Genomic DNA, 57,671 nt, shown 5'->3' on the forward strand with positions numbered 1-57,671 from the left:
ACACCAATTCAGGGCGAAGTCCTGAAAAAGCAGGAGGATCTGTATACAGCGATGGATGTTGCACCGTTATACGCAAAGCCTAGTGTGGAGACACCGGGAATTTAGGATGAACAAACAATACAGGACATACTGAACCGGTTGTAAATCTGAACTTGTTAGGAGATATAAGATATGTCGATGAGAGAATTTTGCATTATTTTTGATTTGGTGATGGCCTTCATTTTCTTTTTGATTGGGATCTGGTTTTATAAATCAAACGGAAAAGCAGCGAACTTCTTAGCAGGCTATAATATGAAGTCCGCTGAAGAACGCAAAAAGTATGATGAGAAGAAAATGTGCAAAGATTACGGAAAGTGGATGATGTTATGGCCGATTCCCTTTGTGATCGGCGCAGTCATTGACTATGCCTTTCCTATGAAAGGAATGCTGATCGCATGGATAATATGGGCAGTTATGCTAATTCTTTTGTTGATTGAAAGAAATAAAAGAGAAAGATAAAACGAAATTTAAGACCAAAAGAGAGCAGGCCGCTCCCGGAATAATCCTGAGAGCTGACCTGCTTTTATTCGTTAATGTCGATTTCAAGCCCTGATGTGAACCGGATGGTGAAGCGGTTGATAGAGTAAATATTTTTCTCTATCAACCGTTTTTTTGCATATAGGTATTGATATATCGCGAAAGATAGATATAATAGATGCATGGATAAGATTGAAATATTTAAAGCACTATCGAATGAAACACGGCTCAGCATTATTGAGTGGTTGAAGGAACCGGAGAAAAACTTTCCGCCGCAGGGAGGACATTTTGATGATGTGGTGGATCTGAAGGGCGGTGTGTGTGTTGGAAGCATCCGCGACAAAGCCGGGATATCACAGTCAACCGTATCTCATTACCTTGATATGCTGCAAAAAGCAGGTTTGCTTCTTTCCGAAAGGCACGGAAAGTGGACATATTACAGACGGAATGAAGAGACCATCACCGCGCTGGCAGACTACTTCGATCACGAAATTTAAGTTGTGCATAGATTAGACGGGATGAAGATCCCGTTTAATTTAAACTATTATATATCGACAAAGCGAGATATAAGGATATATAGAAACAAGGAGGAATTTCTATGCATTTTTCATGTGGAATCGTCAGACCGCCTTATGAGGCTGGTTCCTGTTTTTTACAGGTAACATCAGGTTGTTCGCACAACAAGTGCCGCTTTTGCACCTTTTACAAGGAAGCACCTTTTTCTGTATCTCCGGAGGGTGAGATACGGGAAGACCTTCAGGAAATAAGAGATTCCGGATGGAAGGTAAAGAGGATTTTTCTGCAGGGTGCAGATCCGTTCCTCTTGAGTTACGACAGGCTTAAAAGAATCATGGACCTGATAAAAGAATACCTGCCTGGGGATGTTTCCGTCGGTGGTTATGGGCGGGTTGACAGCGTAAAGAACAAGTCTGTGGAGCAGCTTAAATCATTGAAAGAAATGGGATATGACATGATCGTATTCGGAATCGAGTCGGGTGATGATGCTGTTCTCGATAAGATGAACAAGGGCTATCATGCCAGTGATATCGTGGAGCAGCTCTCCAAGATGGATGAGGCGGGAATGCATTATTCTGTCATCTTCTTATACGGGCTGGGAGGTCATGAGTATGGTATGGGGCATGCCGTCAAAACAGCAGAGGCCTTAAACCACCTGTCACCCGTCAGGGTGCTGGCTTCCGGACTCTCAATCTTCCCTGATACGCCGCTTATGGAAGAAGTGAGAAGGGGTGAGTTTGTAGAAGCTACAGAAACAGAAAAGATACAGGAACTATATACCTTTGTGAAGACGCTTGAAATCCACACTCTGCTGGATGCGACGAATGTCTCCAACATGATGCCGGTATATGGACAACTTCCGGAGGACAAAGAGAAGATACTGGCGATGCTTAAACAGGGATTGAATGAACAGGGCGAGGAACGGCTGCGGATGCGAAGAGATAGCATGAGAAGCCTGTGACCAGGATAAAAAGGCGGTATTTAGATGAAAGTGTATTATATTTTTGACAGCTATTGCGGATGGTGCTATGGGTTTGAAACAATTCTTAAACCGTTTATTGAAGCACATCCGGAATTGGAAGTAACGGCTTTATCAGGTGGATTATTTTTGGACGGTCATCCGCTTTCGGCATTTCCGTATATGAGTGATACGAATAAAAGAATTGCGGATATGTTTGGAGTGGAATTCGGCAAGCCATATCTGAACCTGTTAGAGACGGGAAGTATGGTTCCTGACTCGAATGATGCCGCAATAGGATTTGGAGTTCTCAGGAGCTTCTTACCTGAAAGAGAACATGTTAATCTTGCGTCAAAGATGCATGAAGCATTCTATTTGGATGGTAAATCACTTTCTGACGTGGAGACGATCAGATCGATCGCCAAATCCTATGACCTTCCTGCGGACAAGATTGCAGAGGAGTTCATCCGTATTTCTGAAGAGGGCAAGTACCATCCGGACTTTTATGAGGCAAGAAAAATGGGAGTCACATCCTTCCCGACGCTGTTTCTTGAAATAAATGGGAAGCATTATGACTTAAAAGGAAGTGCGATTACCCTCAATGATTTAGAGGAAAATCTGAATATCATTAAGGAAAAGGGCGGGATCCTCAATGATGGAGACGATAGGCCCGTTGCCTGTAATATCGACGGTAGGGGTTGTTAATAAGCTATTTAGTGTTTGCGGCTTGATCAGCAGACACTAATTAAAAATGACCCACCCCTGGAGATGGAAAGTACCTGGCCAGTGCCACAATCTACATGAGGCAGTCGGAGATGATCCGGCTTTTGAAGACAATCCCTATCTCAAAGTAACGGAGCGACCGATCCGCAGCAGTCTTCTGCTCCATGCAGGGGGACGACCTACTGGTTCGGCTCCCTGATAAAAACTGTATCTTGCGACCAGTCTGCTGACGGGACAACAGGAATATGTGCGTATTGAGGAGCCCGATGAATACCGGGATATTCAGTTGAAGATGAAGGGCATCAAGAAAGTCAACGGGATGCGAAATACAAATCCGACGGCTTATGCATACATGGTAAAATCATTCCAGATGTTGCAAGGGGCAGGACTTTACATAGACAGCATTATATAGGTGGTGGGAAGGCGTTGATATATTCCCAACAACAGGCGCCTTGTAGATATGTTTCCGCATATGCCCTGATTTTTAGAATTATTTCCGTGTACGACCGACATCCACGGCAGTGTCTCGGGGTATGATGAGTTGCCTAGTTAGATGTTTGGTAGTTGTGGCTGTGAGATAGATGTTGGAAAAAGGCTTCCACACTACCATCAGAGGCGAAAGGCTTTTTGAAACAATATTACATTCACACATTGACAACTATGAATGTATGTGATAGAATGTGTACATCTCTCGGAGGTGAAAATCATGGGATTCAGAGAAGACGTTAAAAAAATAAAGGCTCTCACAGATGAGAACCGCCTGGCAATCATGCTTGCGCTTCAGCATGGAGAAAAGTGTGGATGTGATCTGCTGAGGGAACTGAATATCACGCAGCCGACTCTTTCGCATCACATGAAAATTCTTGCAGACAGCGGCCTTGTTGATTACTACAAAGAGGGAAAATGGATGCATTACTCCATCTCCGCAGACGGGGTCAGGGAGTTTAGGGACATGATCGGTTCATACGCAAGATGTGACTGCGAAACGGACGAGAGCGTATCCTGCGGATGCAAGAAAAAGGAATAATCAATATCTTTTATTAACATAGGCAGTCCCTTGGGATTGCTTATATAAAGGCCATAAACATAGATGTATTTCAATATATAAAACTAATGGAGGCGAAGTCATGAGCAATCAAAGTAAAGACATAAATACATTTCAGCGTTATCTTTCTGTTTGGGTGCTGCTCTGTATGGCAATCGGAGTACTGATCGGACATTTCATTCCGGCAATCCCCGCCGCACTCGGCAGATTGCAGATCGCCGGTATATCTATTCCTATAGCTGTACTTATCTGGGTAATGATCTACCCTATGATGATGAAAGTGGATTTTCAGAGCATCAAACAGATTGGAAAGAATCCAAAGGGACTTCTGGTCACATGGGTGACTAACTGGCTGATCAAACCTTTCACTATGTATGGAATTGCTTACCTGTTTTTGTTTGTCGTATTCAAAGCCTTCATATCACCGGGACTGGCAACAGAATACCTTGCCGGAGCTGTGCTTTTAGGAGCTGCTCCGTGTACGGCGATGGTATTTGTGTGGAGTACGCTTACAAAAGGAAATCCAGCTTATACGGTCGTACAGGTGGCAACAAATGACCTCATCATCCTTGTGGCATTTGTTCCGATAGTAAAATTCCTTTTAGGCGTTTCCAATGTGGCTGTTCCCTATAGTACTCTGTTCGTCAGCATTTTTTTGTTCGTTGTGATTCCGCTTGTGGGCGGCATCCTCACGAGGATAACAGTCACGAAGCAAAGAGGTGCGGGTTACTTTGAGAGCACATTTGTCCACAAGTTCGACAATGCCACAACGATAGGTCTGCTGCTGACACTGGTTATTATTTTCAGCTCACAGGCAGAGGTGATTCTGTCTAATCCGCTTCATATTGTGCTGATCGCGGTTCCGCTGATCATCCAGACCTTCCTGATCTTCTTCATCGCCTACGGAGCAGGAAGGCTGCTGAAGCTGCCGCACGATATAGCAGCTCCTGCCGGTCTGATCGGCGCATCGAACTTCTTTGAACTTGCGGTGGCTGTGGCGATTGCACTATTTGGTACGACAAGCCCTGCAGCGCTTGCTACTACTGTAGGCGTTCTGACGGAGGTTCCGGTCATGCTGTTGCTTGTGCGGATAGCAAATAAAACGAAAGCGAGTTTTGCGTAATGTGGACTTTTATTCAGGATCAGATCCTTGGGATGAAGTGGCTGAACACCATAATTGGAAAACTGCTGCTTACAGCCGGACTTGATACGGATAGTCGGATTGGCGGCAGTATACAGTTCTTCGTTTATGACACAATTAAAATAACAGTATTGCTTTGTGTGTTGATCTTCCTGATTTCCTATATCCAGAGTTTCTTCCCTCCGGAGCGCAGTCGTAAGATCATGGGAAGATTTCATGGAATAGGAGCAAATATAATAGGCGCGCTGCTTGGAACGGTTACACCGTTCTGTTCCTGTTCATCCATTCCAATTTTCATGGGTTTTACGAGTGCAGGACTTCCGCTTGGGGTGACATTTTCATTTCTCATTTCATCGCCAATGGTGGACTTGGGAAGTCTTGTGCTCCTTATCAGTATTTTTGGTGTGAAGATTGCCGTGGCATATGTGGTGCTGGGACTTGTCATTGCGGTTCTTGGCGGTACACTGATAGAAAAACTTCGCATGGAAGATCAGATCGCTGATTTTATCCGCAATAATAATAGCAAGGTCGATATAGAGTCACCAAATCTTACCGTAATAGACCGGCTGCTTTATTCCAGAGATCAAGTAGTATCCACTTTCAAGAAGGTATTTCCGTATATCCTTCTTGGTGTGGCTATTGGAGCAGTGATTCACAACTGGATTCCGGAGGGCTGGGTGGAGACCGTTCTCGGCGACAATAATCCATTCGGAGTGATACTCGCTACACTTGTGGGTATTCCAATGTATGCCGACATATTCGGCACGATTCCTATCGCCGAGGCCCTGTTGTCAAAAGGGGCATTGCTTGGCACGATTCTCAGCTTTATGATGGCGGTTACCACGCTCAGCCTTCCGTCCCTCATAATGCTGAAAAAGGCTATCAAGCCAAAACTCTTAGCGACATTTATAGCCATCTGCACAGTGGGTATCATCATTGTCGGATACGGCTTCAATACCATAGCACACTTATTGGTGTAAGGAGGAAAATTCAATGCGTAAACCGAAAGTGGCATTTATCTGTGTTCATAACTCGTGTCGCAGCCAGATTGCCGAAGCATTAGGAAAATATCTTGCGTCTGATGTATTTGAGAGCTATTCTGCCGGAACAGAAACAAAACCTCAGATCAATCAGGACGCAGTACGCCTGATGAAGCAAATCTACGACATTGACATGGAGAAAACGCAGTACAGCAAACTTCTGTCAGATATCCCGCCCGTAGATGTGGTTGTCACGATGGGCTGCAATGTTCATTGCCCGTTTCTTCCCTGCACAGAGAGATTTGATTGGTGGCTTGAGGATCCAACAGGAGCTGGTGATGAAGCTTTTATCGAGACAATTCGGAAAATCCATACGAAAATTGTTGAGCTTGCACAGCATCTGGCACAATAATTTACGGTTACAATTAAAACAGTTTCAAAAACTTTTTCGCTAAAGGAGGATAATAAGATGAATATTAAGGTTTTAGGCGGTGGCTGCAAAAGTTGTGAGGCACTTTTGAAGTCAGTAAAAGAGGCGGTAGCAAACAAGGGGATTAATGCTGAAATCGAGTACATCACCGATATGGAAAAAATCATGGGATATGGGGTGATGAGCATGCCCGCACTTATGATTGATGACAAGATTGTCTCTGCAGGAAAAATGCTGAAGGCAAAGGATGTAGAGAAACTATTGTAAACAAAAAAGGATAAGGCTCCTCACTACTGGCAAATGCGTCGGCTGCGCCAGGTTTCTGAAAAAAGGGACAGGTCCATTTTTCATCTTTTTAGTTGATTTAAGTAAGTGAAGGGCGGATCTGTCCGCCTCTCACCTGAAAGGAAAAGTCTGATGAAAACTATTGTACTTAACGCTAGCCCGAGAAAGAACTGGAACACGGCAAAGCTTCTAAGGTCGGCTGCCGATGGCGCAGCTAAGGCGGGGTCGGAGGTAGAATATATCAATCTATACGACCTGAATTACACCGGATGCAGAAGCTGTATGCTCTGCAAGAGAAAGGGAGCTGAGAGCTGCCATTGCTATATCAAGGATGATCTCTCCCCTGTAATAGACAGAATTTTTGCGGCAGATACACTGTTTATCGGCACCCCGATTTTTCTGGGAAGACCCACGAGTCAGTATTTTGCACTGATGGAAAGGCTCCATTTCTGCGCTCTCTCGTATGATGATTACAGCAATTATTTCACCGGGAAAGTAAATGTCGCGTTGTTTGTGACGATGAACGCCACAAAGGAATTCTATGACCGGCTCTATAAAGAACAATTCGAGGCCTATGCGAATGAATTAAAACAGCTGAATGGTGAGGTATATCTGTATCCGTGCTATAATACTCTGCAGGTGGCGGATTACTCAAAGTTTTCTATGTCAGGCTTTGATGAAGCAGATAAGAGGAGAGCCAACGAAGAACAGTTCCCTGTTGATTTATCGAGAGCCTTTGAGCTCGGGATGAAGCTGGGCAGGTGAAAAAGGGGACAGTCCCCTTTTTCACCAATTGATCGTATGATGAAAAAATGGACAGACCCTTTTTCATCTTTTTATGCCAGACATGACATTTTCTGAAATATCATGCTTTTTTTCTTGACTTTTTCTGACAATCTGATATCATAATGATATCAATACAATATCGATTGCGATACAGAGCCTGTCAAGGGCGGAAAGGAAAACGCTATGGAAGAGAAGGAACTGGTGAAGAAGAGTAATGGTATTCATGTTTTGCTGCTGCTTATTTTAGCTTATGCAGCGTCTGTATTCCTGTTTGTGGCAGGGATTCGGTTTGGAACAGAGGATCTTCCGCTTTTGCCTGCGATTATTCCGGCTATTCTGTGGTGGGCACTCGGATGGATACTTTTTATGGGACTAAAAATCGTAAAGCCGCAGGAAGCACTGGTGCTCACACTCTTTGGAAAATATATAGGAACGATTAAAACAGATGGATTCTATTATGTGAATCCCTTCTGCTCATCGGTAAACCCTGCTGCGAAGACCAGGCTGGGACAGAGCGGTGATGTGAATGAGAACGCTTCGATTCATGGACTTCAGCTGTCACTTTCTTCGGCTAACAGCACCGAGGTGATGGAGAACCGGAAGATTTCTCTTAAAGCGATGACACTTAACAATGCGAAGCAGAAGGTCAATGATGTGCTGGGCAATCCGGTGGAGATCGGTGTGGCAGTGATCTGGAGAGTAAGTGATACTGCAAAGGCGGTTTTCAACGTTGATAATTATAAGGAATATCTCTCACTACAGGTGGATGCGGCGGTGCGCGATATAGTAAAGATCTATCCGTACGATGTTGCGCCGAATATCGACACCACAGGTGACGGACTGGCGGATGACGGCAGCCTTCGCGGGTCTACGACAGTCGTGGCGGAACGGATCCGTGATCTGATTCAGAAAAAGGTGGAAAATGCCGGTCTTGTAATCGAAGAGGCTAGAATCACGTATCTGGCATACGCTCCTGAGATTGCCGCGGTTATGTTGCAGAGACAGCAGGCTTCAGCGGTAATTGACGCGAGAAAGATGATCGTGGACGGCGCTGTCGGCATGGTTGAGATGGCACTGGAGAGGCTCAAGGATAGTGGCATGGTGGATCTCGATGAGGAAAGAAAGGCAGCTATGGTATCTAACCTTCTTGTCGTTCTGTGTGGCAGCCATGATGCGCAACCTGTCGTAAATTCCGGCAGCCTGTACTAAAAATCAATGGGAGAAAGCGGCGACTTTGCCATACCTGATATGTGCAGTATGGCAAGAGTCGTTGTTTGCGTTAAATACAGAAAGCAGGTGAGCAGATGTCAAAGAAGCAGGTTCCGCTTCGGCTGAGTGAAAAATTATACGATGCAATTGCGGCCTGGGCTGAGGATGATTTCCGCTCGGTAAACGGGCAGATCGAATATCTACTGACGGAATGTGTGAAGCAGAGAAAAAAGGACGGAAAGTATGTATCGGAGCACCTCGACGAGCCACCGGAGCTTGACATCCGGTAGAAGGGGAGGCTGCTCCTTTTTTGCAGTAAAAGCAGCGACCTGAAAAAAGATGAAAAATGGACCTGTCCCTTTTTTCACCTGCAGTTGGAGAATGATAGAGTAAGTTTAATAAGTCGGGCCGCCTGCTCGGCTGAGGCAGCCATATTTTTCCTGGCGTTTTCGCTGTCACAGGCTTCTTCTAATGTCGAAACGCCGCGTACGATAGGGAAATATGCATCGATGCCGCATTCTATGCAGGCGCTCGCATCATCAGTGACGCTTCCGGCAAATGCGATGACAGGTTTCCCGTGTGCTTTTGCTAGTCTTGCGACACCGACCGGTACCTTGCCCATGGCGGTTTGACAGTCTAGCCGTCCTTCACCAGTGATTATCAGATCAGCGTCATTCAGGTATGATTCGAGACGGGTCTCTTCCAGAACAATCTGGATTCCGGACTCAAGCTTTGCGGGCAGAAAAGTGCGGAAGGCAAAGCCCATCCCACCGGCAGCACCTGTTCCGGGGAACTCAGGATCAGCATCCGGATGGAGAGTTCTGGCTATCTTTGCATATCTGGCGAGCCAGCGATCCATTTTCTCTATATCCTCTGGGCCGGCTCCCTTCTGAGGACCGAAGACGCTGCTGCATCCATTGCTTCCGCACAGCGGATTAGTGACATCACAGGCGATTCTGAAGGTGCATTCCGAAAGCTCTGGTATGACCTGATCTGTGGTAATCACAGCAAGCTTTTCAAGCCCCTCTGCGCCTCGTGGTATTTCTCTGCCATCGTCATCTAAAAGTCCGAAGCCAAGAGCCTGAAGCATGCCAGCGCCGCCGTCATTTGTCGCACTTCCTCCGATTCCTATTATAAAACGCCGGCAGCCTTTTTTAATGGCATCTGCAATCACCTCGCCGACTCCATAGGTTGTTGCTTTGAGCGGATTTAGATCCTCGGCAGGAACTAAAGTAATGCCGGCCGCGCCGCTCATTTCAATCACCGCTGTCATGGAATCCTGAATCAAGCCATAGGCACAGTCTACCGGCTGTCCGAAAGGTCCACTGACCGTGACATGCTCCAGGTGTCCGTTCATTCCATTTGTCAGGGCTTCAACCGTCCCCTCGCCGCCGTCTGCAAGCGGACGAACTATGATCCGAGCGTCGGGAAACACTCGATGAAATCCATCGGAAAAAGCATTCCCCGCTTCAATCGAAGTCATGCTTCCCTTGAACGAATCTATGGCGGTCACAATTTTCATATAGAACTCCTTTCCACTGGGCTGCTGCTGTTCTATTTATTATATAAACTGATTATAGATAAAAGCAGCCGGTTATGCTATGTTATAGACATATGTTTTACAAAAAAATTTATATAACAGAGAGGAAAAATCAGAGAAAAGGCGGTGAGACCATAGAAGGTGAAAAAGGGGTCTGTCCCTTTTTTCACCTGGTTTGACTTTTGGGGTGGGAACGTATATATTCGAGATAGCGCCTGTGATGAAACCGATAGCTTTGTGCTGATGATGGTGCTCGATGTGGCGCTAGGATAGTAATGAACATATGAGGAGAAAACAGTATGAGGCTTTTGATAATAGAAGATGAGGAGCAGCTTCTAGACGCCTTAAAACGGGGGCTTATGAAATGCGGATATGCTGTCGATACTGCAGAAGACGGGATAACCGGATCAGAGATGGCCTATCAGAACGAATATGATGTGATAATCCTCGATCTGAATCTTCCTGGGAAGGATGGAATAGAGGTGCTTAAGGATATAAGAACCAGGAGCATGACTACCAAGGTGCTGATCCTGTCCGCCAGATCCTCTGTCCCGGATAAGATAAAGGGGCTGGATCTTGGAGCTAACGACTATCTGGGAAAACCCTTTGATTTCCTGGAGCTCGAAGCAAGAATCAGAAATCTGATCCGAAGAGACTTTGTACAGCAGAGTACGGTAATTCACCTGCAGAATCTCACATTAGATACCGCCCAGAAGAGTGCAGCAGTAAATGGACATCAGCTGGATCTTCAGCCGAAGGAATATGCGATTCTTGAATATCTGGCGTTACACAGTGGAACTGTAATCAGCGCAGAGGAGCTGATAGAACACATATGGGATGAAGAGGCAGATATGTTTTCGATGTCGGTAAAGGTGCATATCAGTAATCTACGCAAAAAAATATCAGCCTACTGTGACAGCAGTCTGATAGTAACAGTACGCGGCGAAGGATATATGATAGCAAAAGGAGACAGTCATGAGTAAAATATCACTTAGAATGAGAGTGACACTGATAACGGCAGTGACACTGATTGCAGCCTGCCTTGTGCTGGCGGCACTTATTGTATACAGCTCTAAAGTCTTGATCATAGATTTCTCTTCTAGTCCAAAATCCGAAAGTACTCAGGTAAGCTCTGAAGATGATCAGGATTCCATGGTAGAATTCGAATACACATATCCCGGACGAAAGTTTTATCGCTACGTCGACATATCCATCCTTGCTGTGCTGGCAGGGGGAGTAGTAGCTGTATATTTCGCGACGGGTTTTGCACTAAAGCCAGTAAATACTCTGTGCAGCAGGATTTCAGAGATAGATGTCACAAAAACTGGACAGCGGATAGACGATTTTACTGCCGGAAAAGAGCTGAATGATTTAAAGACTGCGTTTAATCAGCTTCTGGAAAGAACAGACGAGGTTATTCAAAGAGAGAAGAGATTTTCAGCCGGTGCAGCCCATGAACTGAAGACACCTCTTACTATAATAAAAACAAACCTGGATGTGCTCAGGCTATCAGACAGGCCTACTGACGAAGAATACGCCCAGACGATAAGCGTGGTAGAAGATCAGACAGATCGCATGACAAAGCTTGTAAAGGATCTTTTTGCGATGACGGCTCTCGAGGGATACGAGATATCTGATACTGTGCGACTGGATTTACTGATGGGCCAAATCGTAGATGAGTGCAAGGCACTGGCACCTGACATACACTGGCAGATTTCGCTGTCTCCCTGCACCGTTACGGCTAATGAGGTCATGATAAAGCATGCCCTCTCGAATCTCGTGCAGAATGCCATAAAGTACAATACCGCAGATGGAACAATAGCTGTATCTGTGCGAAACGAAGAAACAGCCTGCATCGTAGAAGTGGCCGACACAGGCTTAGGTATATCAGAGGAGGCGGCGCAGCATATATTCGAGCCGTTCTACAGGGAGGATAAATCCCGCAGCCGCAAGATAGGAGGCGCCGGACTGGGACTAGCTATAGCGTATGATATAATAACCGATCATGGGGGTACGATTACTTATCATCCGAACCAGACGCAGGGAAGTGTGTTTGTGGTTAAGTTGCAGAAGCATTCTTTGTCTCAGTCTTGCTGCGCTGCAGATTGAAGCCGGATGAAATAGCGCCCTTTTTACAGGCATTGATGCAGGCACCGCATCTGATGCATTCGGTCGAATTGATATTTTTGGTGATCTCTACTCCCATCTTGCATTGTCTCTCGCATTGCTTGCAGCCTATGCATCTTGATTTGTCAAGATGCATCTGATAGAAGCTGAATCTGTTGAAGAGAGAGTAGATAGCACCCAGCGGACAGATGTATTTACAGAACGGTCTGTAGATAAAAATCGATAGAGCCACGATTATTATAAGGATGGATACCTTCCAGCGGAACAGAAATCCTATTACGGAACGAAGTCCTGTATTGAGAAGAACAAGCGGGATTCCTCCCTCCAGGGTACCAGCCGGACAGATCAGCTTGCAGAAATACGGTGCCGAGGTGCCGTATTCGTCCCGGAGAAACAGTGGAAGAATAATGACAAAGATCAGCAGAATAGCGTATTTGACATAGCGGAGGGGCTTATCTATTTTCTTAGGTATTACGAGCTTAGGCACCGGAATCTTATACAGCAGATCCTGAATAAAACCAAACAGGCAGAAGAACCCACAGATCAGCCTGCCGAACATGACTCCGAAGAACAGCAGGATACCAGTCACATAGGCAGGAAACCTGAGCTTGCCCTTGCCAAGCTCCGCCTGCAGGGAACCTATTGGACAGGCACCGACTGCCCCGGGGCAGGAGTAGCAGTTCAGTCCCGGAACGCACGCCTGCTTCGTAGCACCCTTATATATACTTCCGGTAAAGAAACCCTTGATATTCAGATTAGTAAGCAGTGCGGCAGCTGCCTGTATTATATGCCGCTTCATCTCGGTTATCTTCATATGATCACCCGATTCCTATACATTCCAGACAAACATTGATTGCTTTGGTGAGAACAATCTGATTCTCATGGCTGAATACGCCGATAGTAATAAGAACTACAGAGGCTGCAATCAATAGTATTCTCGCATGATTGATAATGGATTTTTTCATTTTGCCACCTCTGATGCTGATTCTTCTGCTGATATCATAGAAAGACGCTTGCGTATTTCTTTTGTATATTTGTCCTTGCTTCTTCCGCCGACAATAGGATCACCTATAACTTTCCCATTGGCATCTACAAAGATAGTAGTAGGCACAGCGGAAACCTTATTCATAACAGCTTTGTTCAGTTTATCATCCGGAAGCAGAGTCTTAAAGTCACAATTGTTTTTCTTTAGTATCTTTTTTGCCAGATCGGGTTCTTCTTTGCCATCGCTGCAGATGGAGATCATACCGGATCCTTCGGGAAGAGATTTGTACAGCTCTCCAAGATCCTTCATTTCCGCCTTGCAAGGTCCGCAGTAAGTCGCCCATATATTAATCATAGTTATTTTGTTTTCGGCAAATATCTTCTGGGTTACATCTGACCCATCGAGGGCTTTGGTTTTGAATTCTCCAATGCTTTGGATGCTATTTCCCTTGGATCTGGAGTCCTGCTTTTCGACAGGAAAAATACAGATATCCTTTTTCAGAACCTGAATATTATTGACCAGATTTTGTAGGGATTTTTCCTCCGATTTATCAAGCTTTAAATCCTGATAATCTTTATTATAGGCAAAATAATAGTGATCCGAGCCTATTTTGCCGATCTCGTCTATATGAGAAAATTTGGATTTCATCCTCTTCGTTATGCTGTCTGCATCTTTTTTGTCCTTGCCACCAGGGATTCGTACGGTCATGACATAGGGAAATGTATATTTATTTATATTTGCATCATATTTTTTCTGGACAGCCTCAACTTCTTCATCTGGGGCGTCCTTTGGAATAGAATTAAACAGTCTGTAGGCTGCATTAGTCATGTAATAGTATTCGAAACCGTATTCTGTATCAGAGTCTCCCAGTGAGTTCACCTGTAGAAGGCTTCCCTTTTTAATCAGACTCAGCACATCCTTGTTTTTTATATTAATTCCTACTCCTGCGATCTTGCTATAATAGCCATTGTCCGCAGAGCTGTCGAATCTGTCTCCGGAAACATCCACCAGGCTGTCAGCTTTATCTACAGAGTTCAGATAATAGCCATGGTCATTCTTGTATGGCTTGTTTCCTGTTGAAGCGCATCCGGTGGCTGCCGTTATACATATTGATGCTGCGAGGATGCCAATTAATGTTTGTTTGGTTAGTCTTTTCATGTTTTACCTCTTCCTGGTGTATTTACTGCTTGTTTCATCTGACGAAACAATAGTAGCAGATACAAGGTTAAGAGAAGGTTAAGACACGAAAAGACTTTTGTCCGATACAATGAGATGAGTGTTTAATCCCTTGTCTCCTGGTTGTCCTTTACTCTGGCGTCAAATTCGCTGTTGTCAGGACGGCCTATTTTTATGAATATACGGATTATCCAGATCATGACAGGGATTATGACATCACAGGCCAGGAAGGCCTTAAACAGAGTCATATTGCCAATAGCAGCGAAAACAAGAGTAGCTGCATACATTCCTACAAGAACCGCAACGAGTGCGATCGCTATAAATCTTTTCATCCATGTGCCTCCTTTTATAAGGGGCAGCAAGCTGCCCATCCCTGTCATTTATCAGCTCTTTTTATGATAATCAGTATAATCGTTCTTGTCAACAACGCGATTATTTGCTAGAATATGTAATGCTCTAAAGAGAAATGTCAGGAGGTAAAGAAATGGCATTATTAGAAGACTGGAAAGCGGTCGCTTATAATCAGAACCAGAGTCAGTATTCTCTTCAGGAGTTCTGGGATGATTATTTTGAAAAGGAAAAGAATGTTTACAAGGTTCTTCTGAGGGATTTCGGAAAGCCTTATAAGGGGACGGTTTCAGCTCTGGCGGAGACATTCGGTATTACGAATCTCGAGATGGCCGGATTCCTTGACGGTATTCAGGAAAGCCTTAAAGTCGAGAATCCTATAGATACCATGGATGAAATGACAGAGGTCAATCTAGATTTCGACAAGGAAAAGCTTTTCAGAAACATGGTGGATGCAAAGGCCGAGTGGCTTTATACTCTCCCTGAATGGGACTTGATCTATGACAAGGAGACCCAGAAGGAGCTTATCCGGGATCAGAAGCAGTCACACACTGTTCATGTAAAGAAGATCGGAAGAAACGATCCATGCCCTTGCGGCAGCGGAAAGAAATACAAGTACTGTCACGGCAGACCTGGAGCAGAGCCGCTTCCAGGATACACAAAGTAAGAGAGTAAGGAGAATGGAGGTATAAAGACGTGCTGGTCATCCGACTTGTAGAAAATGAAAGATACGGTTTCATTGATGACATGGGAAAAGTCCGTCCCGTTACCTTTCTTAAGAGAGAATATGGCGAGATGTACAGCTTCTATGACGGTATCATTCCGACTGATGAGGAGATCATCAGGGAGACTCCTGAGATAAGGAATCTTCCGGAGGAGACCCAGAAGCTTGTCATTGAAAAACGCAGAGAAGAGCTTAAGAAGATAAATGCTTTCCCTCTTGACAAATATGAGGTAGAGGAGAAGGTGATAGAGCCGGACAAGGCAGAGGACATCGAAAAGGATGAAGAGGCTGCCTCGATCGAGTTCGTAATGATAGACCCAACCCTTCCAAAGCACATGACAGTGCTTGTTACAGAAAAGGAAAAGAAAGAACTTTTAGATATCCAGGAGAAGATGGGATACTCTGGAGACCTGATAAGGGATACTCAGGAGGGCCATCATGACACCAGAGAAAAGGAAGTCAATGATACTATGAAGTTCGTCCGCGACATCTTAGTCGATGCCTGCTGCAGGGGCGAGCAGCTCGATCAGCGTCCGACTGATTATGCGGAGGTCCGTCACAAGCTCGAGGAGCAGGTCGCAAACGCCGTTACGACCCGTCAGGAGGGCGAGGTAAAGAAGCTTATCTGTCAGGTCGATTTCGCTGCAGCTACTGAGACCATAGTCATAGGCGAGGATTATGTGATGAGATCGGGTGAGTACGAGAGAGCCTATTCCAGAGCCTACGGAGTGGAGATCGAGACCGTAAGGAAGCATGTTTCTGAAAGCATAAGCTACGTTGTAGAGCAGGAGAAGCTCGTTGGCAGGAGCCTTGATGATTTTGAGAATCAGAGAAATCATTTCTACAGAAAGCATACCAAGTTCGATGACTACAATGTACCCTTCATCGATTCGATAGATATGGAACCGGCAAGGGATATAGAGGATACCTACCGAAACGGATATGCCATGACACTCTACAAGCTGACTGACGGAAGTCATAACAGCTCAAAGCAGATGAGGGATGGTATCAGGAAGCTTGTCGATCAGATCGACAGGATGAGGGGCGAGGTATCGGGTATCAGCACCTATGATACCGAGAAGACCATGCAGTTCATGCAGGGCCTCAAGCGTCTGGCTATGAAGAAGTATACTCTTCTGCCGTGGGATGTGGAATCCGATGAAATTCCGGATGTAGCTGCCGGCTCTGAAAAGGACAGAGAAGGTGGCTGGTCATTTTTCAAAAAAAGGATATAAATTGTTACACTGCATGGTGATTTCCATGCAGCCGTAAAGCGGAGGTATTTATAATGGCAAAGAAACCATATGTGCTTATGATAATGGACGGCTTCGGTATCAATCCGAATCCAAGGGCCAATGCAGTTGCAATGGCCAATAAGCCGGTGCTCGATTCACTGGTAAAGGAATATCCATTTGTTGAGGGAGCTGCTTCCGGTCTGGCAGTAGGTCTTCCTGACGGTCAGATGGGAAACTCCGAGGTCGGACATATGAATATGGGGGCCGGACGTATAGTGTATCAGGAGCTCACCCGTATCACAAAGGCCATAGAGGATGGCGATTTCTTCAAGAATGAAGAGCTTGTCGAGGCATTTGAAAACGCAAAGAAGAACGGTAAGAGTGTCCACCTGTGGGGCCTTCTTTCTGATGGGGGAGTCCATTCACATAATACCCACCTCTATGCCCTGCTTGAGATGGCAAAGAAGCTTGGCGTTGAGAATGTATATGTACACTGCTTCCTTGATGGACGTGATACTTCACCTACAGCAGGAAAGGACTTCATCGCAGAGCTCGAGGACAAGATGAAGGAGATAGGCGTTGGAAAGATCGCTTCCATAAGCGGCAGATACTATGCCATGGACCGTGACAACAGATGGGACAGGGTCGAAAAGGCCTACAGAGCCCTGACAAGAGGCGAGGGCAATGAAGCTGCTTCTGCAAAGGAGGCTATCGAGGCTTCATATGCGGCTGACAAGACTGATGAGTTTGTTGTTCCGTGCGTTATAAAGGAGAATGGTAAGCCGGTAGCCACAGTTTCGGATGGCGACAGCGTTATCTTCTTTAATTTCCGTCCAGACAGAGCCCGTGAGATGACAAGGGTCTTCTGTGCAGATGAGTTTGACGGATTTGACAGAGGAGATAGGATAAAGACCGATTATGTATGCTTCGTCCAGTATGACGATACTATCCCGAATACCAGGATCGCCTTCAAGAAGGAGGAGCTTAAGAATACATTCGGTCAGTTCCTTGCTGATCATGGTATGACTCAGGCCAGGATAGCAGAGACCGAGAAGTATGCTCATGTCACCTTCTTCTTCAATGGAGGAGTAGAGGAGCCTAATCCTGGTGAGGACAGGATTCTGGTCAAGAGTCCAAAGGTCGCCACCTATGATCTCCAGCCAGAGATGAGCGCACCTGAGGTATGTGATAAGCTCTGCGCTTCTATAAGAAGCGGCAAGTATGATGTGATAATCATAAATTTTGCAAACCCTGATATGGTTGGCCACACAGGAGTCCTTGATGCAGCTGTAAAGGCTGTCGAGACTGTAGATACCTGCGTAGGCAAGGCTGTAGAGGCTCTGAAGGAGATGGATGGTGTCATGTTCATCTGCGCTGACCATGGTAACTGCGAGCAGGAGATCAACTACGAGACAGGTGAGCCGCTTACAAGCCATACCACAAACCCTGTTCCGTTCATTCTAGTAAACGCTGATCCTAAGTACGGCCTTAGGGAGGGCGGAAAGCTCTGCGATATAGTACCGACCATAATCGAGCTTATGGGAATGGAGAAGCCGGATGAGATGACAGGGGAGTCGCTGCTTATAGAAAAGTAAATAGGATATAGGGAATAGGGGATAGGGGATAGGGACTGCCTGGTCCCTGAATCCTGACCCCTAACCCCTAACCCCTAACCCCTAACAAAGAAAGGAAAAAAGATGAAAGAGTACAAGCCAGTCAAAGAAGGTAAAGTAAGAGAGGTTTATGATGACGGTGATTCGATCATCATGGTTGCTACGGACAGGATCTCTGCCTTTGATGTGATCCTTAAGAACAAGGTCACTGACAAGGGCAGGGTCCTGACCCAGATGTCAAGGTTCTGGTTTGATTACACAAAGGATATCATCCCAAATCATATGATCTCATGTGATGTGGCTGATATGCCTGAATTCTTCCAGACCGATGAGTTCGCCGGACGTTCCATGAAGGTAAAGAAGCTTGATATGCTTCCTGTGGAGTGTATTGTAAGAGGCTACATCACCGGAAGCGGCTGGGAATCCTATCAGAAGAACGGAACAGTATGTGGCATCTCTCTTCCGGATGGACTCGTAGAGTCAGACAAGCTTCCTGAGCCGATCTACACTCCTACGACAAAGGCTGATCTCGGAGATCATGATGAGCATATCACCTTTGAGGAGTCGGTCGATATCATTGAGAAGCTTCATCCTGGAAAAGGAAGGGAGTATGCCGAGATTCTGCGTGACGATACGATCGCCCTTTACAAGAAGTGCGCTGACTATGCCTTAAGCAGAGGCATTATCATCGCTGATACCAAGTTCGAGTTTGGTCTCGATGAGAATGGAAATGTGGTACTTGGTGACGAGATGCTTACTCCTGATTCATCAAGATTCTGGCCTGCAGACGGCTACAAGCCTGGTCAGGGACAGCCTTCCTTCGACAAGCAGTTCGTAAGAGACTATCTGAAGGCTAATCCCGACTGTGACTATGACCTGCCAAAGGACGTGATCGACCGTACTATTGACAAATACAAGGAAGCCTACAAGCTCCTCACCGGGAAAGACCTTTCATGGTAATTTCGTCCTTACTGCATAGCGTACTCACTGATACCCACAGGCTTTTCCTGTGGGGTTGCCTAGCGTAATGACGGCGGCAGCTGCCGCGGCACAGGTCGAAGGAGCCTTATCTCTTCAAAATGAAAAAGAATTATTATTCCAATGTAAATGAGAAGCTTCACGAGGAATGCGGAGTATTCGGTATCTATGACATCGACGGAGAGGATGTAGCAGGGACCATCTATTATGGCCTTTTTGCTCTTCAGCACCGCGGTCAGGAAAGCGCCGGCATTGCCGTATCTGATACAGACGGCCCCAAGAACAATGTCAGTGTGATAAAGAACATGGGCCTTGTAAACGAGGTCTTCTCAAAGGATGATCTCTCAGCTCTGCATGGTGATATAGGAGTAGGACATGTCAGATACTCGACCGCCGGAGAATCCACAAGGGAAAATGCCCAGCCGATGGTGATAAACTATATAAAGGGCACTCTGGGACTTGCTCATAACGGTAATTTGATAAATGCCAATGAGCTGAAGCAGTATCTTTCTGAGACAGGAGCTATCTTTCAGTCGACTATCGATACAGAGCCTATAGCCTATCTTATAGCAAGAGAAAGATTAAAAAGCGACACAGTTGAGGAGGCTGTAAACAGAGCCTGCCGCAAGCTGAAGGGTGCTTTCTCACTGGTTGTTATGAGTCCGAGGAAGCTTATAGCTGCAAGAGACCCGTTCGGCTTTAAGCCTCTTGTTATCGGAAAGCGCGGGAACAGCTATATTTTCACCTCTGAGACTGCGGCTCTTGATACCATAGGTGCCGAATTCGTAAGGGATGTACGTCCCGGAGAGACAGTCTGGGTAAAAAGAGACGGCATCCTGCATTCAGATATGTCGCGTGCCCTGCCTTCAGAGAAGCAGGCAAGATGTATTTTTGAGTACATATACTTTGCCAGACTAGACAGCTATATAGACGGCATCTCTGTTTATGACGCGAGGATAAAGGCCGGACGTTTTCTGGCTCAGGATTCTCCGGTAGACGCTGATCTGGTCGTAGGCGTTCCTGAGTCCGGTAACGCAGCTGCTATGGGATATGCTCTGGAATCAGGGATCCCTTACGGGACTGCTTTTGTAAAGAATGGCTATGTGGGCAGGACCTTTATCAAGCCCGGACAGAAGAGCCGTGAGTCATCGGTAAGGATAAAGCTCAATGTCCTAAGAGAAGCAGTCGATGGAAAAAGGGTTATTATGATCGATGATTCTATAGTAAGAGGAACGACCTCTGACAGGATAGTCGGAATGCTGAAGGAAGCAGGAGCAAAGGAGGTCCATGTCAGGATTTCTTCTCCTCCATTTCTCTGGCCATGCTATTTCGGTACAGATATACCGGTAAGAGAGCAGCTAATAGCCTACAACCGTTCGATCGATGAGATTAGACAGATAATCGGAGCAGATTCACTTGACTACTTATCAATTGACAGACTAAGGCAGATGGTAGACGGGCTTTCGATATGTGATGGTTGCTTCACAGGCAAGTATCCACTTGAGCCACCGAAGGATGATATCAGAGGAAGGTATGAGAGGTAAGCGGCCGAAAGCTTGTAGGCGAGAGCAAGCCGCAGGCGCAGCTCAAGCCACAAGCGAGGCCGCTGTCTGAGATTAGCGAGAACGAGTCGAAGACGAAGTTCGAGCTTAACGAAGACAGCTTCCTTGTTAATGAGAGCGAGCCATAGGCAAAGCTCGAATTTAGCGAAAAGTACTTCCTCACACCTCACCCCTCAGACCTCGCACCTCAGACCTCGCACCTACCAAAACAAGGAGAACACAATGAACACAGACGCATACATAAGTCCCTTAAGCGAGCGTTACGCCAGCAAGGAGATGCAGTATATTTTTTCAGAGGATAAGAAGTTTTCGACATGGAGAAAGCTTTGGATCGCTCTTGCCCAGACGGAGATGGAGCTCGGACTTTCTGAGAATGGCAAGCCGGTGATCACACAGGATATGATCGATCAGATGAAGGAGCACATCTACGATATCAACTATGATGTTGCAAGAGAGCGCGAGAAGGTCGTAAGACATGACGTTATGAGCCATGTATACGCTTACGGCAAGCAGTGCCCTAAGGCAGCCGGTATAATTCATCTCGGAGCCACAAGCTGCTATGTCGGTGATAATACTGATGTCATCATCATGCGCGAGGGACTTTTGCTTGTAAGGAAGAAGGTCCTTAACGTAATAAATGAGCTGGCAAAATTCGCAGATAAGTACAAGGATCTGCCGACCCTTGCCTTTACACATTTCCAGCCGGCCCAGCCTACCACAGTAGGAAAGAGAGCTACTCTCTGGTGCAATGAGTTCATGCAGGACCTTGAGGATATAGACTATGTGATATCTACGATGAAGCTCTTAGGATCAAAGGGTACAACAGGTACTCAGGCAAGCTTCCTTGAGCTTTTCAATGGAGATGATGAGACCATTGACAAGATAGATCCTATGATAGCAGAGAAGATGGGCTTTGATGCCTGTGTTCCTGTATCCGGACAGACCTATTCGAGAAAGCTTGATACCAGGGTATTAAATGTCCTTGCCGGAGTCGCTGCCTCAGCCCATAAGATGAGTAATGATATCAGGCTTCTTCAGCACTTGAAGGAGGTCGAGGAGCCATTCGAGAAGAATCAGATCGGTTCATCAGCAATGGCTTATAAGAGAAATCCTATGAGAAGTGAGAGGATAGCATCTCTTTCCAGATATATCATGATAGATGCTCTTAATCCTGCTATCACATCAGCTACACAGTGGTTTGAGAGGACACTTGATGATTCTGCAAACAAGAGACTTTCTGTAGCCGAGGGCTTTTTGGCTACAGATGGTGTACTTGATCTCTGCCTCAATGTCGTGGACGGACTTGTAGTATATCCTAAGGTGATCGAGAAGCATATAATGGCTGAGCTTCCTTTCATGGCTACTGAAAATATTATGATGGACGGAGTCAAGGAGGGCGGAAACCGTCAGGAGCTCCACGAGAGGATCAGGGAGCTTTCGATGCAGGCCGGAAAGAATGTAAAGGAAAATGGAGGAGACAATAACCTGCTTGAGCTTATAGCAGCAGATGATGCCTTCCCTCTTGATCTTGACACATTAAAGAGGTCTATGGATCCTAAGAAATATGTCGGCCGTGCACCAAGACAGGTGAAGAAGTATCTCGATGAGGTCGTAAATCCTGTGCTCGAGAAGAACAAGGCTGACCTTGGAATTAAGGCAGAGATAAACGTCTGAAAAGGAGGCGCTTATGGTAACTATCTATGGTCTTAAGACCTGTCCCTACTGTGACTATATAAAGGCGCAGATAGAGGGCAGGGAGGATGAGTTTCACTATATCGACATAGGCTCACATGTGAAATACATGCATGCATTTATAGATCTGCGCGACAAGAGGAGTGAGTTCGATCACAGCAAAGAGATCGGAGACATAGGGATCCCGGCCTTCGTGCTCGAGGATGGGAGCATCACCCTTGATCCTGCAAGGGTAGGTCTTAAGGAGTATGACCCGTCTATGCCGTCATGCTCTATTGAGGATCATAAGAACGGAAGATCAGGCTGTTAAGGATCTGATCAGAAGCTGCGGTATTCCGCAGCTTTTTTTATTTGTTAAAGTATGTTTTCTATTCTACAGAAGGGTATAAGCGCAATATTTATTTTTGGCAGGATATCTTAACGGAATGATCGCGAGGCTTGATGGAATATGGCAGTTTAGAAAGATTTGATGAATTATTTTCATTATGGTATTGACAAATATTCATCTAGTGTTATACTCATGGAGTAAACTTAATAAAGCAGGTAAGCAGTCCTACCTAAATTCGTAGATGAGAACAAGTCACATGGATATGACACCTTGAAGAGAAGTGCCGGTCGGTGCGAGGCACAGGAAGCGTCCATAGTGGTATCCTCTCAGAGAAGCAGCGCCAAAAGGCATGAATGCCGATTAAGTGCTGACGGTATCCCCCGTTACAGGGAAGCGCATGATGGTGCGTAAAGTGTCGTTTGCAGTTGCAGGCGGAATCAGGGTGGTAACGCGGAATAGTTCATTTCGTCCCTCTATGGCATAAGGAATGCCGGGAGGGACTTTTTTCATCCCCTCCTCTTTGACCTGCGAAAAGCAATGGAGGTACTATCATGAAAAAGCTTCAGAAACTGGCAAAGCTGATGTCGGATCACACGGCTATAGTCGTAATAGCCTTTGCGGTGATCACATTTATCTATCCGGCATGGATGGGTTGGGTAAACCATGCCTGGTTTTCGGATTTCGCGACGAACCGTTTTACATCCCAGACCTTCATCATAGGTATCATAATGATGAGCATGGGAATGTCTATGACCACGGATGACTTCAGGATACTTGCAAAGAGGCCCCTCGATATATTCATAGGTGCTGCAGCCCAGTACTGTGTAATGCCATTCCTGGCCTATACTCTGGTACATCTTCTGCATTTGCCGTCCGATCTGGCACTTGGACTTATCCTTGTTGGCTGCTGTCCGGGAGGCGTTTCATCAAACGTGATGTCCTATCTGTGTCACGGTGATGTAGCCTTCTCGGTGGGCATGACCACAGCATCAACCATACTTGCCCCTGTAATGACACCGCTTCTCGTTTCATTGCTTGCAAGCGGAGCAACGGTAAGCATAAAGGCCTTTCCTATGTTTGTTTCCATAATAGAGACAGTCATAATCCCGGTAGCGATAGGCTTCGCATTGAATGCTTCACTTGGAAAGAATAAGAAATTCAATGAATTCCAGAAGCTCATGCCGGCAGTCGCAGTCTTAGGACTAGCCTTTGTGGTTGGTGGAGTCGTGAATTCACAGGGATCGAGCTTCTTTACATCAGGACTTGTGATCTTTGCAGCAGTCTTCCTTCACAATGGACTCGGATATCTGCTTGGGTATGTGGTAGGAATATTCACAAGAATGAACAAGGCAAAGAGAAGAACTATCTCTATAGAGGTAGGCATGCAGAATGCCGGTATGGCAACAAACCTTGCAACTACCACAGCGCAGTTTGCCACGATGCCGAATGCGGCTATAATAGCAGCGGTCTCATGTGTATGGCATTCCATATCAGGAACCATACTTGCAGGCTTCTTTGCATGGCTTGATAAGAAAACTGAGGCAGAGGGAGCAGGTGTAAAAAAGGTAAAAGAAGCAGCATAAGTCATATAGCTTGAATTCAGAAGGGACAGTCTAAGTGACTGTCCCTTTTGCTGTTGACGAAAGTGCCTGACAGGCGTATGATAATCATTTAGTCAGCAATATTTTAGGAGAAAGTGTAAATGAGAGGAAACATAGTAAAGGCATTGACCCTTATAGCAGCCATTGTGACGGTTACAGCTTATGCAGGAAACAGTAGCTCCGTGGCAGAGGCAGCACCTAAGACTAAGAAGACAGTTACAGTTGAGCCCTCGGGTGATGAGAGCGGATGCTTGGACTTCAATGAGATAGCCGCCTACAGCGAGGAGGGAGGCTATAAGATAATCCTTAGTCCCGGGACATACTATATCAACGGCCAGCTGCGTCTTAACAGCAATACATATCTTAAGGCAGACGGCGCAAAGATAATAGAGGTCCAGAATGGATCCAGGCTTATTACCCAGCCCTATGACAGGAACGGCTATAAGCAAAGGAAGGGCTACGACAGTGTCCATGATATAACTATAGACGGCGGCACCTGGGCGGGGACAAAGAAATTCGCCGACTACGGAGTGAATATCAAGAATGGACAAAAGACAGGTCCTAATGTGATAAATTTCTGGCATGCCAGGAATATCACGATAAAGAATCTTTGTGTATACAATGCAGTAAATGCTCATTTGATAGAGCTTTGCGGTGTAAAAAACGCCCGCATCATCGGTTGTCACATAGGCTGTCGCAAGACTAAGGACGGAAGCCTGAAAAGAGGCTGTTCCAAGGGCGATATATACCGGGGTGCTATACAGCTTGATTTCTGCTCGAAGTCGGGCAACAGGCATTCAGAGCCCTTCGATGGAACGACCTGCCGAAATGTCACTATAAAGGACAATTATATCTGGTACAGGACAGGAATACAGATAGCAAATGATTCGTCAAAGACCACAAATGATGTGAAGGTAAAGGACAATATACTGCGCTGTAAATACGCCTGGACTAATGTCAGCATGAGAAAGGCCCGTGGCTTTAAGGAATCAGGCAACAAGAGAAAAAAGTATTAGTAATGAAGGAGACTGTAATGGATCAGGCAAAGAGGATAAACTATCAGCATACAGCAGCAAGCATAATAAATAAGCTAAAGGCCCGTCATATGGAAGGTTTCTACTGTGAGGATTTAGGATCAGCCAAGGAGAAGGTAATAGAGCTAATAGAAAACGGCATGGATCAAAAGCCATCAAAGGGGCGGAGCGTGGCCTATGGAGGATCCATGACGATCGACAATACGGATCTTAAGGCTATGATTGAGGCAGCAGGGCATAAGCTTATAGTAAGGGAAGACTATAAGACACCTGAGGAGATGAGGGAGCTTAAGGCTCTTTCGGTAAATGCCGATTCCTTTATAATGAGTACCAATGCCATCACACTTGACGGTGAGCTTATAAACATAGATGGACGCGGAAACAGGCTATCATTTATGATATACGGGCCGGATCAGGTGATAATCCTTGCAGGGATGAATAAGGTCGTCACAGGGGTAGAGGACGGGATAAGGAGAGTAAGAAATATTGCTGCCCCTGCCAATACAGTAAGACTTGGCTGCGATACACCGTGTGCCCTGACGGGTCAGTGCGCAAACTGCCTTAAAAACACAATATGCGACCAGATAGTGGTCACAAGGGCATCCATGATACCGGGCAGGATAAAGGTAGTGCTTTTTGGCGAGGAAGCAGGATACTGATAAGTGAAAGGACATAAGGAAAATGCTTGGCATAGTCTTACATGAGCCGGAAATCCCGTTTAATACCGGAGCCATCGGCCGGACCTGTGTGGCTACAGGCTCATCGCTCCATCTTATATATCCACTGGGATTTGCGCTAAGTGATAAATATATAAAGAGAGCTGGCATGGATTACTGGTCCAGGCTTGATCTGCACAAGTACAATGATTATGAGGATTTTATAGAAAGACATAGTAATCTTTGCTTTAACAATGAGGGAGAGTCAGGCTCTAAAAAGCTCTGGTTTGCAACTACAAAGGCCAGACAATGCTACTCGGATGTGAGTTTCGGAAAGGATGATATGATCATGTTCGGAAAGGAGTCTGCCGGGATCCCTGAGGAAATACTGATAAGGCATCCTGATTCATGTATCAGGATCCCAATGATTGGAGAAACCCGTTCCCTTAATCTGTCGAACTCGGTTGCCATAGTGCTCTATGAAGCACTGCGTCAGAACGGCTTTGCCGGGCTTAACGAAAAGGGCCAGCTTCACCGGCTAAGCTGGGACTTAAGATAGTTTTTCTTGACATGCTTCTTCAAAAATAATAAGGTAGTAGCTGGCAGATTTCCGGGTGAAATCCGAATGGTTTTATGGAGGTAATAAAATGAGTGTTCCTATATGGATGTGTATCCCATTTGCGGGATTGCTGCTCTGTGTAGCGCTTTTTCCGCTTTTCGCAGGAGAATGGTGGGAGAAGCACGAGGGGTTGGTGGTCGCACTGTGGTCAGTTGCTGTGATAGTGATCTTCGGGGCCAGATTCGGCGCAGGCGCTGCTGTAAAGACCGTAGTATCATGTATAGCAAATGACTACCTGACCTTTATCATCCTTTTATTCGGGCTGTACTGTGTAGCAGGAAATATTTCCTTTACGGGAGATCTGGCAGGATCCCCGGGAGTGAATGTCGTTCTGCTTGCTATAGGAACACTTCTTTCAAGCCTTATTGGTACGACAGGATCATCAATGCTTATGATCCGTCCTGTGATCAAGATGAATGGCTGGAGGAAGAGAAAGTCACAGATCATGATATTCTTCATCTTCCTTGTGTCAAATATAGGAGGATGCCTGACTCCTATGGGAGATCCTCCGCTTCTTATGGGATTCATGAGAGGGGTTCCTTTCTTCTGGAGCCTGCATCTATTCCCTGTCCTTATAGTAAATATGATCCTTCTGCTTACTATATTCTATTATATAGACAGAAAGGCCTACAGGGCTGATATAGCAGAGGGCCGTATGCCGGATCTGCATTCTACGACTACAAAGATCAGCTTCAGCGGACTTCACAATCTGCTCTTTCTTATAATGATAGTGGTAGGAGTGATCCTGAGCGGATCCCTTCCTGGTATGAAGGTTTTCCAGAATAGTGACGGCTCGGTAAAGGGTATATCACTTCCGGGAGGCGACACTCTGGGGTGGCCATCGATCATAGAGGTGGCTATTATTCTTCTGGCTGCTTTTCTGTCATTTAAGACAACTGACAAGGAGGTCCGTACCAGGAACCATTTCACCTGGGGAGCTATCCAGGAGGTGGCAGTGCTTTTCATAGGGATCTTCCTTACCATGCAGCCGGCACTTATGCTTCTTAAAGACAAGGGAGGCGACCTGGGACTTACGACTCCTGTCCAGATGTTTTTCTCAACAGGGGCGCTCTCAAGCTTCCTTGACAATACACCTACATATCTGGTATTCCTTACGACAGCAGGTGCTCTTGGGTTTAAGAGCGGACTTCATACGGCGCTTGGCGTGATACCGATGAAGATGCTTACCGCTATATCATGCGGTGCTGTCTTCATGGGAGCTAATACCTATATAGGTAACGCTCCAAACTTCATGGTAAAGTCCATGTCGGACGAGAACGGTGTTTCGATGCCTTCGTTCTTCGGATACATGAAGTGGTCAATTAGTATACTGATACCGGTGTTCATCCTTGATGCACTGATATTCTTCATTTAGAAAGGCGGTATTATATGTCAGACAAGAATGAAGCGATCAGACTCGCAAAGAGAATATATGACCTTGATGAAAAGGCCTATCGTGCTTCAGGCTCTGCCCTGGGCCATGTATATACCGGTGACAGGGAGGCCAGGATTGATGAGATCATAAGGTGCATGGAGACACCTGAGGTACGCTTTAATCTCAGACAGCAGCTTGCTCTTATCGGAAACATGGCTCATACCATAGAAGACGACGATGAGAGAGAGAAGGTGCTTGGGGAGTACGAGGATGTGATAAAGGATTTCCATGAGTTCATCGATAAGAACGGCGGTCCTTCCGGTATCATGGATCCTATTATCGCAAGCTTAAACTCCCTTACCTTAAAGAACAGGATGGAGAAGCAGCATCTTATCATCTGCATCAGCCGTTCAAGTGCCTCAGGAGGAAGCCATGTGGGACTGGAGCTCGCTGAGAAGCTTAATATCGATTATCTGGATTCGCGCATAATTGAGAATATGATAAAAAAGCTCGAGGTGACGGAGGACATAGAGAAGGCTACATCTGAGATCCCTGAATCCGAGGGCAGCAGCGCTGATATAGATGAGGAGATCCTGTCTTTTGAAAACACATCAAAGATCAGGAAGTTTATCCACAGGAAAAACAGGTATCATGGATTGAACTATCTGGATGCAAGCTTTTTCCGTATGACTGAGATCATCACGGCTCTGGCAAAGGAGCAGGACTTCGTTATCGTTGGTCGTGCTGCTGACAGGATTCTGACGAATAACAGGATTCCTCACATCAGCATCTTTATCACGGCACCTTTCGAGTCGAGGATCACCAGGGTTCAGAAGATAAGAGGCTGTGACAGAAGGACAGCCAGGAAGATTCTGAAGGCTGCGGATAATATTCATGCGAGATATTATAACTACTACACCGGTCTTAAATGGGGTGATGCGAATAACTATGACCTCTGCCTTAACAGCGCAAGCTACGGAATAGATGGCTGTGTAAAGCTTATTATGAACCTGCTTGAGCCGGTAAAGTAGGAAAGAAACAGTAAGAAGGGAGCAGAGCTATGACTAGTAGCTCTGTTTTTTTGGATAAGCAGATGATATGCAAAAGAAAGGATTTCAAGATGAAAAAACGTATTTTTTCCGTGATCATGGCAATGGTCTTTTCTGCCACCCTTTTAATGCCTGTGGCTGCGAGGGCAGATGATTACTATGAGGACAGTGAAGGGGATTACGATTACAGTGATGATTACTCTATTGATGACGACTACAGTGATGACAATGACGACTATGATGAAGATGTGCCTGTCGACTATTCAAATGCAGCCTTAAAGGATACTGACCTTACTGTTCTGGCATCAAAGGACTGGGGGGATTCGTATACAGCTTCGGGACAGATTGAGATAACCGGACTTCCTGAGGGTTCATACGCAGACGACGAGGATATATCAAATATCACAAGCCAGAATCCCAATATCAAGGCTGACTCATACAGTCTTTCTATTTCTGAAAATGTGCTCGAGTTTGAAGTCGAGGGAACAGGAAGCACCACGATCTCATTTATGCTAGGGACAAAGCAGCTTTCGTTTCATCTTAGAATTCTGGTTCCACTAAGCATGAAATCAAATTCCTATGTGCTTACAAGGGGACATAAGGTAAAGCTTAAGCTCTCTGGTGATAAGAGCGGAGTAAAGCTTAAGTACCAGAGCCTTAAGCCTTCTGTTGCCTCGGTAAACAGCAGGGGTCAGGTAAAGGCAAAGAAGCCTGGCACAGCCGTAATAAGGATCACAGCTGATTATGGTGAGACAAAGGACTATATAGGTACTGTGATAAATGTGACAACAAGCAAGAAATCAGCTGTATTCAGATGGGCAAGAAGCTATGTTGCAAAGAGCAAATATAGTCAGGCCAAAAGGATGCAGAAGGGATACTATGACTGCTCGTCACTTGTCTGGAGAGCCTATAAGAGCAGAGGCATATCACTTTTGAATAAAAACTATGCGCCTACAGCAGCTGACCTCGCCAAATATCTGGTCGGAAAGGGCAGGAAGGTAGGAAATGCATCTTTAAGTAACTTCGATTCAGGAAAGTTCCAGATCGGAGATCTGATGTTTGAGACAGGTGCAAAGAACGGCAGATATGATGGGATCTACCATGTCGAGATGTTCGGTGGATATGCCCTTAATGATTTTGATGAAAGCGGAAAGCCGGAGTTATCCTATAATTTCGCCAACCTTCAGTATTATCCTAACTCTGCCAATATCATCTGCCGGCCTTAGACTGGATTTATTTCAAAAAAGGCTTGCATTTTTGGAGAAATGTGGTATAATACGTCTCAATGCAGAGGAAACGGTTTTTGGGTTTAAGGGTTTCCATGCTTTGACTATGAATGCAAGTATGTACACGAGGTGATACTATGAAGTTTATGATTCGTTTACACAGCCCTAAGGATGCAGAGGAGTTCGTAAAGATAGCATCAGGATACGATTATGATATCGATCTGAAGACCGGTGCTGCTTATCTTGATGCCAAGTCCCTTCTTGGAGTGATTTCATGTGCCATTGATAAGAAGGCAATGGTGATCTGCCCTAAGGGAGCGTCAGATTTCAGGAACAGCGTTGCGAAGTTTGCTGTAGCATAAGAGAGGCAGATGGCACAGGACTTTGATGGATTTCCATCAGGGTCTTTTTTTGTTAAATTTAATATGGTTGTTTTTACAACGTAACAATCATGCAGACTCTGATATCCTTATATACGGAAAATCAATCACGAAATATCAGTGGAGGTAGAAATGGACAATCAGATGTTTTGTTATCAGTGTCAGGAGACAGCAGGATGCAAGGGATGCACAATATCAGGTGTATGTGGAAAGAAGCCTGAGGTAGCAAGGATGCAGGATCTTCTGATCTATGTGACTAAGGGACTTTCAGCTGTCACAAGCGCTCTTAGAAAGAATGGAGCAGCGATACCGGAGGATGTCAACCATCTTGTAACGGTAAATCTCTTTACGACGATCACAAATGCCAATTTTGATCTGGATTCGATAGAGGAGAAGGTTGTAAGGACTCTTGAGAAGAAGGAGGAGCTTCTGGCAGGATTAAAGGAGTCACAGAGGAAGAGCCTGCCTGATGCTGCATTATGGAATGGAGACAGGGAAAGCTTCGATGAGAAGGCAAAAGAGGTCGGAGTCCTTTCTACGAAGGATCAGGACATCAGGTCATTAAGAGAGCTTATCACATACGGATTAAAGGGACTTTCTGCATATACTAAGCATGCGAACGCTCTTTTAAAGGAGGATCCTTCTGTAGACGAGTTCATCCAGGAGACCCTTGCAAAGACTCTTGATGATTCTCTTACTGTCGATGATCTGGTAAAGCTTACTCTTGAGACCGGAAAGGCCGGAGTAAACGGCATGGCACTTCTTGATTCGGCAAATACCAGCACATATGGGAATCCAGAGATCACAAGTGTGGATATAGGTGTAAGGAATAATCCTGGAATCCTTATATCAGGACATGACCTTAAGGATCTTGAGATGCTTCTTGAGCAGACAAAGGGAACAGGCGTCGATGTCTATACCCATTCCGAGATGCTTCCTGCTCATTATTATCCTTTCTTCAAGAAGTATGATAACTTTGCCGGAAACTATGGAAACGCATGGTGGAAGCAGAAGGAGGAGTTCGAAAGCTTCAACGGACCTATCCTTATGACCACCAACTGCATAGTACCTCCAAAGGATTCTTATAAGGACAGACTCTTTACCACAGGTGCCTGCGGATATCCGGGATGTAAGCATATCGATGCTCCTTACGGACAGGAGAAGGATTTCTCTCCTATCATCGAGCTTGCAAAGAAGTGCAAGGCACCTGATCAGATAGAGACAGGTAAGATTGTAGGTGGCTTCGCCCATGAGCAGGTATTCGCACTTGCAGACAAGATAGTAGATGCGGTAAAGAGCGGTGCTATAAAGAAGTTTGTCGTAATGGCCGGCTGTGACGGCAGGGCTAAGTCGAGAAGCTACTATACAGACTTTGCAAAGGCTCTTCCAAAGGATGCAGTGATCCTTACCGCAGGCTGCGCAAAGTATAAGTACAACAAGCTTGACCTTGGGGATATAAATGGAATTCCAAGAGTTCTTGATGCCGGACAGTGCAACGATTCATATTCACTTGCTCTTATAGCCTTAAAGCTGAAGGAGATATTCGGACTTTCAGATGTAAACGAGCTTCCGATCGTTTATAACATAGCTTGGTATGAGCAGAAGGCAGTCATAGTTCTTCTTGCCCTTCTCTATCTGGGTGTGAAGAATATCCATCTGGGACCAACCCTTCCGGCCTTCCTTTCTCCAAATGTCGCAAAAGTCCTTGTTGACAATTTCGGCATAGCAGGAATCGGTAGTGTAGAGGACGATATGAAGCTCTTTTTCGAGTAAAAGGTAAAAATATCCTGTCACTTTTTATATCGTTGTGTTATAATACAAGACAGCAATGGCGCCCTGTGTCAGGGCGTCTTTTGCAGTTTATAATCATTAGAAAATACTTTTGAAGGAAAGGAACAAGATGAAACCTAAGGTATATATTGACGGGAAGAGCGGTACTACAGGACTTCAGATCTATGACCGGATTGCAGGAAGGGATGATCTGGAGCTTATGCTTATTGATCCTGATAAGAGACATGACGTAGAGGAGAGAAAAAGACTTATCAATTCTGCTGACATAGTCTTCTTATGTCTGCCTGATAAGGAGGCCATAAATGCGGTTACTCTTGTAGAGAATCCTAAGACAACCATAATCGATGCCTCGACGGCTCACCGTACCTCAGAGGACTTCGTATATGGATTTCCTGAGCTCTGCCCGGGCCAGCGTGAGAAGATAGCGGCTTCACACAGGATAGCTAATCCCGGCTGCCATGCCACAGGCTTTATAAGCATTGTTTCACCTCTCATACAGTCTGGGATCCTTCCCCGCGACTACCCTGTCAGCTTCTTTTCACTGACCGGATATTCCGGCGGCGGCAAGAAGATGATAGCCGATTACGAGGCCTCTGACAGACCAGAGACCCTTTCCTCTCCAGGTATCTATGGCCGAAGCCTCTGCCATAAGCATATACCGGAGATGGTAAAGTACACTGGACTTTCCTATTCGCCGGCCTTTCTTCCTGTGGTCTGTGACTATTACAAGGGAATGGCCGGGACCCTTACCCTGCAGAACAGGCTCTTAAACGGTACACCTGATGCAAGGGGGATTTGGGAATTCTTAAGGAGCTTCTATGAGGGAGAGGTCTTCATCTCCGTAGCTGACTTTGAGGACAAGCCAGCTACCCTCTATGCCAATGAGCTTGCCGGAACTAACCTTCTGAAGATATATGTAAGCGGTGGCAGTGACTATACAGCGATCACCTCTGTATTCGATAACCTGGGAAAGGGCGCTTCAGGAGCCGCAGTCCAGAACATGAACATAGCTCTGGGACTCGATGAGACGGAGGGACTTGTCTGAGCATAAATAATTACCGCCGTCCCTTTTTGGAGTGAACGGCGGTACTTTATTATCATTTACTTCCAATTCCTTTCATAACCATCTCCGCTGCCTTCTCAGCCAGACCCTTGATATCAGCATCATCCGGATGAGACTTTCTGTAGTTCTCATATATCCCTGGTATGCAGTTAAGGTAGGCTTCAGTAAACCTGCCGGCCTCTGTATCGGTGCAGTAGGGACGGAAGGCACTCTTTTCTGATGCAAAGATGGAGTGGAAGAACCGTTCTCTGAACGGATTGCCATCGTTTGTAAGGAGAAGGTTCCTGATCTGAGGATCAGCGGATTCCAGGAACTCATAGATGGTTCTGATGTCAGAGACAGGGTCTTTCGTGAACCTGTCGGATAGGAGCGATGCGATGCTGTCTGCAAGAGAGCAGTCAGCTTTAATAGTGTCTGCCATGGTTGTCCTTTCTGTCTGGTACTCTCCCCCTAGGCTTTTTCTGGTTGTTACTATTCACGGCACCTCCCCAATCAGACCGCAGACCAACCGCGCTTTCGCGCGTTTGCCGCATCTTCGATGCTAAAAGTCTGCGGTTGCTGGGGAGGTTCCTGCTTCACAGGCAGGCTTCTGTGGGTATTTAAACGTCCGCACAAGTGCGTCCGTCGTGAACCCCCACAGAAGCCTGCCGTGAATAGTAACTTCTGGTTACAAATTTTAACGGTTCTTGTTTGAAAAATCAAATCTTTAACAAATATTGAATAAGCATCCGATTAAATGATATTAAGATAAGTCTATTAAAATAAAATAATCACTTTTCTGTGCTAAATATATTGAACTTTCCACCCTGAATCGCTAAACTAGTCTTGTCCAAAGGAGAGAAGCAACCTATCAGCGTAAGTTGCTATCCATTCAATTCGAGATCAGATGCTTATATAAGGGCATGCTGATCCTGATGCGAAAGGCTCTCCCCAAGGACAGTGAAGAAAGAGGCAGCCAGATTGACATAGCGGGACGCATCCGCGACAGTCTATCGCCTCGGCTGTATGAGTGGTTTGGGAGGACGCTCCTTCACTAGTACCATGATAAACATTCCAGATGAAGGGAGGGGCCAAGGCCGAGGGCCCAGGGTCCAGGGTTTTGGAGCTATAGTTTTATCAGAATTTCAAGATTCGACTAAACTTCAGTAACCCTGACCCCTACCCCCTAGACCCTAACCCCTGCCCCTTCGGAAAGAGAGGAATAATACAAAATGTTAAACATGAAAAAAGGTTTAGCCGTAGCACTTGCAGCAGTAACTGCATTTACATTTGCTCCGGCAACTGCTTTCGCAGGTACATCAGCTGCAACAGCTAGAACTACCGGCACAGACAATGGCAAGACTACCTATATTAAGGCCACAGGCCTGATGACCACTATGAACGAGTCAGCTAATGTCTGGTCTTACAATAACACAGTAACAAGCAGCGCACTCACAGATCAGCAGACTGCTGTAGTAGTACTTACACCGAGCAATCCTGAAGGATCTGTTACCTTCACTCAGAAGATCACAGGTGATGAGACTTTGAGCGATGGCAAATGGTATAGTGTTGGAACTCAGTCTGGAAACACAGTTCTTTCAGGCTCAGTAGCATCTGACTCAACTGATAAGGCTATAGAGTTAACAGCTGGTAAGAACAGCAAGACACTGAAGATCACTGCCAGTGTCGCAAAGCTCAGACAGGTGACCAATCCTGAGAAGTACATTGTAAGCAGCAATGTGGGAGGACTTCTTCCTAACACCAAAGTAACTGTCATCCTCGCTAGGCGTGCCGTTAAGATGAATAACCTGAAGGTTACACTGAACACAGCAGGTGATTCAGCAAAGGACAGATACTTACAGCATGACGTAGATGAGTATAACGCTTTCGAAGCAAGACCTACAGGCATTACAGGTGCTGACATCACAACAGACGACGTTGATGTCGCACTTGACGGCAAGCCGATCGGCACTGTTAATATGAACCTCGCTGATTCGAGCAAGGATAAGACATTCACTGTAGATACTAATGCTGACGTAGCTTACAAGTCAGATGACACAAGCATCGCTACCATCGATAAGGATGGTATCCATGCCAAGGCTGTAGGTGAGACTAATGTAAGCATCACTACAAAAGAGAGTACTACCGCATATGGTGAGGTAAAAGTTACAATTCCTGTTAAGGTAGTTAACAAACCGACCGCAACACTTTCTGTACCGGATGATATCTATGTACATGGCAAGGGTAAAGAAAATTCTACAGTAATCGGAGCTACAGGTACAAACATCCAGAAGAACAGCATCGTATACGATTTTGTTTACTGGGATGCTAAAACACAGGACTATGTTTCATTCAAGACTAGCACAAGAAACGTTCTGAATCCGTTCAGACTTGATACCTCAAAAGATACTGTATATGTGGATTCATACACAGGAGATGACGACAATCGTTATACCTGGGACGCATATCTTAAGGTAACAGCTACAGCTGCTCCGGGTTACAAGGAACCAGACGCTAAATACATCAGACTTCACTTCGTTAAGGATGCCTTTGACTTAGATTCTACTAGTCAGATACTCCATATCGGCGAGTCAGTTCAGATTACTGCCCAGGCAGAATCAACTGTCGCAACTGGCGGTGCATTCACATATAAATCATGGAACCCAGCTGTCGCTACAGTAAGTGATACAGGTGTGATCAAGGCTGTCGGCGAGGGCTCAACTAGGGTTGATGTAACTTACGGAGGAACCACAAAGCCTGTATACGTAACAGTTAAGGCTTATGAGAACGGTGCTGGATCAAAGGCTGCTCCTGAGAAGGTTACCGGCGTTAAGGTATCCAACAAGAAGGGTGCTAAGGTTTCTGTAAAGTGGGATTCACAGGATTCAAGCGTCAACTTCCGTGTATATAAGAAGGTTGGCTCTGGAAAGTGGATTGCCAAGAATGTAACATCTAACAAGGCTACTCTTTCTGTAAAGAAGGGTGCTAAGGTTACAGTCAAGGTTAAGGCTTTCACAAAGGGAACCAATGGAAAGACCACTTGGGGACCTAAGGCAACATCCAAGTCTTTAAAGACTGACAGGAAGTAATCTCAATCCTTCATTATTTTAACAATTTGACGACAAGTGTTTAACTATCCGGGGCACCCTGTTACAGCTCCGGTAACTAGATAGACACGTTCCCGTCCGCATTATCCGGTTCCCCGGATATCTCCCATGCGGACGGGATTTTTTTGCGTTCATGGGAGAAAGCATATATGTAACCTAACCCCTCTTTCGGTCTTGTGCTCCTCACTTCATAATGATATAATATTTCAGTTGGCATAAATTTTTTGAATGGATTATTATGAACACGATTAAAAAACACACGCAGCAGCTTCTAGCCGCACGTACATTTGTTATATTCTTTTTGGATTGTATCACTATAGCCTTGTCGGGCTTTGTGGCACTCTGGGTCCGCTTTGATTTTCGGATAGCGAATATTGACCCGGTTTATGTGAGTGAGCAGCTTCGGATACTGCCAGAGGTACTTGTCACCTTCATAGTCATATATGCCTTAAATAAGCTTTATATGTCGGTATGGCGCTTTGCCTCGGTAAGCGAGATGGTAAGGATAGTCAGGGCATACGCTGTCATGATCCCGGTATTCTGGCTTGAAAAGCAGATATTTCATTTCCATCTACCCAGAAGCGTCTATCTGATAGCCTATGTGGGCGATTTTCTCTGTTGTATAGCCATCAGATTTTCATACAGATTCATCAGATACTATGCTAACAGGCGTCGGATCGCCGGGGACGCCGGCGCTGAGAGGGTCATGATCATAGGCGCTGGAGCGGCGGCCAGAGAGCTGATAGCGGATATATCCACATCGGGAAGGGTCCGCTATCAGGTGGTATGCATTATAGATGACAACAGGAACAACTGGGGCCGCTATCTGGGAAACGTCCCTATAGTGGGTGGAAGAGATGATATACCGGAGTATGCTGCCCAGTACAGGGTGGACAGGATCATTTTTGCCATACCGTCAGCCAGTCGCCATACCAGGACAGAGATCTTAAACATTGCAAAGACCACCGGATCCCACCTGCAGACTGTGCCGGGTATGTATCAGATACTAAACGACGAGGTCAGGGTAAGTAAGCTCCGCGACGTAGATATCACAGATCTGCTGGGACGGGATGAGATCACTGTAGACGACCGTCAGATAAAGGATGCCATTCGAGGAAAGGTGATCCTTGTGACAGGAGGAGGCGGATCCATAGGTTCTGAGCTGTGCAGACAGATAGCAGCAGCAGGACCTAAGAGACTTATCATTTTTGATATATATGAGAATAATGCATACGCCATTCAGCAGGAGCTAAAGAGATCATATCCGGACCTTGATCTGGTGACCCTGATAGGCTCTGTCAGAAATACGAACCGGGTGAACTGGGTCCTTCGTACCTACAAGCCTGAGGTGGTCTATCACGCAGCTGCTCACAAGCATGTGCCGCTAATGGAGGACTCACCGGATGAGGCTATAAAGAACAACTGCCTTGGTACCTTAAAGATCGGTCAGGCCGCAGCAGAGAATGGAGTAAAGCGCTTCCTTCTCATAAGCACAGATAAGGCCGTGAATCCGACCAGCGTGATGGGGGCCAGCAAGCGCATCTGTGAAATGATCATACAGATGCTTGACAGGCGATACCCAAAGACCACCTACTGTGCAGTACGTTTCGGAAATGTCCTGGGATCGAACGGATCGGTTATCCCGCTCTTTAAGAAGCAGATAGCAGAGGGGGGACCTGTCACGGTCACAGATAAGCGGATCATCCGCTACTTCATGACCATACCTGAGGCTGTATCCCTGGTCCTCCAGTCCGGCCACTACGCCAGCGGTGGAGAGATATTCATCCTGGATATGGGCGAGCCGGTAAGCATAGACCAGATGGCCAGAAAGATGATCGAGCTCTCCGGTTTCGTTCCGGATGTGGACATACAGATCAGGTATACAGGTCTGCGCCCGGGAGAGAAGCTCTACGAGGAGCTTCTCATCGACAAGAATAATAAGCAGCTGCGCAGCACAGCAAATCAGCGCATATTCGTCGAAGAAGCCTATCCAATGGACGACGAATGGTTCGCGCAGGAGCTTAAAAAGCTCGAAAACGCCAGCAAGTCAGAGGTCTCAGGCGAAAAGATCCGGGCACTGATAAAGGAGGTAGTCCCGACCTACAGCGGGGCATAAGGGCCGGTGGCTGGTATAGGCATAGTAAAAGTCTGTTGCATCTGATGCAATATAGTTGTAAAATAGAAAGAGGAGTTTTTGCCAACTCTGTTGTCAGCTCTCACGTCGCTTCATGCGCGGAGAGGGGGCAGGAGAGATCATAAGTACAGATGAGCCGGGACAGCACAGGCTGGCCTGGATGGCGGAGCATACGCAAAATACAGGATCATAAGAATTGAAGCTAATAAAGACCACTAAAGAAAAACCACTTCTGAATAAGAGATATCTCATTCCTTCTATCATAGCTATGGGTTTTATTCCCCTTATCATGAAGGAGCATACCTACCACACCTATCTGGAGGACGCCGACTGGTTTGCTATAGGGAATTCCACAGCGACAGATTTTTTCCTCTTCTGGAAGCAGTGGGCTTTTATCATTCTGGCTCTTATCTGCCTTCTGATACTTCTCATCAGAGCAAAGTATTACTATGAAGAGCTGCCATGGGATAAAAGAGCCTTTATTCCTCTTCTGGTATACGGTGCCTTTGTGGTGCTGTCGGCCTGCTTTGCCAGGATGCCGGTATTCGCATGGGCCGGCGGATACGATATGTTTCAGAGTGCACCGGCTATTCTAAGCTATGGCCTTATTTTTTACTATACATACAGCTGTATAAAGAGTACGGGTCATCTGCTCTATCTTCTTCGCGGAAGTGAGATCGGCATAGGTATAGAGCTTGTTCTCTGCTTTTTTCAGGCCATGGGACATGACCTCCTCGCCACTGTGCCAGGAAAGATTCTTGTGACTTCGCCTTCACGCTGGAACAAGCTTGACAGCCTGACACTATCTCCAGATATGTATGGCACAGTATATAACACGGATTATCTGTCGCTCTATCTGCCTATGGTAATACCAGTCATACTGGGACTTTTCATTGTAGAGACAAAGCTCTGGAAAAGGATAGTACACGCTGCCATTCTTCTACTGTCACTTTTTGTCCTTGTGAAGGCTCCGTCGTCGGCCATACTGGCAGTGGGGATAGAGACAGTCATTGCATTTGTCATCCTATGCAGCAGACAGAGAAAGCTGCTTATATCAGGAACAGTCATGTTGGCCTGTCTGGCTTTTGCAGGAGCTTCTGTCATTCTTTGCAGCAGCGGCTATTACAGGACGAAGGCGGACCTTCTCTGGAACGGATCGGTCACGGAGGATTCAGACGTACCCATAAAGAGCATCAGGACCGGAAGTCTGTCCTCAGGCGTTACTGTAGAGCTTAGGGATGGGAAGATATACCGCTTTACTTTTTCTATGGATCAGGGGCAGATAAAGGATCTGAAGGTTTATGACGGGTCTGGAAATCAGCTGGCTCTTACAGAGACAAACACAGATAATCAGACCTATGTCTTTTCCGACACAGCCGAGCAGGCAGAGGGTGTCTATTTCTACAGGGATGACAGCGGCTTTGTCAGCAGGCTCATGTTCGTAAAGGACGGAGTCATCTATCCCTTCGTCGACACAGATGTGACTGGGCCAAGCCAGAAAAAAGGCTACTATCTGGTATCCACAGCTGGCCGCTGCGTGAAGCTGCCTCAGAAGAATAAGGGAGAGGTCTATGAGGTATTCAAAAACGGCTTCTGGAGTGGAAGAGGACCTATCTATAACCGCTCGCTGCCTCTGTTAAAGCATCACATGCTGATCGGTACCGGCGCTGATAATTACATCATGGCCTATCCTCAGCGTGACTACATAAATGACTACTACTTTAACGGCCAATCAAATGGCCTGAATGTAAAGCCCCACAGCCTCTACCTCCAGATCTGGATTCAGGAGGGTTTTATAGCCTTTGTGGCAATAATGGTCTTCTTTTTCATATACCTGAAAAGAAGCGCCGTGCTCTACCATAGTGTGACACTAAAAGATCACAGCCGTCTCATGGGCTTTCTTCTCATGACTGGGATCATAGGCTATCTGATTGCAGCCATAGCAAACGACTCCATGATCTGCACGGCACCGGTCTTCTGGACAGCGCTGGGAGCAGGGTGGGGGATGAATGAACTCAGTAACAAGGATCAGGGAAAGTAAGATATTAGGGAGCATTGAGTTGAATCGGTTACTATGACCGTTTCACTCCGCAATAGCCTCTGATCTACAGTGTTTTTCAGATCTGTTTTCCGGACGACTCCAACATCTGCACCGCACCGGTCTTCTGGACAGTGCTGGGAGCGGGACGGGGATGAATATCTTGGAATGTGGAGACCGATAAAATTGCTGGATTATGGAGAGTTTGACTAGCTTTTGACTAAGTAAGAAGGTAGGAATTACATGAGACCATATGATGCTTTAGAGATTGCTGAGTATATCATCGAAAGATGTAATCAGAATCATTTGCCAATAACTAACTTAAAACTACAGAAAATTCTGTATTTCGTGCAGGCGCAATTTATGGTACAGTTTGGAACTCCTTGTTTTTATAATATTATGCAGGCGTGGGATTATGGCCCTGTGGTTCCGGACGTCTATCACAAGTATAAAGTTTATGGAAATACGAATATTCCTAGCTGTGGTAATAAAAGCTATGATTTTGAGATCGATGAACAGCAGACATTAAATGGTATTATAGATAGGGCGTCTGAATATTCGGCTTCGCGGTTGGTTGAAATAACTCACAATCAGAGTCCGTGGATTGATGCTTATAATAAGGTTGATGAAACTATTACGCCAAAAAGTATAAGAAAGTTCTTTATGACATAACAGGACAAATAATGGAACAAGGCCAGGATATTTTTACAAAGGTAGCTGACGGTGCTGAATTAAAACAAGATGATTCAACATCATTCTTTGAAGATATGTCATTGCAGATTCAAGATATTTGTAATGACCTATCGGCAGACAAAGAGAGCTTTCAGGAAGAAAAAGTTTATAGAAAAGTACTGGAGTATGTAGCAAGTGATAAAAGGATATTGTATTCTCAAATCACTTCCGAAATATTTTCATACTATGATAAGGGTAATATTTTAAATCCAGATGAACGGATTGAAAATATGACAGGCAACTTGACAAAGTTAGTAGAGTTTTCAAGAAGTCCAAAAAGCAATGGAATAATTGAGGCTGATTATTCGGATGAAAAATATCAGGTTGCTATAAAGTCAATGACTAAGGTATGTATAAAGATGTGGGATCATATCAATCTTGCGTATCGCCAATATTCTGACTTAAAGCAAACTGATGATGAGTTTAAGGACAAGTTCAATCAGAGATTTGATAAGTCTTTTGCAAAAAGTTTTAAAGAAAGTGTAGGTCCGGAGACAGAAAAACTACAAAGGTCAATGAATTCACAACTTATCACACTGGTCGGAATATTTACAGCATTGGCTTTTCTTGTCTTTGGTGGTATTACAAGCTTGGATAATGTGTTTGAGAGTACTGGCGTACCTGTTCTAAAGCTTCTGGCTATAGGATCTGTCTGGGGACTATTTATATTGAACATGATCTTTGTTTTTCTTTATTGTGTACAGAGGATAACGAGACTTAATACTTCTCAATCAGATAAGAAAAAGAATGTTTTTGAGAGATATCCTGTTGTGTTTTGGTGTGACTTCTGTCTTGTCGTAGTAATGGTTGTGACATTATGGATATATTATTTGAAAAACAGAGCGGGTCTGGCATGGCTGGATATTTTACTTGCTGATAATCCAAAACTTGTTGTTTTGGTTGGTTCTTCTATATTAATAGCTCTTATTGTAATAGGGACAAAAAGAATGATCACTCTTACGGGGATGAAGACGAAAAATAAACGAAATAGAAAATCATATTGATTTATACGTAAAAATGAGGAACTAGGGGGCTGGCTGCAGGTAGGCCGAACACAGAGAAGAGCAGATGAACAAAGATAAAGCAAAAAAGATAATCAAAGCCACGGCAGTCACACTCGGTGTTTCATATGTCGTTCTTAATATCATTGCCAGGAAGAAAAAAAAAGATTCTACGTATTCCACACCCGGGCAGGAGAGTGAAAGAAACTCTATGCAGGGAAAGTCTGTCAAGTTTGTGGAAGACGCCAGTGATAAAGAAAATGCTGATGGCAAGTGCGGTCATCTGGAAGCTACAGGCCTTTCTGCTGCGGCCACACGCGAGCGTTCCTTCTATGAAAAAGTTGTTAAGCGCTGTCTTGACAAGGCTTTATCTTTTGCTGGTCTTGTAGCCTTAGCTCCCATAATGGGTGGCATCGCTCTGGCGATAAAAATCGAAGACCCGGGTCCTGTTATCTTCACACAGAAGAGAGTTGGTCTGGATAAGCAGTATTTTAAGCTTCACAAGTTCCGTTCGATGAAAATGTCCACACCGCATGACGTGCCTACGCATAAGCTTGAGAAGCCAGAGCAGTATATAACAAAAGTAGGAGGCTTCATTAGAAGGCACAGTCTTGATGAACTTCCGCAGATCTGGGATATCTTCCTTGGGAATATGTCTGTTATTGGACCGCGCCCGGCACTCTGGAATCAGGATGTGCTGACGGCAGAGCGTGACAAGTATGGTGCTAATGACATCAAGCCTGGTCTGACCGGATGGGCGCAGATCAACGGAAGAGATGAGCTTGAGATTCCGGACAAGGCAAAGCTGGACGGGGAGTATGTGAAGAACGAGGGTCCAGCAATGGATCTCAAGTGTTTCCTTGGCTCTGTTGGTGTGTTCGGCGGGGATAAGTCCGTAGTTGAAGGCGGGACTGGGGAAATCCACAAGGAGAACAAGCTGAGACCGGGCGTGCCTGAAACAGATCCGGAACCGGACTTCGGATTTAAGAAAAAGTTCCAGATAGATAAGGAAAAGAACATCAAAGTCCTTGTGGTCGGTGCAGGATCATATATTGGGGAGACTTTTGCTTCCTTTGCAAAAGAACACTACCCGAACATAGAAGTAGACACGGTCGGCACTCTGAACGGTGAGTGGCGTGACGTGGACTTCTCTGCTTATGACACTATTTATGACGTCGCTGGCATAGCTCATGCTGATGTCGGCAATGTGAGTGATGAGGTCAAAGAGAAGTACTATGCCGTCAACACGGACCTGACGTTGGAGATAGCAAGGAAGGCGAAGGCGGCAGCCGAGAAGAGAAGTAATACTGAAAGTATAAATAAAGAAGAAAATGCCACAGGCGAAAAGAAGAAAACACAGTTCATCTTCATGTCTTCCGCAATCATCTATGGCGATTCCGCACCGTACGGCACTTCCAAGATGATTGACGAGGACACGGTTCCTGCTCCGGCGAACTTCTATGGTGATTCGAAGTGGCAGGCTGATAAGGGCGTGAGGAGTCTCTCTTCCTCAAACTTCAATGTTGCAGTTCTCCGTCCGCCAATGATCTATGGAAAGGGCAGCAAAGGGAACTACCCAACGCTCGCCAAGCTCGCCAGGAAGCTTCCGATATTCCCGGATGTCGATAATGAGAGATCCATGCTTTATGTCGGCAACCTGTGTGAGTTTTTGTGTCAGTTGATGTTAAGTTGTGAAGGCGGTATCTACTTCCCACAGAATGCAGAGTACACAAAAACATCAGAGATGGTCAAGGAAATAAGGGCTGTCGCTGGTGGGAAGAAAATAGTAGAGACGAAGGCACTGAATCCGGCAGTAAAGGTCGGGCAGAAAGTGCCTGGAAAGATAGGCGGACTGGTTGATAAGGCTTTCGGGAATCTTACTTATGATCAGAAACTGAGTACGTATGAGGGGATTGAGTACCAGAGGTGTACGTTATCAGAGTCCATAGAAAAGACAGAGGGTAACACAGAACCTCATAAGAAACATATCTTAGTTATCTCTCAATATTTTTATCCTGAACAGTTCCGTATCAATGATATGGCTTGTGAATGGGTGAAGCGCGGCTATAAGGTCACGGTCCTTACTGGAATTCCTAACTACCCGATGGGTAAATATTTTGAGGGATATGACCTCACGCACAAGCGACACGAAATATGGAACGGTGTGGAGATCATTCGTATTCCGCTTATTGCTCGTGGTTCAAATTCTATCGGCATGATGGCGAATTACGGGTCATTTGTCGTGTCTGGATTCTTCTGGAATCTTGTCAACAAGATCAAGGCTGATGAAGTGTTCATATATGAAGTAAGCCCAATGACACAGGCTTTAGTCGGTGTTCAATATGCAAAGCAGCATAAGGTTCCTTGCTATCTTTATGTTACAGACCTCTGGCCTGACAATGTTGAAATCGTAACAGGAATACATAACCCGGCAGTTATTGGACCAATCAATAGCATGGTCAATTACGTTTACAAGCATTGTGATCGCATTTTTACTTCTTCACAAAGCTTCATTTCTAAAATGGTGGAGAGGGGAGTTGATCGAGACAAGCTTGAGTTCTGGCCCCAGTATGCTGAAGAGTTTTACAAGCCTTACGTACCGGATGTGACAGAGAATTTAGGACATGAAACCGGAATTCCACAAGATGATAAATTGAACATCATATTTGCCGGTAACATTGGTTATGCTCAGGGACTTGGAGTCTTGGTTGAAGCAGCGGCATTGCTAAAGAAAAATAATTCATCAGCACGATTCAACATTGTCGGTAATGGTCGTTATAAAGACGAAATGCTGGAAGCAATACATAAGCAGGGTGTTGATGAATATTTCAATTTCCTGGATAGGCAGGCGGCTGAAGACATACCTAAATTTATGGCGGCTAGCGATGTTGCACTTATTTGCCTTTCAAAGTCTGAAGTATTCGCAATGACAATACCGGCAAAGACCCAGTCTTGTATGGCATGTGGTATGCCGATTCTTGTTTCCGCAGATGGCGAAGTTGGAGAAATCATCAAAGATGCAGGTTGTGGTCTTGTAAGTGCGTCTGGTGATGCAGAGGGGCTTGCAGAAAATATTATCAAGATGGGCAATATGTCCAAAGCAGAATTGGATAATTTGGGAAAGAGGTCTGGTGATTATTTTGACAGCCACTTTTCAAAGAAGATGCTGATGGACAGAATGGATGAGATTTTAGGCTGATTAGTAGGAGAGACGATAAAATGTCAGTTTTTGAAAATAAGACATTATTAATTACAGGAGGTACTGGTTCATTTGGGCATACTGTCCTTAACCATTTCCTTTCTTCTGACATAAAGGAGATAAGGATATTCTCACGAGATGAGAAGAAGCAAGATGATATGAGGCATGAGCTTCAGGCAAACTATCCTGACTACTTTGAAAAGGTGAAATTCTACATCGGGGATGTCCGTGATCGTGATTCCGTAATGGGCGCGATGCCTGGAGTTGATTATATTTTTCATGCTGCGGCATTGAAGGAGGTTCCTTCCTGCGAGTTCTTTCCGATGCAGGCTTATAAGACCAATGTAGTGGGAACTGATAACGTAGTGCAGGCGGCAATCCATTATGGAGTAAAATCAGTGGTTCTCCTATCCACAGATAAGGCAGCATATCCAATCAATGCTATGGGTATCTCCAAAGCGATGGCAGAGAGGATAATTTATTCAAACGCCAGAGTGGCATCCGAGCATGGCACAACACTTTGTTGTACAAGATACGGAAATGTAATGTGCAGTCGTGGATCAGTCATCCCTCTCTTCAGAGAGCAGATCAGGAACGGTCATCCAATCACAATAACAGATCCTAATATGACGAGATTTATGATGAATCTTGATGAGGCAGTTGCTCTTGTTATGTTCGCATTCCAGCACGCAAATCCGGGTGATCTTTTTGTGCAGAAGGCTGATGCCAGCACTATAGGAGACCTTGCGAAGGCTGTACAGCAACTCTTCGGAGATACGGGCACGAAAATCATAGGAACACGTCATGGTGAAAAACTCTATGAAACGCTTGTGACAAGAGAAGAGATGTTAAGGGCTGAAGACTTGGGCGATTACTACAGGATTGCCGCTGACAGCCGTGACTTGAATTACGACAAGTTCTTTATTAAAGGAACCGTCAAGACTCAGGCCGATGATGCATATACGAGCCACAATACAAAGCTTCTTGATTTGGACGGAACTGTTAAAAAGCTGCTGACCACATCGTATATCAAAGAAGAACTGGAGAGCAAATGAAATTTTTAGTCCTTGGTTGTAATGGCATGGCGGGCCACATGATTTCAATCTATCTCTCCGAAAATGGTCATGATGTAACTGGATATGCCAGAACTGAATCGAAATTTGTAAAAACGGTAATTGGAGACGCAAGGGATACAGAGCTTCTTAAGAATACAATAGAAGATGGTGAGTATGATGCGGTCATCAACTGCATAGGGATACTCAATAAATTTGCAGAAGATGATCATGAAACGGCTACTTTCCTGAATGCTTACCTTCCGCATTTCCTTTCTAAAATAGCAAAGGAGATTGGTGCTTATATCATCCACATGAGTACGGACTGCGTATTCAGTGGAAAGAAAGGACAGTATAAAGAAGATGACCTGCGGGATGGTGAGTCATTCTACGATAGGTCAAAAGCCCTTGGTGAGTTAGATGATGAATATAGTGTGACATTGCGTAATTCAATAGTGGGTCCAGACATAAAGGAATCAGGTATCGGGCTTATGAATTGGTTTATGCAGCATGATGGACCTGTTAAAGGGTTTAAGCATGCCATTTGGACTGGTCAGACCACACTTCAGCTTGCAAAGACTATGGAACAGGCAGCAATACAGAAACCTCATGGTATCTATAACATGGTTCCTGATGAGAGTATCAGCAAGTACGAGCTGTTGAAACTATTTAATGGTATTAGGAAAAATCCTATTGACATCATTCCAGATGAGAATTTTGTCGCTGATAAGTCTCTGGTGAGAACCAGGTTTGAGGGTTTCGATTATAAGATACCAGATTATGAAACAATGGTATCAGAACTTGGTGATTGGATGAAGCAGCATAAGGAATTATATCCATATTACGATTTGTGAAGGAAAAGCGATGGCAAAGAAATTAAAGCTGATGACGATTGTAGGTACAAGACCTGAAATCATCAAAATGTCAGCAATTATAAAAAAGGCAGATAAATATTTTGATCAGATTCTCGTTCACACAGGACAGAACTATGATTATGAATTAAACGAGGTCTTTTTCAAAGATCTTGGAATAAGAAAACCTGACTATTATCTTGGAGTTGTAGGCGATAATCTTGGACAGACAATGGGAAACGTTATCGCTAAGTCCTATGAGCTAATGAGTGAGGTAAAGCCTGATGCTATCATCGTTTTGGGTGATACCAATTCATGCCTTTCAGTCTTATCTGCGAAACGTCTTAAAATTCCAGTATTTCATATGGAAGCGGGGAATCGCTGCAAGGATGAAAACCTTCCTGAGGAAGTAATCAGAAGGATTGTTGATGTTACTAGCGATATCAACATGTGTTATTCAGAGAATGCCAGAAAGTACATTCTTGATACTGGTGTGAAACCGGAATATACATTTGTCGTTGGTTCACCGATGGCAGAGGTTTTGTCGGAATACGATGAGAAAATCGAGGCAAGTAATGTCCTTGATAAATTGGGTCTCGAATCAGGTAAGTATCTCCTTCTTTCTGCACATAGGGAAGAAAATATAGATATAGAAGAAAATTTCTTCGCTTTAATGAATGCTGTCAATGAGATGGCAAAGACATACGATATGCCTATCCTTTATTCATGTCATCCCAGGTCAAAGAAATATATTGAAAAGAGAAGTTTTCAGTTCGACAGCAGGGTGATTCAGCATAAGCCACTCGGATTCTTTGATTACAACAAGCTCCAAAAAAATGCTTTCTGCGTAGTGTCAGATAGTGGAACTATTCCAGAAGAGGCAGCATATTTTCACTTCCCTGCGGTTTCGATAAGGACAAGTACGGAACGTCCGGAGGCAATGGAGAAGGGCGTGTTCACAGTGGGATCAATTACATCGGAACAAGTACTTCAGGCAGTTGATCTTGCGGTTTCTATGCATGCAAATGGTGATGATGCAGCTGATGTACCGGCATATGTGGAAAAGAATGTTTCTGTTAAAGTAGTAAAGCTCATTCAGAGCTATACAGGAATTGTTAATAAGATGATTTGGAGAAAATGAAATGTCAAAAATGTCCTATCCCTTGAACAAGAATTGCTTCGATATAATAAGAGCTATTTGTACTTTTATCATTTTTTTCGGACATTTCCTTACACATTTTCATATAGATAATATTTTGTTGAATGGGATGGCATATTTTGTCAGAGGTGTTCCAATATTCTTCTTTATGAGCGGATTGTTTATTTCTAATTCTTTAGAGAAATATACTACAAAGGAATACATTAAGAAAAGGGTTCTGAGAATTTATCCGGAATTATGGGTTTGCGTTTTGATAAATTTAATCCTTCTTGTAATCTCACTTTGGGGACAATTTTCGATTAAAGATATAGTCATTTATCTGGCGATGCAACTGACATTCTTTCAATTTTACACTGGAGATTGGGAAAGAAGCTATGGCGTGGGGACACCCAATGGGGCATTATGGACAATCACGGTTGATATACAGTTTTATGTATTGGCACTAATATTAAAACACTTTTTCTCTAATCCGGAAAAAAGAAATAGACGTATTGCTATTACCTTTATGGGGGGGGTACTCTTTGATTTAATTGCAGAAAAATTCTCTAAAGTATATCCGGATATTTTCTATAAACTTTTGGAATGCAATGTCTTTACTTTCGTGTGGATATTTGTTTTAGGTATTGCCTTTTACTACGCTAGCCCTCAAGTAATAAGTTTTTTTGTTAGTTGGAAATGGGTATTTTTAGCCATCTATGTGGCGTGGCAATATTTTGTACCGACTACACTGGTAAGTTTATTTGATGGTATTCGGTACAATGTGATAACTACGATATTACTTCTTTTCTTCGTCGTAGGATTTGGATTTTCATTTAAATATCGAGTAAAAGAAGATCTTTCTTATAGTTTTTATTTGTATCATATGGTTGTTATTAATGCTGTAATCGAGTTTTTCGGTTCGGAATTTTCGACCATGCAAGATGCTTTTTGGTTTTTCATTGTTTTTGCAATCATAGGAATATTTGCATATTTTTCAAGGAAATTTGTGGCAGATAAAGTGAGTACATTTGAAAGACTGATTGAAAGTGGTAGACATTAAATGCGAACATAATTTTTGATTATTAGTGAACTGAAATACTAATAGTCTGGAATCCTAATAGTGAGGTGGTTAGGCATGAAAGGTGGTCAAGGCTCTGTGACGATCATCCAGGGACCGGATGGAACTCCATGTGCTTGTAAGCACATGCTTGATACGTCTGATCCTGAAGATGTGCAGCGTTTCAAGAGAGAAATAAAAATAATTCAGAAAATTTCACATCCCAATGTTATCAAGGTTCTTGAATCAGGAGAAGATGATAAGGGACCATATTATAATATGCCTTTATACAAATCAAATTTGGTTCCTTACTTAAATGAGGTGCTTTTCAAGAATCCGGAGCAGCAATGTCAGATTATGTTGGAAATTTTAGATGGAGTAGAGGCTTTGCACAAAGCTGGAATTATTCATCGAGATTTGAAACCGGAAAACATTCTTTTGAATAATCCTTATGATCTCGTAATATGTGATTTAGGCTTTGGCAAGGATGAGAATGCATCGTCATCATACACATCTACTGGTATGGGATTCGGAACACCCGGCTATACGGCACCGGAGCAATGGCTGGATGCAAAACGTGTAGATGATAGGACCGATATCTATGCTTTGGGAGTGATTCTCAATGAAATTACGGGGCAAACCAAAGGATATTGTATACCTAAAGCGCTACAGTTGGTTATTACTAAGGCAACATCTCAGATAAAAGATGATCGGTATTCTGGCGTTTCAGAAATGAAGGATGCATTAAAGGAAGCATACAGATTGTGGCTGCGAGATCTTAGTGCAATATCAGTTAACAAAATGATAGATGATATTGCCCATGGCACGGTAGCTGATCTGGAACTGCTGGATGACTGCAATTACATTATTACTAACAAGAATTACGTTCAAAATACAGCATTGAATCTTGGTACGGCTATGAGTGAACGGCAATACCAGACTTTTGAAGATAAACTTCCGGAAGTATGTTTCAGTATGCATGAGCTTATGTGGCATGATTGGTATATTAGCTGGAATAATAATTACAATCTGGTTGATGAAATGGCTTCAATAACAAGAAACTTTTTCGAAATTTCTAAATCTCCCGCAATTAAAGGATTCATCGTGGCAGAGCTTTGCGAGATGGCATACAAAGCAAACAGATATCAGGCTATGTCCGTTGCAGCGGATATGATTGCAGATATGGAATCAGACTTAGCAACAAGGGAACAATTTCTATTGTACTGCAAATCAAAATACAATGTGAAAAGTAATTACAGAAAAATAGGAAGAAGCGCACCCGACTGGTTATGATATTTTTTTGATTCGGAGATTTTTACTAATGAAAAATGGTAATCAATTTGCACATTATCTGGTTAAGAGAATGCTATACGGTGTCCTCCATATTTTTTGGCTATGTCCAGTAAAGAAAAATAGAATCACGTTACTCAACGAACTTTCTTTTTCCTATGGTGATAATTTGAAATATCTTCAATTATATATTGAGAAGAATTATCCAGGAAAATATGAAATTATCTTTCCTTTAAAAGATTTAGGCAAAGAGCATCCTGATAATGTCATTGCTGTTAAGCCGAGGTCTTTCAAATATTTTTTCTATTTACTAACTAGTGGTTCAATTGTAACCAATGCCGGAGGTGTTTCATATCTGCCCTTACGACATAAAAAACAAGTTGTTGTAAATACGTGGCATGGAGGAGGCCCTTATAAAAAAACAGGAACGCTAGTTTATAAAGATAAATGGTATAGAAAAGAATCTGAGATGCAGGTGAAAAATGTGGACTATCTGCTTTCATCGTGTAGATACTTTACGGATTATGAGGCACCCGGTCAGTTATATCCCAAGAATAAGTGCATAAATTCTGGAATGCCTAGAAATGATATGTTTTTTCATGATGCCGACTTATTAGAGCTTAAAAAGAAGGTTTATCAATATTATGGCATTCCTTTGAATCAAAAGCTGTTGCTTTATGCCCCTACATTTAGAGGCAATGTAGATGATCATGAAAGCTCCGAAAAGTATGGGCTTATGGGGATAGATAATCAAGGTGTAGTAAAAGCGCTGGAGAAAAGATTTAGTGGAAAATGGGTGTTTGCAGCAAGACTTCATCCTAAGCTACTATCGATTGAATTCAGTGATAAATCGATAGTTAATATGACATCCTATCCAGATATGCAGGAACTCCTTGCAGCTGCGGATGCAGTGATTACTGATTATTCTTCTCTGATGTGGGATTATTCATTTACATTCAGACCCTGTCTACTTTATGCAAATGATATAGAAGAATATGAAAGAACAAGAGGCTTTTATATGCCGGTTTCCAAGTGGCCATTCCCGCTTGCTCATAATAATAAAGAATTGATTGATAATATTCTTAATTTTGATCAGGAGAAATATGTAGCCGATGTCAAGAGGCACCACATAGAGTCTGGGAGCTATGAAACCGGGGAAGCTTGTAAGAAGACAATGGAACTTCTTAAAGGATAGAGAGGATAAAAATTATGAGAAGATCAGAATTTTACATACTGAGAGCGGCATTTAAAAATGAAAATGTTGCTTCGGCTGATTTGGCTAAACAGGCATTTTGCTCAATAGAAGAAATTGATCAGACAAGAGAGCAAGTTATAAATGATCATTTGATTACTGAGGATGGCAGGTTGACATCTAAGGGCTTAGAAGAACTTGAGCCATATAAAGTGGATAATGCAATTATTATGGCTGCAGGGCTTTCTAGCAGATGCTTGCCGTTATCCAAAATTATGCCGAAAGGACTATTTAGGGTTAAAGGTGAAATATTAATAGAGAGAGAAATTGAGCAGTTAAAAGCAGCGGGCATTAATAATATTGTCCTTGTTACTGGTTATATGAAAGAACAGTTTGAATATTTAAGAGAGAAATATGGACTGACTCTCGTAGAAAACAAGGAATATAAAGAGAGAAATAATACTTCCTCACTTATGGCTGCTAAGAACTACCTTGGTAATTCCTACATTTGCTGTGCGGATAATTATTTTACGGAAAATATCTTTGAACCATATATATATGATTCTTATTACACTGTAAAGCATACAGATGGCTATCTTGACGAGTTCTGTATTGTTGAAGAAGATGCTGGTTATATAAAGAAAATTCAAAGAGGAGGCCAGAACTGTTACTATACAATGGGCGCAACATATTACAGTCGACAGTTTTCTAAAAAATTCATTGATCTTCTTACAAAAGAGTATGATCTTGATGAAACTAAAGGAATGCTGATTGATACATTCCATATGAACCATTTGAATGAATTGCCGGCAACATATGTACCGTATCCCGATGATGTCATTCTTGAATTTGATACATTAAAGGAATTTTCAGATTTCGACCCGGATTTTATCAATTTCTATAACAAAGTTATGGAGGATCACCTATTTGATCGTTATAAAAACATCAATCGTTATGCCGGTGTTCCGACAGACTGGGTTTCAGGAAGGTTACATTATAACGAAAATCTCTGGGGCCCATCACCAAAATGCTTAGATGAGCTTTATAAAACTACACCCGAAGATTTGTATCTTTATGATTCCACAGAAGAAGATGATCTACTTATTGCACTGGAAAAAAAGTTAGGAATCAGTAGGAAAAATCTATTTTTGCATAATGGATCTGCCGAATCAATAAAAACTCTATTTAGTGTAATGCTGAATAAAGATGATAATGTTTTACTTCCAACACCTGGTTGGAGCTATTATGGTGGTGTCGTTGACTATAAATTTGGCAATAAAATTCATTACGATATCATCGAAGATGGTGACAAATGTGCTCATAATATTGATGACATCATCAATAAAGCAGAACAATATAATCCTAAAATCATTGTTATAACAAATCCAGCAATGCCTACTGGCAATGCTATGAGTGCTGAAAACATTGAGAAACTCATAAAAATGTTTCCGGGTTCTATGTTTCTTCTTGACGAGGCATATCATGGATTCGCACCATATACACTGGATGTTAAGAGAATCATTAATACATATGATAATGTTGTATTCTCAAGAACATTTTCAAAGTATTATGGCTTGGCAAACTTAAGAATAGGGTATGGAATCTGTAGTCAAGCGGCTATGCATGCGCTTTGGCTAGATTTGCCGCTTCACAGGCTGCCACATATTTCTAAGAGAATGGCAATCGCAGCGCTAAACGATACAGCTTATTATCAAGAAGTTACCGATGAGATGATTTCTGTGAGAGAGTGGTTTTGGAGAGAGTTATCTAAAATCCCTAACGTTCATCCGTTTAAATCAGATGCGAATTTTATGTATATTGGGCTGAGCGGATATGATGTAGGTGCAGTAAAACAATATATGCAGGAGAGCGGCTATTTGATTAGAATTTTCGATAGCCATGAAGCACAGCACCTGAGGATTACAATTGCTCCTAAGGAAATCATGGAGGACTGCTTGAATAAACTAAAGGCTGCATTAGAGCATCATAAAGTATAAAAGGTAATATGAATGACAAAGTATCATTTTCCATCGTAATCCCGGTTTACAATACGAGCCTTGATAGGGTCAAACGATGCGTTGATAGCATAAATAAACAAACTTATAAGAACTATGATGTTTTTATCGTTGACGATGGAAGCGAGGAACAGTATTCGAAGCAGCTGAAAGATTTTGTGTTGTCTTGCGTTGATACATTTCACTATTATAGGCAGGCAAACTTAGGAGCTGGAGAAGCAAGAAATACCGGGATACGGCTGGCAGATAAAGAGTATCTTATGTTCGTTGACGCTGATGACATTATTTCTCCATATGCTTTGCGGGAAGCGGCAGTAGGCATACAAGATTATGGTGCTGATCTAGTGCTTGGCTTAGTTCATCAAATCGCTGAGAAGGATTTGGACTGGAATATATTTTCTGAATCAAAAGAGAAAGCAAGTTTAGTCGAGACTGAGAAGCAGAAGGAAGATTTGATCTGTGCATTAGTTGGCGCGTATCAACCACAATATTACTTTTCAGATGGTTACTTAAGTGATGGACCAATCGCCCGAGTGATACGGACAGAGATAGCAAAGAGCTGTTTTTTTGATGCGGAAGATATCTGGAATGAAGATACGATCTGGAATGTCAGACTCTTGCGTCAGTGTAAAAAGATAGCTGTATGCGGAAATGTTTGGTACGAATATCTGGTGAATTTATCCTCGCTGACAAGAACGTATCGACCGAATATACCATCTGAATTCAGGGAGGCAGTTTCGAAGGATATTAAAATTATTGATGAACTGTGGCCGGAATGCAAAAACAGGCTATACGTCACAATGGTCTGGAACATGAGTTACGTATCAAGAATGTATTTATACCACCCAGCTAGCGGGTTTTCAAAGAAGGATAGTTTCCGGGAATTTAAAAAATTCCTTCACTATCCTGATTATCGATACGTCTTAAAACATGTTGATTTTTCCAATGATCATAGATTTGTTCATCGGTGTGAGAAGGAAATTCTTAGATTTTTCTCATTGCATGAACCGCATTATATTGCATATATGATTTGGAAAGCATTTAGCAGGCAGCATCAGAATGGGTAATGAAATAAAGTGATTTCTTTAGTATTTTACATACTTATATTTTTAATAGGTGTCCTACCGCTTGCAAAGATTTCATCTTTGATGCAACAAGATAGATTTATTATCAGAGGACGCTATGGAAAAGAGTTGCAGGAAGGAACTGCAGGCTTTGTAGTAGTCGGGTTAATTGCACTCTTACCTGTTATCCTACTTTATGGATTTAGAATCAATATCGGTACGGACTATTGGGCATATGAAACGGTTTATGATTTCATTAAAGAAACGCCTTTTAGCCAGTATCTTGGATACCATTTTATCGGCGATGATGATTACTATTGTGAGATTGGATTTGCTTTATTGAATAAAATAATGCCTTCGTATAGGACACTGTTGTTCGTAGAGGGAATTTTAGGACTTCTCATAGTGCTTTGGGCTGTGTATGACTTTCGAAATGAAGTCAATGCTGGATTTGCAATTTATATATTCCTTTGTACGCAGTTCATTTATTTCATGAATGGGGTACGTTTTCTGATAGCCGCTTGTTTTATGCTACTGGCAGTAAAGTTTTTGGTTCAAAACAAGAGTAAGGAATTTTTCTTATGTATTTTGGCTGCCGCGTTATTCCATAAGACAGCGCTATTTTGCATCATTTTCTATTTTATCAAAGAGTTTGGAAGAGAGGAAGCTAATAAGTTTCGAAATTTTTTACTAGTTGTAGGCATTGCGCTCTTTCCGCTTTTGCTATCTTATGTCATGAGAATGGCCGGTTATGTTCCGGCATTTTCAAGATATTTTTCTAAGACAAATTATGCGGCGGAATTTGGAAATGTAGGATTCGTAGGATTCGGGTGGCTTATGCATATCATCCCGGTTTGCATACCCCTTTTCCTTTTGGGGCATTATACATTGCTGCACGATGAAAAGGCAAAGATCCTGTTCAGGGTATATTTGCTTGAAATCCCTTTTAGAATGGTAGGACTTCTTAATACCTGGTACACAAGATTTTCAAGATTTCCGCAGATGATTGAGGTGATTTTAATACCGTATACGATCTCGCTGATGCAAAATAGAAGGAATAAAAAGATTTTGATAATTTACTATGTAATATGGTATGCGTTTTATTTTTGTTACTATGCGGTGGTCAATGATGGGGGAGATAGCCTGCCGTATCAATCTATTTTGGAATCAATCTAGAAATCGGAGATTTTATGAAAATTGGAATTGTTACGTTTTGGTGGGGAGAAGACAATTATGGACAGCAACTTCAGCTATATGCCTTGCAGCACTTCTTGAATTTACATGGACATGAAGCGTTTTTAATATGCTACGATCAACGATCAGATTATAATGTAACGATTAGGACATATCTAAATAAAATTACTAAACCAAAGCAAATATATAAGTATCTAGAGTATAAACTAAAAAAATCAAAGAGCTCAAAAATTAATTCAAATCATCCTAGATATTTTGAAGATTTTCAGAAAGAATATATTTCAAAGACTGGTATTTACAGTAGTTTTGATGAACTTAAAGCAACGCCCCCAGATGCTGATGCATACATAGTAGGCTCTGATCAGGTTTGGAATCCCGATTGCTTGTCGGGGAATATATATGACAATAACGGCCCGATTAAAGCATTTTTTTTGGATTTTGTTCCTCAAAATAGACCTAGATTATCCTATGCAGCAAGTTGGGGTGGCACTGTTTTGTCAAAAGAGTTAGAACGTTTCATTACCCCTTTACTGAAGAAATTTACTTATGTCTCAGTAAGAGAACAATCAGGTATCGATCTATGCTTACAATGCGGTGTCTTTGATGCGGAATGGGTATGTGATCCTACTTTACTATTTAAGGCAGATGATTATAGAAAGCTTTATGAGCCTTATATGAATAGTCATAATGATCATTTGAGCGTCTCCAAACATATTAATGAAGATTATATTTTACTCTATTATTTAGATAATGGAGGTAAATTTGACATAGATCAGGTATATAAGTTTGCAAAGAGTCATCATTTGACCGTAAAATACATTGCTGCCAATGGACAGGCCGATAAATACGAGAAGATTTATCCTAATTTAATGCAGTGGCTGGAATTAGTGGATCATGCAAAATATATCATCACAAATTCATTTCACTGCTGTGTATT

General features: G+C 43.9%; 53 protein-coding genes and 1 other annotated feature (1 of these 54 running past the window's edge). Of the genes, 47 read left to right on the plus strand and 6 right to left on the minus strand.

Features of this window, described 5'->3' with window-relative positions:
• The first annotated feature begins 171 nt into the window (after positions 1-171).
• The 12 genes from ACTNCK_RS08120 (at position 172) to ACTNCK_RS08175 (ending at position 8,879) form a co-directional block, all read left to right on the plus strand.
• Positions 172-498, plus strand: a complete 327-nt coding sequence (locus tag ACTNCK_RS08120) for a DUF3784 domain-containing protein (protein WP_441082006.1) — start codon at positions 172-174, stop codon at positions 496-498.
• 200 nt (positions 499-698) lie between these two features.
• Positions 699-1,013 carry an ArsR/SmtB family transcription factor gene (locus ACTNCK_RS08125; RefSeq protein ID WP_441082007.1) on the plus strand — a complete coding sequence of 105 codons (315 nt, stop codon included), beginning with the start codon at positions 699-701 and terminating at the stop codon, positions 1,011-1,013.
• Between the two features lie 101 nt (positions 1,014-1,114).
• Positions 1,115-1,993: a radical SAM protein gene (locus ACTNCK_RS08130; protein WP_441082008.1), complete on the plus strand. Its 879-nt coding sequence runs from the start codon at positions 1,115-1,117 to the stop codon at positions 1,991-1,993.
• A 24-nt stretch (positions 1,994-2,017) separates the two neighbouring features.
• Positions 2,018-2,695, plus strand: coding sequence for a DsbA family protein (locus ACTNCK_RS08135; protein WP_441082009.1), 678 nt, complete (start codon positions 2,018-2,020; stop codon positions 2,693-2,695).
• 724 nt (positions 2,696-3,419) lie between these two features.
• Positions 3,420-3,740, plus strand: coding sequence for an ArsR/SmtB family transcription factor (locus ACTNCK_RS08140; protein ID WP_270441918.1), 321 nt, complete (start codon positions 3,420-3,422; stop codon positions 3,738-3,740).
• 100 nt (positions 3,741-3,840) lie between these two features.
• Positions 3,841-4,881, plus strand: coding sequence for an ACR3 family arsenite efflux transporter (arsB, locus tag ACTNCK_RS08145; RefSeq protein ID WP_441082010.1), 1,041 nt, complete (start codon positions 3,841-3,843; stop codon positions 4,879-4,881).
• Entirely contained in the window at positions 4,881-5,879 is a 999-nt protein-coding gene (locus ACTNCK_RS08150) for a permease (protein ID WP_441082011.1), read from the plus strand. Before arsB ends, ACTNCK_RS08150 begins: the two co-directional genes overlap by 1 nt.
• 13 nt (positions 5,880-5,892) lie before the next feature.
• A complete protein-coding gene (locus tag ACTNCK_RS08155; protein WP_441082012.1) occupies positions 5,893-6,291 on the plus strand; it encodes an arsenate reductase ArsC in 399 nt (132 codons plus the stop codon).
• Positions 6,292-6,348: 57 nt separating this feature from the next.
• The gene (locus ACTNCK_RS08160) at positions 6,349-6,576 is read left to right on the plus strand and encodes a thioredoxin family protein (protein ID WP_441082013.1); all 228 of its coding nucleotides are present in this window, start codon (positions 6,349-6,351) and stop codon (positions 6,574-6,576) included.
• A 150-nt stretch (positions 6,577-6,726) separates the two neighbouring features.
• Positions 6,727-7,359 (plus strand): flavodoxin family protein, encoded by a 633-nt coding sequence (locus ACTNCK_RS08165; RefSeq protein ID WP_441082014.1) that lies wholly within the window; start codon positions 6,727-6,729, stop codon positions 7,357-7,359.
• A gap of 204 nt (positions 7,360-7,563) precedes the next feature.
• A complete protein-coding gene (locus ACTNCK_RS08170) occupies positions 7,564-8,589 on the plus strand; it encodes an SPFH domain-containing protein (protein ID WP_441082015.1) in 1,026 nt (341 codons plus the stop codon).
• 95 nt (positions 8,590-8,684) lie between these two features.
• Positions 8,685-8,879 (plus strand): PTS ascorbate transporter subunit IIC, encoded by a 195-nt coding sequence (locus ACTNCK_RS08175; protein ID WP_441082016.1) that lies wholly within the window; start codon positions 8,685-8,687, stop codon positions 8,877-8,879.
• Positions 8,880-8,953: 74 nt separating this feature from the next.
• Here the strand turns inward: ACTNCK_RS08175 and ACTNCK_RS08180 are convergent, their stop codons facing one another.
• On the minus strand, positions 8,954-10,111 hold the full coding sequence (locus tag ACTNCK_RS08180; protein ID WP_441082017.1) for a glycerate kinase: 1,158 nt from the start codon (positions 10,109-10,111) through the stop codon (positions 8,954-8,956).
• 317 nt (positions 10,112-10,428) lie between these two features.
• Between ACTNCK_RS08180 and ACTNCK_RS08185 the strand changes: the two genes are divergently transcribed.
• Entirely contained in the window at positions 10,429-11,112 is a 684-nt protein-coding gene (locus ACTNCK_RS08185; RefSeq protein ID WP_441082018.1) for a response regulator transcription factor, read from the plus strand.
• A gap of 169 nt (positions 11,113-11,281) precedes the next feature.
• Positions 11,282-12,238, plus strand: a complete 957-nt coding sequence (locus ACTNCK_RS08190) for a sensor histidine kinase (protein ID WP_441082067.1) — start codon at positions 11,282-11,284, stop codon at positions 12,236-12,238.
• On the opposite strand, the gene ACTNCK_RS08195 is transcribed toward ACTNCK_RS08190, so the two are convergent.
• The 4 genes from ACTNCK_RS08195 to ACTNCK_RS08210 all read right to left on the minus strand — a co-directional run bounded on the left by ACTNCK_RS08195 (position 12,189) and on the right by ACTNCK_RS08210 (position 14,749).
• Complete coding sequence (locus tag ACTNCK_RS08195; RefSeq protein ID WP_441082019.1) at positions 12,189-13,070, minus strand: 4Fe-4S binding protein; 882 nt, start codon at positions 13,068-13,070, stop codon at positions 12,189-12,191. The genes ACTNCK_RS08190 and ACTNCK_RS08195 overlap by 50 nt on opposite strands.
• A gap of 4 nt (positions 13,071-13,074) precedes the next feature.
• Complete coding sequence (locus tag ACTNCK_RS08200) at positions 13,075-13,221, minus strand: CD1871A family CXXC motif-containing protein (protein WP_441082020.1); 147 nt, start codon at positions 13,219-13,221, stop codon at positions 13,075-13,077.
• The gene (locus ACTNCK_RS08205; protein WP_441082021.1) at positions 13,218-14,399 is read right to left on the minus strand and encodes a TlpA family protein disulfide reductase; all 1,182 of its coding nucleotides are present in this window, start codon (positions 14,397-14,399) and stop codon (positions 13,218-13,220) included. The genes ACTNCK_RS08200 and ACTNCK_RS08205 overlap by 4 nt, the downstream gene beginning before the upstream one ends.
• A 122-nt stretch (positions 14,400-14,521) precedes the next feature.
• Entirely contained in the window at positions 14,522-14,749 is a 228-nt protein-coding gene (locus ACTNCK_RS08210; protein WP_441082022.1) for a hypothetical protein, read from the minus strand.
• Positions 14,750-14,901: 152 nt separating this feature from the next.
• On the opposite strand from ACTNCK_RS08210, the gene ACTNCK_RS08215 reads away from it, so the two are divergent.
• From ACTNCK_RS08215 to argC, 17 genes are all read left to right on the plus strand, one after another.
• On the plus strand, positions 14,902-15,432 hold the full coding sequence (locus ACTNCK_RS08215) for an SEC-C metal-binding domain-containing protein (protein ID WP_441082023.1): 531 nt from the start codon (positions 14,902-14,904) through the stop codon (positions 15,430-15,432).
• Positions 15,433-15,461: 29 nt separating this feature from the next.
• A complete protein-coding gene (locus tag ACTNCK_RS08220) occupies positions 15,462-16,724 on the plus strand; it encodes a hypothetical protein (RefSeq protein WP_441082024.1) in 1,263 nt (420 codons plus the stop codon).
• Between the two features lie 53 nt (positions 16,725-16,777).
• On the plus strand, positions 16,778-18,319 hold the full coding sequence (gene gpmI, locus ACTNCK_RS08225; protein WP_441082025.1) for a 2,3-bisphosphoglycerate-independent phosphoglycerate mutase: 1,542 nt from the start codon (positions 16,778-16,780) through the stop codon (positions 18,317-18,319).
• Between the two features lie 102 nt (positions 18,320-18,421).
• Positions 18,422-19,297 carry a phosphoribosylaminoimidazolesuccinocarboxamide synthase gene (locus ACTNCK_RS08230; protein ID WP_441082026.1) on the plus strand — a complete coding sequence of 292 codons (876 nt, stop codon included), beginning with the start codon at positions 18,422-18,424 and terminating at the stop codon, positions 19,295-19,297.
• 119 nt (positions 19,298-19,416) lie between these two features.
• A complete protein-coding gene (purF, locus tag ACTNCK_RS08235) occupies positions 19,417-20,859 on the plus strand; it encodes an amidophosphoribosyltransferase (RefSeq protein ID WP_441082027.1) in 1,443 nt (480 codons plus the stop codon).
• A 240-nt stretch (positions 20,860-21,099) separates the two neighbouring features.
• Positions 21,100-22,551, plus strand: coding sequence for an adenylosuccinate lyase (gene purB / locus ACTNCK_RS08240; protein ID WP_441082028.1), 1,452 nt, complete (start codon positions 21,100-21,102; stop codon positions 22,549-22,551).
• A gap of 13 nt (positions 22,552-22,564) precedes the next feature.
• A complete protein-coding gene (locus ACTNCK_RS08245) occupies positions 22,565-22,879 on the plus strand; it encodes a glutaredoxin-related protein (RefSeq protein ID WP_441082029.1) in 315 nt (104 codons plus the stop codon).
• 247 nt (positions 22,880-23,126) lie between these two features.
• Positions 23,127-23,373 (plus strand) — a binding site (T-box leader).
• A gap of 75 nt (positions 23,374-23,448) precedes the next feature.
• Positions 23,449-24,480 (plus strand): bile acid:sodium symporter family protein, encoded by a 1,032-nt coding sequence (locus ACTNCK_RS08250; protein WP_441082030.1) that lies wholly within the window; start codon positions 23,449-23,451, stop codon positions 24,478-24,480.
• Between the two features lie 119 nt (positions 24,481-24,599).
• A complete protein-coding gene (locus tag ACTNCK_RS08255) occupies positions 24,600-25,514 on the plus strand; it encodes a hypothetical protein (RefSeq protein ID WP_441082031.1) in 915 nt (304 codons plus the stop codon).
• Positions 25,515-25,531: 17 nt separating this feature from the next.
• Positions 25,532-26,191: a lactate utilization protein gene (locus ACTNCK_RS08260; RefSeq protein ID WP_441082032.1), complete on the plus strand. Its 660-nt coding sequence runs from the start codon at positions 25,532-25,534 to the stop codon at positions 26,189-26,191.
• 22 nt (positions 26,192-26,213) lie between these two features.
• Positions 26,214-26,747: a tRNA (cytidine(34)-2'-O)-methyltransferase gene (locus tag ACTNCK_RS08265; RefSeq protein ID WP_441082033.1), complete on the plus strand. Its 534-nt coding sequence runs from the start codon at positions 26,214-26,216 to the stop codon at positions 26,745-26,747.
• Positions 26,748-26,835: 88 nt separating this feature from the next.
• A complete protein-coding gene (locus ACTNCK_RS08270) occupies positions 26,836-28,182 on the plus strand; it encodes a sodium:proton antiporter (protein WP_441082034.1) in 1,347 nt (448 codons plus the stop codon).
• Between the two features lie 14 nt (positions 28,183-28,196).
• A complete protein-coding gene (locus tag ACTNCK_RS08275) occupies positions 28,197-29,213 on the plus strand; it encodes an AAA family ATPase (protein WP_441082036.1) in 1,017 nt (338 codons plus the stop codon).
• A gap of 89 nt (positions 29,214-29,302) precedes the next feature.
• Positions 29,303-30,457 (plus strand): Ig-like domain-containing protein, encoded by a 1,155-nt coding sequence (locus ACTNCK_RS08280; protein WP_441082037.1) that lies wholly within the window; start codon positions 29,303-29,305, stop codon positions 30,455-30,457.
• A 137-nt stretch (positions 30,458-30,594) separates the two neighbouring features.
• The gene (locus tag ACTNCK_RS08285) at positions 30,595-30,819 is read left to right on the plus strand and encodes an HPr family phosphocarrier protein (RefSeq protein WP_441082038.1); all 225 of its coding nucleotides are present in this window, start codon (positions 30,595-30,597) and stop codon (positions 30,817-30,819) included.
• Positions 30,820-30,969: 150 nt separating this feature from the next.
• The gene (gene hcp, locus ACTNCK_RS08290; RefSeq protein ID WP_441082039.1) at positions 30,970-32,610 is read left to right on the plus strand and encodes a hydroxylamine reductase; all 1,641 of its coding nucleotides are present in this window, start codon (positions 30,970-30,972) and stop codon (positions 32,608-32,610) included.
• 127 nt (positions 32,611-32,737) lie between these two features.
• Entirely contained in the window at positions 32,738-33,673 is a 936-nt protein-coding gene (gene argC / locus ACTNCK_RS08295; protein WP_441082040.1) for an N-acetyl-gamma-glutamyl-phosphate reductase, read from the plus strand.
• A 52-nt stretch (positions 33,674-33,725) separates the two neighbouring features.
• Here argC and ACTNCK_RS08300 read toward each other — a convergent pair whose 3' ends face one another.
• The gene (locus ACTNCK_RS08300) at positions 33,726-34,112 is read right to left on the minus strand and encodes a hypothetical protein (protein ID WP_441082041.1); all 387 of its coding nucleotides are present in this window, start codon (positions 34,110-34,112) and stop codon (positions 33,726-33,728) included.
• A 799-nt stretch (positions 34,113-34,911) separates the two neighbouring features.
• Here ACTNCK_RS08300 and ACTNCK_RS08305 point away from each other — a divergent pair.
• The 16 genes from ACTNCK_RS08305 to ACTNCK_RS08380 form a co-directional block, all read left to right on the plus strand.
• Positions 34,912-36,759 (plus strand): Ig-like domain-containing protein, encoded by a 1,848-nt coding sequence (locus ACTNCK_RS08305; RefSeq protein ID WP_441082042.1) that lies wholly within the window; start codon positions 34,912-34,914, stop codon positions 36,757-36,759.
• A gap of 256 nt (positions 36,760-37,015) precedes the next feature.
• Positions 37,016-38,893: a polysaccharide biosynthesis protein gene (locus ACTNCK_RS08310; RefSeq protein WP_441082043.1), complete on the plus strand. Its 1,878-nt coding sequence runs from the start codon at positions 37,016-37,018 to the stop codon at positions 38,891-38,893.
• 214 nt (positions 38,894-39,107) lie between these two features.
• Complete coding sequence (locus ACTNCK_RS08315) at positions 39,108-40,952, plus strand: O-antigen ligase family protein (RefSeq protein WP_441082044.1); 1,845 nt, start codon at positions 39,108-39,110, stop codon at positions 40,950-40,952.
• A 240-nt stretch (positions 40,953-41,192) separates the two neighbouring features.
• Positions 41,193-41,621: a Panacea domain-containing protein gene (locus ACTNCK_RS08320; RefSeq protein ID WP_441082045.1), complete on the plus strand. Its 429-nt coding sequence runs from the start codon at positions 41,193-41,195 to the stop codon at positions 41,619-41,621.
• An 11-nt stretch (positions 41,622-41,632) separates the two neighbouring features.
• On the plus strand, positions 41,633-42,685 hold the full coding sequence (locus ACTNCK_RS08325) for a hypothetical protein (RefSeq protein WP_441082046.1): 1,053 nt from the start codon (positions 41,633-41,635) through the stop codon (positions 42,683-42,685).
• Between the two features lie 64 nt (positions 42,686-42,749).
• Positions 42,750-45,881 (plus strand): sugar transferase, encoded by a 3,132-nt coding sequence (locus ACTNCK_RS08330; protein WP_441082047.1) that lies wholly within the window; start codon positions 42,750-42,752, stop codon positions 45,879-45,881.
• Between the two features lie 20 nt (positions 45,882-45,901).
• A complete protein-coding gene (locus ACTNCK_RS08335; protein ID WP_441082048.1) occupies positions 45,902-46,936 on the plus strand; it encodes a polysaccharide biosynthesis protein in 1,035 nt (344 codons plus the stop codon).
• Positions 46,933-47,787, plus strand: coding sequence for an SDR family oxidoreductase (locus tag ACTNCK_RS08340; RefSeq protein ID WP_441082049.1), 855 nt, complete (start codon positions 46,933-46,935; stop codon positions 47,785-47,787). Before ACTNCK_RS08335 ends, ACTNCK_RS08340 begins: the two co-directional genes overlap by 4 nt.
• Before the next feature lie 10 nt (positions 47,788-47,797).
• Positions 47,798-48,925, plus strand: a complete 1,128-nt coding sequence (wecB, locus tag ACTNCK_RS08345; RefSeq protein ID WP_441082050.1) for a non-hydrolyzing UDP-N-acetylglucosamine 2-epimerase — start codon at positions 47,798-47,800, stop codon at positions 48,923-48,925.
• A 10-nt stretch (positions 48,926-48,935) separates the two neighbouring features.
• Positions 48,936-49,982: an acyltransferase family protein gene (locus tag ACTNCK_RS08350; protein ID WP_441082068.1), complete on the plus strand. Its 1,047-nt coding sequence runs from the start codon at positions 48,936-48,938 to the stop codon at positions 49,980-49,982.
• A gap of 75 nt (positions 49,983-50,057) precedes the next feature.
• Entirely contained in the window at positions 50,058-51,272 is a 1,215-nt protein-coding gene (locus tag ACTNCK_RS08355) for a serine/threonine-protein kinase (RefSeq protein WP_441082051.1), read from the plus strand.
• Between the two features lie 28 nt (positions 51,273-51,300).
• The gene (locus ACTNCK_RS08360; RefSeq protein ID WP_441082052.1) at positions 51,301-52,464 is read left to right on the plus strand and encodes a CDP-glycerol glycerophosphotransferase family protein; all 1,164 of its coding nucleotides are present in this window, start codon (positions 51,301-51,303) and stop codon (positions 52,462-52,464) included.
• Between the two features lie 14 nt (positions 52,465-52,478).
• Positions 52,479-54,458, plus strand: coding sequence for an aminotransferase class I/II-fold pyridoxal phosphate-dependent enzyme (locus ACTNCK_RS08365; RefSeq protein ID WP_441082053.1), 1,980 nt, complete (start codon positions 52,479-52,481; stop codon positions 54,456-54,458).
• Between the two features lie 8 nt (positions 54,459-54,466).
• On the plus strand, positions 54,467-55,543 hold the full coding sequence (locus tag ACTNCK_RS08370) for a glycosyltransferase family A protein (protein ID WP_441082054.1): 1,077 nt from the start codon (positions 54,467-54,469) through the stop codon (positions 55,541-55,543).
• 9 nt (positions 55,544-55,552) lie between these two features.
• Positions 55,553-56,716 (plus strand): EpsG family protein, encoded by a 1,164-nt coding sequence (locus tag ACTNCK_RS08375; protein ID WP_441082055.1) that lies wholly within the window; start codon positions 55,553-55,555, stop codon positions 56,714-56,716.
• A 14-nt stretch (positions 56,717-56,730) separates the two neighbouring features.
• Positions 56,731-57,671 carry the 5' portion of a polysaccharide pyruvyl transferase family protein gene (locus tag ACTNCK_RS08380; RefSeq protein WP_441082056.1) on the plus strand. 229 nt of this gene lie beyond the right edge of the window, so 941 of the gene's 1,170 nt are visible here — the first part of the coding sequence; it begins with the start codon at positions 56,731-56,733; its stop codon lies off the right edge, out of view.

The sequence above is a fragment of the Candidatus Weimeria sp. HCP3S3_B5 genome (assembly GCF_052064335.1).
Taxonomy (GTDB): domain Bacteria; phylum Bacillota; class Clostridia; order Lachnospirales; family Lachnospiraceae; genus Weimeria.

What these genes read in the sequence shown, in the direction of transcription:
- ACTNCK_RS08285 (WP_441082038.1), top strand. Translation starts at nt 30,595, where the DNA reads ATGAAGTTTATGATTCGTTTACACAGCCCTAAGGATGCAGAGGAGTTC.
- arsB (WP_441082010.1), top strand. Translation starts at nt 3,841, where the DNA reads ATGAGCAATCAAAGTAAAGACATAAATACATTTCAGCGTTATCTTTCT.
- ACTNCK_RS08120 (WP_441082006.1), top strand. Translation starts at nt 172, where the DNA reads ATGTCGATGAGAGAATTTTGCATTATTTTTGATTTGGTGATGGCCTTC.
- ACTNCK_RS08365 (WP_441082053.1), top strand. Translation starts at nt 52,479, where the DNA reads ATGAGAAGATCAGAATTTTACATACTGAGAGCGGCATTTAAAAATGAA.
- ACTNCK_RS08280 (WP_441082037.1), top strand. Translation starts at nt 29,303, where the DNA reads ATGAAAAAACGTATTTTTTCCGTGATCATGGCAATGGTCTTTTCTGCC.
- ACTNCK_RS08310 (WP_441082043.1), top strand. Translation starts at nt 37,016, where the DNA reads ATGAACACGATTAAAAAACACACGCAGCAGCTTCTAGCCGCACGTACA.
- ACTNCK_RS08215 (WP_441082023.1), top strand. Translation starts at nt 14,902, where the DNA reads ATGGCATTATTAGAAGACTGGAAAGCGGTCGCTTATAATCAGAACCAG.
- ACTNCK_RS08230 (WP_441082026.1), top strand. Translation starts at nt 18,422, where the DNA reads ATGAAAGAGTACAAGCCAGTCAAAGAAGGTAAAGTAAGAGAGGTTTAT.
- ACTNCK_RS08185 (WP_441082018.1), top strand. Translation starts at nt 10,429, where the DNA reads ATGAGGCTTTTGATAATAGAAGATGAGGAGCAGCTTCTAGACGCCTTA.
- ACTNCK_RS08355 (WP_441082051.1), top strand. Translation starts at nt 50,058, where the DNA reads ATGAAAGGTGGTCAAGGCTCTGTGACGATCATCCAGGGACCGGATGGA.
- ACTNCK_RS08330 (WP_441082047.1), top strand. Translation starts at nt 42,750, where the DNA reads ATGAACAAAGATAAAGCAAAAAAGATAATCAAAGCCACGGCAGTCACA.
- hcp (WP_441082039.1), top strand. Translation starts at nt 30,970, where the DNA reads ATGGACAATCAGATGTTTTGTTATCAGTGTCAGGAGACAGCAGGATGC.
- ACTNCK_RS08260 (WP_441082032.1), top strand. Translation starts at nt 25,532, where the DNA reads ATGGATCAGGCAAAGAGGATAAACTATCAGCATACAGCAGCAAGCATA.
- ACTNCK_RS08170 (WP_441082015.1), top strand. Translation starts at nt 7,564, where the DNA reads ATGGAAGAGAAGGAACTGGTGAAGAAGAGTAATGGTATTCATGTTTTG.
- ACTNCK_RS08195 (WP_441082019.1), bottom strand. Translation starts at nt 13,070, where the DNA reads ATGAAGATAACCGAGATGAAGCGGCATATAATACAGGCAGCTGCCGCA.
- ACTNCK_RS08130 (WP_441082008.1), top strand. Translation starts at nt 1,115, where the DNA reads ATGCATTTTTCATGTGGAATCGTCAGACCGCCTTATGAGGCTGGTTCC.
- ACTNCK_RS08265 (WP_441082033.1), top strand. Translation starts at nt 26,214, where the DNA reads ATGCTTGGCATAGTCTTACATGAGCCGGAAATCCCGTTTAATACCGGA.
- ACTNCK_RS08320 (WP_441082045.1), top strand. Translation starts at nt 41,193, where the DNA reads ATGAGACCATATGATGCTTTAGAGATTGCTGAGTATATCATCGAAAGA.
- ACTNCK_RS08180 (WP_441082017.1), bottom strand. Translation starts at nt 10,111, where the DNA reads ATGAAAATTGTGACCGCCATAGATTCGTTCAAGGGAAGCATGACTTCG.
- ACTNCK_RS08340 (WP_441082049.1), top strand. Translation starts at nt 46,933, where the DNA reads ATGAAATTTTTAGTCCTTGGTTGTAATGGCATGGCGGGCCACATGATT.
- ACTNCK_RS08160 (WP_441082013.1), top strand. Translation starts at nt 6,349, where the DNA reads ATGAATATTAAGGTTTTAGGCGGTGGCTGCAAAAGTTGTGAGGCACTT.
- ACTNCK_RS08300 (WP_441082041.1), bottom strand. Translation starts at nt 34,112, where the DNA reads ATGGCAGACACTATTAAAGCTGACTGCTCTCTTGCAGACAGCATCGCA.
- ACTNCK_RS08175 (WP_441082016.1), top strand. Translation starts at nt 8,685, where the DNA reads ATGTCAAAGAAGCAGGTTCCGCTTCGGCTGAGTGAAAAATTATACGAT.
- ACTNCK_RS08210 (WP_441082022.1), bottom strand. Translation starts at nt 14,749, where the DNA reads ATGAAAAGATTTATAGCGATCGCACTCGTTGCGGTTCTTGTAGGAATG.
- ACTNCK_RS08135 (WP_441082009.1), top strand. Translation starts at nt 2,018, where the DNA reads ATGAAAGTGTATTATATTTTTGACAGCTATTGCGGATGGTGCTATGGG.
- gpmI (WP_441082025.1), top strand. Translation starts at nt 16,778, where the DNA reads ATGGCAAAGAAACCATATGTGCTTATGATAATGGACGGCTTCGGTATC.
- ACTNCK_RS08325 (WP_441082046.1), top strand. Translation starts at nt 41,633, where the DNA reads ATGGAACAAGGCCAGGATATTTTTACAAAGGTAGCTGACGGTGCTGAA.
- ACTNCK_RS08270 (WP_441082034.1), top strand. Translation starts at nt 26,836, where the DNA reads ATGAGTGTTCCTATATGGATGTGTATCCCATTTGCGGGATTGCTGCTC.
- ACTNCK_RS08305 (WP_441082042.1), top strand. Translation starts at nt 34,912, where the DNA reads ATGAAAAAAGGTTTAGCCGTAGCACTTGCAGCAGTAACTGCATTTACA.
- ACTNCK_RS08255 (WP_441082031.1), top strand. Translation starts at nt 24,600, where the DNA reads ATGAGAGGAAACATAGTAAAGGCATTGACCCTTATAGCAGCCATTGTG.
- ACTNCK_RS08200 (WP_441082020.1), bottom strand. Translation starts at nt 13,221, where the DNA reads ATGAAAAAATCCATTATCAATCATGCGAGAATACTATTGATTGCAGCC.
- ACTNCK_RS08190 (WP_441082067.1), top strand. Translation starts at nt 11,282, where the DNA reads ATGGTAGAATTCGAATACACATATCCCGGACGAAAGTTTTATCGCTAC.
- ACTNCK_RS08125 (WP_441082007.1), top strand. Translation starts at nt 699, where the DNA reads ATGGATAAGATTGAAATATTTAAAGCACTATCGAATGAAACACGGCTC.
- ACTNCK_RS08155 (WP_441082012.1), top strand. Translation starts at nt 5,893, where the DNA reads ATGCGTAAACCGAAAGTGGCATTTATCTGTGTTCATAACTCGTGTCGC.
- purF (WP_441082027.1), top strand. Translation starts at nt 19,417, where the DNA reads ATGAAAAAGAATTATTATTCCAATGTAAATGAGAAGCTTCACGAGGAA.
- wecB (WP_441082050.1), top strand. Translation starts at nt 47,798, where the DNA reads ATGGCAAAGAAATTAAAGCTGATGACGATTGTAGGTACAAGACCTGAA.
- ACTNCK_RS08350 (WP_441082068.1), top strand. Translation starts at nt 48,936, where the DNA reads ATGTCCTATCCCTTGAACAAGAATTGCTTCGATATAATAAGAGCTATT.
- ACTNCK_RS08245 (WP_441082029.1), top strand. Translation starts at nt 22,565, where the DNA reads ATGGTAACTATCTATGGTCTTAAGACCTGTCCCTACTGTGACTATATA.
- argC (WP_441082040.1), top strand. Translation starts at nt 32,738, where the DNA reads ATGAAACCTAAGGTATATATTGACGGGAAGAGCGGTACTACAGGACTT.
- ACTNCK_RS08275 (WP_441082036.1), top strand. Translation starts at nt 28,197, where the DNA reads ATGTCAGACAAGAATGAAGCGATCAGACTCGCAAAGAGAATATATGAC.
- ACTNCK_RS08150 (WP_441082011.1), top strand. Translation starts at nt 4,881, where the DNA reads ATGTGGACTTTTATTCAGGATCAGATCCTTGGGATGAAGTGGCTGAAC.
- ACTNCK_RS08165 (WP_441082014.1), top strand. Translation starts at nt 6,727, where the DNA reads ATGAAAACTATTGTACTTAACGCTAGCCCGAGAAAGAACTGGAACACG.
- ACTNCK_RS08140 (WP_270441918.1), top strand. Translation starts at nt 3,420, where the DNA reads ATGGGATTCAGAGAAGACGTTAAAAAAATAAAGGCTCTCACAGATGAG.
- ACTNCK_RS08250 (WP_441082030.1), top strand. Translation starts at nt 23,449, where the DNA reads ATGAAAAAGCTTCAGAAACTGGCAAAGCTGATGTCGGATCACACGGCT.
- ACTNCK_RS08335 (WP_441082048.1), top strand. Translation starts at nt 45,902, where the DNA reads ATGTCAGTTTTTGAAAATAAGACATTATTAATTACAGGAGGTACTGGT.
- ACTNCK_RS08360 (WP_441082052.1), top strand. Translation starts at nt 51,301, where the DNA reads ATGAAAAATGGTAATCAATTTGCACATTATCTGGTTAAGAGAATGCTA.
- purB (WP_441082028.1), top strand. Translation starts at nt 21,100, where the DNA reads ATGAACACAGACGCATACATAAGTCCCTTAAGCGAGCGTTACGCCAGC.
- ACTNCK_RS08205 (WP_441082021.1), bottom strand. Translation starts at nt 14,399, where the DNA reads ATGAAAAGACTAACCAAACAAACATTAATTGGCATCCTCGCAGCATCA.
- ACTNCK_RS08370 (WP_441082054.1), top strand. Translation starts at nt 54,467, where the DNA reads ATGAATGACAAAGTATCATTTTCCATCGTAATCCCGGTTTACAATACG.